The organism is Weissella sp. ESL1139 (genome assembly GCF_058506735.1).
Genome location: NZ_CP196375.1, coordinates 1,326,444 through 1,384,114 on the forward strand (window position 1 = coordinate 1,326,444; position 57,671 = coordinate 1,384,114).

General features: G+C 37.8%; 51 protein-coding genes, 1 tRNA gene and 1 other annotated feature (2 of these 53 cut by a window edge). Of the genes, 8 read left to right on the plus strand and 44 right to left on the minus strand.

Annotated features, from left to right (window positions below; all coding sequences use genetic code 11):
• Together ACSYSF_RS06525 and ACSYSF_RS06530 are read right to left on the minus strand one after the other, a co-directional pair.
• Positions 1 to 736 carry the 5' portion of a phenylalanine--tRNA ligase subunit alpha gene (locus ACSYSF_RS06525; protein ID WP_489867225.1) on the minus strand. Its footprint begins 305 nt before the window's first position, so the window shows 736 of its 1,041 coding nt (coding positions 1–736); its start codon is at positions 734 to 736; its stop codon lies off the left edge, out of view.
• 64 nt (positions 737 to 800) lie between these two features.
• Positions 801 to 1,004, minus strand: a binding site (T-box leader).
• Between the two features lie 40 nt (positions 1,005 to 1,044).
• Positions 1,045 to 1,395 carry a winged helix-turn-helix transcriptional regulator gene (locus tag ACSYSF_RS06530; RefSeq protein ID WP_489867226.1) on the minus strand — a complete coding sequence of 117 codons (351 nt, stop codon included), beginning with the start codon at positions 1,393 to 1,395 and terminating at the stop codon, positions 1,045 to 1,047.
• A 240-nt stretch (positions 1,396 to 1,635) separates the two neighbouring features.
• On the opposite strand from ACSYSF_RS06530, the gene ACSYSF_RS06535 reads away from it, so the two are divergent.
• Positions 1,636 to 2,754 carry an MFS transporter gene (locus ACSYSF_RS06535; protein ID WP_489867507.1) on the plus strand — a complete coding sequence of 373 codons (1,119 nt, stop codon included), beginning with the start codon at positions 1,636 to 1,638 and terminating at the stop codon, positions 2,752 to 2,754.
• 81 nt (positions 2,755 to 2,835) lie between these two features.
• Here the strand turns inward: ACSYSF_RS06535 and ACSYSF_RS06540 are convergent, their stop codons facing one another.
• The 3 genes from ACSYSF_RS06540 to ACSYSF_RS06550 all read right to left on the minus strand — a co-directional run bounded on the left by ACSYSF_RS06540 (position 2,836) and on the right by ACSYSF_RS06550 (position 5,319).
• The gene (locus tag ACSYSF_RS06540) at positions 2,836 to 3,789 is read right to left on the minus strand and encodes a GRP family sugar transporter (RefSeq protein WP_489867227.1); all 954 of its coding nucleotides are present in this window, start codon (positions 3,787 to 3,789) and stop codon (positions 2,836 to 2,838) included.
• A gap of 234 nt (positions 3,790 to 4,023) precedes the next feature.
• A complete protein-coding gene (locus tag ACSYSF_RS06545; protein ID WP_042491682.1) occupies positions 4,024 to 4,506 on the minus strand; it encodes an HD domain-containing protein in 483 nt (160 codons plus the stop codon).
• Positions 4,507 to 4,548: 42 nt separating this feature from the next.
• A complete protein-coding gene (locus tag ACSYSF_RS06550; protein WP_489867228.1) occupies positions 4,549 to 5,319 on the minus strand; it encodes a TrmH family RNA methyltransferase in 771 nt (256 codons plus the stop codon).
• Between the two features lie 96 nt (positions 5,320 to 5,415).
• On the opposite strand from ACSYSF_RS06550, the gene femX reads away from it, so the two are divergent.
• A complete protein-coding gene (gene femX / locus ACSYSF_RS06555) occupies positions 5,416 to 6,435 on the plus strand; it encodes a UDP-N-acetylmuramoylpentapeptide-lysine N(6)-alanyltransferase (protein ID WP_489867229.1) in 1,020 nt (339 codons plus the stop codon).
• 100 nt (positions 6,436 to 6,535) lie between these two features.
• Here the strand turns inward: femX and prfB are convergent, their stop codons facing one another.
• The 16 genes from prfB to ACSYSF_RS06635 all read right to left on the minus strand — a co-directional run bounded on the left by prfB (position 6,536) and on the right by ACSYSF_RS06635 (position 25,047).
• Complete coding sequence (prfB, locus tag ACSYSF_RS06560) at positions 6,536 to 7,651, minus strand: peptide chain release factor 2 (protein WP_489867230.1); 1,116 nt, start codon at positions 7,649 to 7,651, stop codon at positions 6,536 to 6,538.
• Positions 7,652 to 7,728: 77 nt separating this feature from the next.
• On the minus strand, positions 7,729 to 10,098 hold the full coding sequence (gene secA / locus ACSYSF_RS06565; RefSeq protein WP_489867231.1) for a preprotein translocase subunit SecA: 2,370 nt from the start codon (positions 10,096 to 10,098) through the stop codon (positions 7,729 to 7,731).
• A gap of 162 nt (positions 10,099 to 10,260) precedes the next feature.
• Positions 10,261 to 11,757 (minus strand): glutamate--tRNA ligase, encoded by a 1,497-nt coding sequence (gene gltX / locus ACSYSF_RS06570; RefSeq protein ID WP_489867232.1) that lies wholly within the window; start codon positions 11,755 to 11,757, stop codon positions 10,261 to 10,263.
• Between the two features lie 122 nt (positions 11,758 to 11,879).
• Positions 11,880 to 12,992 (minus strand): PIN/TRAM domain-containing protein, encoded by a 1,113-nt coding sequence (locus ACSYSF_RS06575; protein WP_489867233.1) that lies wholly within the window; start codon positions 12,990 to 12,992, stop codon positions 11,880 to 11,882.
• 18 nt (positions 12,993 to 13,010) lie between these two features.
• Positions 13,011 to 14,384 (minus strand): DNA repair protein RadA, encoded by a 1,374-nt coding sequence (gene radA, locus ACSYSF_RS06580; RefSeq protein WP_489867234.1) that lies wholly within the window; start codon positions 14,382 to 14,384, stop codon positions 13,011 to 13,013.
• Positions 14,385 to 14,398: 14 nt separating this feature from the next.
• Positions 14,399 to 14,941, minus strand: coding sequence for a dCTP deaminase/dUTPase family protein (locus tag ACSYSF_RS06585; RefSeq protein WP_489867508.1), 543 nt, complete (start codon positions 14,939 to 14,941; stop codon positions 14,399 to 14,401).
• Positions 14,942 to 15,044: 103 nt separating this feature from the next.
• Positions 15,045 to 15,323: a GNAT family N-acetyltransferase gene (locus tag ACSYSF_RS06590; protein ID WP_489867235.1), complete on the minus strand. Its 279-nt coding sequence runs from the start codon at positions 15,321 to 15,323 to the stop codon at positions 15,045 to 15,047.
• Between the two features lie 56 nt (positions 15,324 to 15,379).
• Positions 15,380 to 15,922, minus strand: a complete 543-nt coding sequence (locus ACSYSF_RS06595) for an NlpC/P60 family protein (protein WP_489867236.1) — start codon at positions 15,920 to 15,922, stop codon at positions 15,380 to 15,382.
• A 68-nt stretch (positions 15,923 to 15,990) separates the two neighbouring features.
• Positions 15,991 to 17,469 carry a LysM peptidoglycan-binding domain-containing protein gene (locus ACSYSF_RS06600; protein WP_489867237.1) on the minus strand — a complete coding sequence of 493 codons (1,479 nt, stop codon included), beginning with the start codon at positions 17,467 to 17,469 and terminating at the stop codon, positions 15,991 to 15,993.
• A 271-nt stretch (positions 17,470 to 17,740) separates the two neighbouring features.
• Positions 17,741 to 19,807, minus strand: coding sequence for an ATP-dependent Clp protease ATP-binding subunit (locus tag ACSYSF_RS06605; protein WP_489867238.1), 2,067 nt, complete (start codon positions 19,805 to 19,807; stop codon positions 17,741 to 17,743).
• 208 nt (positions 19,808 to 20,015) lie between these two features.
• Complete coding sequence (locus ACSYSF_RS06610; protein ID WP_489867239.1) at positions 20,016 to 21,023, minus strand: zinc-binding alcohol dehydrogenase family protein; 1,008 nt, start codon at positions 21,021 to 21,023, stop codon at positions 20,016 to 20,018.
• Between the two features lie 123 nt (positions 21,024 to 21,146).
• On the minus strand, positions 21,147 to 21,863 hold the full coding sequence (gene budA / locus ACSYSF_RS06615) for an acetolactate decarboxylase (protein WP_489867240.1): 717 nt from the start codon (positions 21,861 to 21,863) through the stop codon (positions 21,147 to 21,149).
• Between the two features lie 56 nt (positions 21,864 to 21,919).
• Entirely contained in the window at positions 21,920 to 23,605 is a 1,686-nt protein-coding gene (gene alsS / locus ACSYSF_RS06620; RefSeq protein ID WP_489867241.1) for an acetolactate synthase AlsS, read from the minus strand.
• 268 nt (positions 23,606 to 23,873) lie between these two features.
• Positions 23,874 to 23,945: transfer RNA gene (locus ACSYSF_RS06625), tRNA-Gln, on the minus strand.
• Between the two features lie 113 nt (positions 23,946 to 24,058).
• Positions 24,059 to 24,487, minus strand: a complete 429-nt coding sequence (locus ACSYSF_RS06630) for a MarR family transcriptional regulator (protein WP_489867242.1) — start codon at positions 24,485 to 24,487, stop codon at positions 24,059 to 24,061.
• 122 nt (positions 24,488 to 24,609) lie between these two features.
• Complete coding sequence (locus ACSYSF_RS06635; protein WP_489867243.1) at positions 24,610 to 25,047, minus strand: universal stress protein; 438 nt, start codon at positions 25,045 to 25,047, stop codon at positions 24,610 to 24,612.
• Positions 25,048 to 25,425: 378 nt separating this feature from the next.
• Here ACSYSF_RS06635 and rpmF point away from each other — a divergent pair, with 378 nt between their 5' ends.
• Entirely contained in the window at positions 25,426 to 25,599 is a 174-nt protein-coding gene (rpmF, locus tag ACSYSF_RS06640; RefSeq protein ID WP_002827844.1) for a 50S ribosomal protein L32, read from the plus strand.
• A gap of 156 nt (positions 25,600 to 25,755) precedes the next feature.
• Here the strand turns inward: rpmF and ACSYSF_RS06645 are convergent, their stop codons facing one another.
• The 8 genes from ACSYSF_RS06645 to uvrA form a co-directional block, all read right to left on the minus strand.
• Complete coding sequence (locus ACSYSF_RS06645) at positions 25,756 to 26,904, minus strand: PTS sugar transporter subunit IIC (RefSeq protein WP_489867244.1); 1,149 nt, start codon at positions 26,902 to 26,904, stop codon at positions 25,756 to 25,758.
• A 90-nt stretch (positions 26,905 to 26,994) separates the two neighbouring features.
• A complete protein-coding gene (locus ACSYSF_RS06650; RefSeq protein WP_489867245.1) occupies positions 26,995 to 27,990 on the minus strand; it encodes a D-2-hydroxyacid dehydrogenase in 996 nt (331 codons plus the stop codon).
• A 369-nt stretch (positions 27,991 to 28,359) separates the two neighbouring features.
• Complete coding sequence (locus tag ACSYSF_RS06655; RefSeq protein WP_489867246.1) at positions 28,360 to 28,953, minus strand: ATP-dependent Clp protease proteolytic subunit; 594 nt, start codon at positions 28,951 to 28,953, stop codon at positions 28,360 to 28,362.
• A gap of 89 nt (positions 28,954 to 29,042) precedes the next feature.
• Positions 29,043 to 30,005, minus strand: coding sequence for a DNA-binding protein WhiA (gene whiA / locus ACSYSF_RS06660; RefSeq protein WP_489867247.1), 963 nt, complete (start codon positions 30,003 to 30,005; stop codon positions 29,043 to 29,045).
• Between the two features lie 15 nt (positions 30,006 to 30,020).
• Positions 30,021 to 31,034, minus strand: a complete 1,014-nt coding sequence (locus ACSYSF_RS06665) for a gluconeogenesis factor YvcK family protein (protein ID WP_489867248.1) — start codon at positions 31,032 to 31,034, stop codon at positions 30,021 to 30,023.
• A complete protein-coding gene (gene rapZ / locus ACSYSF_RS06670; RefSeq protein WP_489867249.1) occupies positions 31,031 to 31,924 on the minus strand; it encodes an RNase adapter RapZ in 894 nt (297 codons plus the stop codon). Before rapZ ends, ACSYSF_RS06665 begins: the two co-directional genes overlap by 4 nt.
• A gap of 118 nt (positions 31,925 to 32,042) precedes the next feature.
• A complete protein-coding gene (locus ACSYSF_RS06675; protein ID WP_489867250.1) occupies positions 32,043 to 32,162 on the minus strand; it encodes a putative metal homeostasis protein in 120 nt (39 codons plus the stop codon).
• A gap of 68 nt (positions 32,163 to 32,230) precedes the next feature.
• Complete coding sequence (gene uvrA, locus ACSYSF_RS06680; protein ID WP_489867251.1) at positions 32,231 to 35,074, minus strand: excinuclease ABC subunit UvrA; 2,844 nt, start codon at positions 35,072 to 35,074, stop codon at positions 32,231 to 32,233.
• Between the two features lie 204 nt (positions 35,075 to 35,278).
• On the opposite strand from uvrA, the gene ACSYSF_RS06685 reads away from it, so the two are divergent.
• Positions 35,279 to 35,569 (plus strand): hypothetical protein, encoded by a 291-nt coding sequence (locus ACSYSF_RS06685; protein ID WP_489867252.1) that lies wholly within the window; start codon positions 35,279 to 35,281, stop codon positions 35,567 to 35,569.
• A 51-nt stretch (positions 35,570 to 35,620) separates the two neighbouring features.
• On the opposite strand, the gene ACSYSF_RS06690 is transcribed toward ACSYSF_RS06685, so the two are convergent.
• Together ACSYSF_RS06690 and ACSYSF_RS06695 are read right to left on the minus strand one after the other, a co-directional pair.
• Complete coding sequence (locus ACSYSF_RS06690) at positions 35,621 to 36,796, minus strand: ATP-binding protein (RefSeq protein ID WP_489867253.1); 1,176 nt, start codon at positions 36,794 to 36,796, stop codon at positions 35,621 to 35,623.
• Between the two features lie 16 nt (positions 36,797 to 36,812).
• Positions 36,813 to 37,055: a hypothetical protein gene (locus tag ACSYSF_RS06695; RefSeq protein ID WP_489867254.1), complete on the minus strand. Its 243-nt coding sequence runs from the start codon at positions 37,053 to 37,055 to the stop codon at positions 36,813 to 36,815.
• Positions 37,056 to 37,186: 131 nt separating this feature from the next.
• Between ACSYSF_RS06695 and ACSYSF_RS06700 the strand changes: the two genes are divergently transcribed.
• Positions 37,187 to 38,026 (plus strand): aldo/keto reductase, encoded by an 840-nt coding sequence (locus ACSYSF_RS06700; protein ID WP_489867255.1) that lies wholly within the window; start codon positions 37,187 to 37,189, stop codon positions 38,024 to 38,026.
• Between the two features lie 97 nt (positions 38,027 to 38,123).
• Here the strand turns inward: ACSYSF_RS06700 and ACSYSF_RS06705 are convergent, their stop codons facing one another.
• Together ACSYSF_RS06705 and ACSYSF_RS06710 are read right to left on the minus strand one after the other, a co-directional pair.
• Positions 38,124 to 38,705: a uracil-DNA glycosylase family protein gene (locus tag ACSYSF_RS06705; RefSeq protein ID WP_489867256.1), complete on the minus strand. Its 582-nt coding sequence runs from the start codon at positions 38,703 to 38,705 to the stop codon at positions 38,124 to 38,126.
• 2 nt (positions 38,706 to 38,707) lie between these two features.
• A complete protein-coding gene (locus tag ACSYSF_RS06710) occupies positions 38,708 to 40,399 on the minus strand; it encodes an alpha-glucosidase (RefSeq protein WP_489867257.1) in 1,692 nt (563 codons plus the stop codon).
• Positions 40,400 to 40,561: 162 nt separating this feature from the next.
• Here ACSYSF_RS06710 and ACSYSF_RS06715 point away from each other — a divergent pair, with 162 nt between their 5' ends.
• The gene (locus ACSYSF_RS06715) at positions 40,562 to 41,059 is read left to right on the plus strand and encodes a cupin domain-containing protein (RefSeq protein ID WP_489867258.1); all 498 of its coding nucleotides are present in this window, start codon (positions 40,562 to 40,564) and stop codon (positions 41,057 to 41,059) included.
• A gap of 51 nt (positions 41,060 to 41,110) precedes the next feature.
• On the opposite strand, the gene xylB is transcribed toward ACSYSF_RS06715, so the two are convergent.
• The 4 genes from xylB to ACSYSF_RS06735 form a co-directional block, all read right to left on the minus strand.
• The gene (gene xylB, locus ACSYSF_RS06720; RefSeq protein WP_489867259.1) at positions 41,111 to 42,607 is read right to left on the minus strand and encodes a xylulokinase; all 1,497 of its coding nucleotides are present in this window, start codon (positions 42,605 to 42,607) and stop codon (positions 41,111 to 41,113) included.
• 71 nt (positions 42,608 to 42,678) lie between these two features.
• Positions 42,679 to 44,061 (minus strand): xylose isomerase, encoded by a 1,383-nt coding sequence (gene xylA / locus ACSYSF_RS06725; protein WP_489867260.1) that lies wholly within the window; start codon positions 44,059 to 44,061, stop codon positions 42,679 to 42,681.
• Positions 44,062 to 44,203: 142 nt separating this feature from the next.
• Positions 44,204 to 45,457 (minus strand): MFS transporter, encoded by a 1,254-nt coding sequence (locus ACSYSF_RS06730; protein WP_489867261.1) that lies wholly within the window; start codon positions 45,455 to 45,457, stop codon positions 44,204 to 44,206.
• Positions 45,458 to 45,471: 14 nt separating this feature from the next.
• The gene (locus tag ACSYSF_RS06735; RefSeq protein WP_489867262.1) at positions 45,472 to 47,130 is read right to left on the minus strand and encodes a glycoside hydrolase family 43 protein; all 1,659 of its coding nucleotides are present in this window, start codon (positions 47,128 to 47,130) and stop codon (positions 45,472 to 45,474) included.
• A 145-nt stretch (positions 47,131 to 47,275) separates the two neighbouring features.
• On the opposite strand from ACSYSF_RS06735, the gene ACSYSF_RS06740 reads away from it, so the two are divergent.
• Positions 47,276 to 48,115 (plus strand): cupin domain-containing protein, encoded by an 840-nt coding sequence (locus tag ACSYSF_RS06740; protein ID WP_489867263.1) that lies wholly within the window; start codon positions 47,276 to 47,278, stop codon positions 48,113 to 48,115.
• A gap of 191 nt (positions 48,116 to 48,306) precedes the next feature.
• Here the strand turns inward: ACSYSF_RS06740 and ACSYSF_RS06745 are convergent, their stop codons facing one another.
• From ACSYSF_RS06745 to ACSYSF_RS06760, 4 genes are all read right to left on the minus strand, one after another.
• Positions 48,307 to 49,482, minus strand: a complete 1,176-nt coding sequence (locus ACSYSF_RS06745; protein ID WP_489867264.1) for an ROK family protein — start codon at positions 49,480 to 49,482, stop codon at positions 48,307 to 48,309.
• A gap of 145 nt (positions 49,483 to 49,627) precedes the next feature.
• Positions 49,628 to 50,971 carry a sugar porter family MFS transporter gene (locus ACSYSF_RS06750; protein ID WP_489867265.1) on the minus strand — a complete coding sequence of 448 codons (1,344 nt, stop codon included), beginning with the start codon at positions 50,969 to 50,971 and terminating at the stop codon, positions 49,628 to 49,630.
• 189 nt (positions 50,972 to 51,160) lie between these two features.
• Positions 51,161 to 52,402, minus strand: a complete 1,242-nt coding sequence (locus tag ACSYSF_RS06755) for an MFS transporter (RefSeq protein WP_489867266.1) — start codon at positions 52,400 to 52,402, stop codon at positions 51,161 to 51,163.
• A 47-nt stretch (positions 52,403 to 52,449) separates the two neighbouring features.
• Positions 52,450 to 54,486, minus strand: coding sequence for a right-handed parallel beta-helix repeat-containing protein (locus ACSYSF_RS06760; RefSeq protein ID WP_489867267.1), 2,037 nt, complete (start codon positions 54,484 to 54,486; stop codon positions 52,450 to 52,452).
• 160 nt (positions 54,487 to 54,646) lie between these two features.
• Here ACSYSF_RS06760 and ACSYSF_RS06765 point away from each other — a divergent pair, with 160 nt between their 5' ends.
• Positions 54,647 to 55,825, plus strand: a complete 1,179-nt coding sequence (locus tag ACSYSF_RS06765; RefSeq protein ID WP_489867268.1) for a helix-turn-helix domain-containing protein — start codon at positions 54,647 to 54,649, stop codon at positions 55,823 to 55,825.
• A 107-nt stretch (positions 55,826 to 55,932) separates the two neighbouring features.
• On the opposite strand, the gene ACSYSF_RS06770 is transcribed toward ACSYSF_RS06765, so the two are convergent.
• The 3 genes from ACSYSF_RS06770 to ACSYSF_RS06780 form a co-directional block, all read right to left on the minus strand.
• The gene (locus tag ACSYSF_RS06770) at positions 55,933 to 56,790 is read right to left on the minus strand and encodes an ROK family protein (RefSeq protein WP_489867269.1); all 858 of its coding nucleotides are present in this window, start codon (positions 56,788 to 56,790) and stop codon (positions 55,933 to 55,935) included.
• 170 nt (positions 56,791 to 56,960) lie between these two features.
• Positions 56,961 to 57,248 carry a PTS sugar transporter subunit IIB gene (locus tag ACSYSF_RS06775; protein WP_489867270.1) on the minus strand — a complete coding sequence of 96 codons (288 nt, stop codon included), beginning with the start codon at positions 57,246 to 57,248 and terminating at the stop codon, positions 56,961 to 56,963.
• Positions 57,249 to 57,287: 39 nt separating this feature from the next.
• Positions 57,288 to 57,671: the 3' end of a PTS galactitol transporter subunit IIC gene (locus tag ACSYSF_RS06780; RefSeq protein WP_489867271.1), read on the minus strand. It continues 963 nt past the right edge of the window; 384 of the gene's 1,347 nt are visible here — the last part of the coding sequence; the start codon falls outside the window, past its right edge; its stop codon occupies positions 57,288 to 57,290.

Consider the following 57,671-nt stretch of genomic DNA (forward strand, 5'->3'; position numbering starts at 1 on the left):
GCGCTTCACCAAACAAATTATGCGCCACAGCCAACAAAGTTCCCTTTAAATCAGCCATCGTAATATGCTTATCAATAACCAAGCCCTCCATTTGGTGGAATTGGTGTGAATGAGTTGAATCATCGGTATCACGACGATATACACGACCTGGTGAAACCATCTTTAATGGTCCTTTTGTAAAGTCATGATTTTCCATCGTACGAGCTTGTACAGGTGATGTTTGCGTACGCATCAAAATTTCAGGTGTGATGTAGAACGTATCTTGCATGTCACGCGCTGGATGATCCTTAGGCAAGTTCATGCGTTCAAAGTTATATTGATCCTCTTCAACTTCTGGACCTTCGATAACTTGATAGCCCATGCCCACAAATTGATCTTCTAGATTTTCAATAATTTGTTGCAACACATGTGGTTGACCTTGCTTAACGGCACGGCCAGGTAATGTCACATCAATTGTTTCAGCTTCTAATTGTGCGTCCAATGCCATCGTTTCTAGATGGCTTTGACGTTCTGAAATTGCTGTATTTAAAGTATCACGAACATCATTAGCTAAAGCACCAACAACTGGTCGTTCTTCAGGGGTCAAGTTCTTCATACCACGTAACACTTCTGTTAGTGGTCCCTTTTTACCCAACCAATGTACACGAACCTGGTTAAGTGCCTTAACATCCGCTGAATCATTAATTTGTGTTAATGCTTCATCACGCAATGTTGTGAGCTCATCTTGTAAACTCATGTTTCTTCTCCTTATACTCATATAACTATTACAAATAAAAAAGTCCCTTCGATAAATAATTTATCGAAGGGACGCTAATTAACGTGGTACCACCCAAATTTAGTAGTCATCATTGACTACCCTCGGATATCTATTAACGGTGATAAACCGCATCAATGTTTAATTGATGAACTCCTGACTGAAATTCTATGTTTCTAAAGGCAGCCTTTCACCAACCACTGCTCGCTATGCTTTACAAAACACATACTAGGTCATTCATTGTTTCTTGTACCATTGTACAAAGTTTATTTTTAATTTTCAAGCGACGATTAACAATTCGTTTGCCACTTATCTGACCACTCATGAATAGCTGTCATCATGTCACGCATTGATTCACCACGTGGGGTCAATGCGTACTCAATCAATGCAGAATCATCGTATGTACGTCGCTCCACAATATCAGCTTCTTCTAATTCTTTCAATCGTTCAACTAACACACGATCTGAACACTTTGAAACTGATTGCGCTAGGTCTTTAAAACGGCGTGGGCCATTAACTAACAAAGTTTCAATAATCATGCCATTCCACTTACGTCCCAAAATATCAAAAGTTGCGACAAACTTGTCACACAATTTATTTTCAGACATATCACCAGCGATATTTTCAGTTACTGCTGTCATATGTTATTCTCCTTCACATAATTTCTTGTCATGCATTATTTTATGCTTTACTAACAAAAAATGCACACAACATGTTTTAAACGTTTAAGTCCATTATACTGTTATCCACCCCACAACGAAAGTAAAATTTGACACAAGGTGTATACTGATTTAGGAAAATTTAAGAAAGTTAGGTACAACATTACGTCAAAACAAGACTCCGGTAGCATTTTTAATGCAACTTTTATTCAATTATTCATTATTCAAATTCTTAGTATGATGACTTTTTATAGTCTCTTTGTCATCATCGGTCCATACGCGGTCAAAACTTATCATGTCAGCACAACCATGGCTGGTCTAATTACTGGTATGACCATCATTGGTACAATGGTTGCCCGTTTTAGTGCTGGTATCATGACCGCTAAATTTAGTGCTAAAAAACTAACCATTATTAGTATGGTGATTTTGGTTCCTATCTTACTTGCTTATCAATACCAAGGCGGCATTGTGTTTTTACTACTCATTCGCTTTATTCAAGGGCTCGCGGTTGGTCTCACTGGTACGGTAACAAACACAGCCGTTGTCAATGTTATCCCAACTGCCCGACGCGCTGAAGGTATTGCTTACTTCTCCCTAGCCACGATTTTAGGAACTGCTTTTGGTCCTTTCTTTGCGCTATTAATTGAGCAACATGCTTCCTACAGTGTGCTATTCTGGATTGAGTTTATTATCGGTATCATTGCCTTAATCGCAGCTTTGCTAATTGATGCTGATAAAGTTGTGATTAAAGCAACGCCTACAACTAAAAAGTTCAGTTTGCAAACCTTGATTGAACCAAAGGTGCTTGGTATTTCACTAACACTTGGTTTTGTTACTTTCGGTTATGCAGCTATTCAATCTGAGCTTGATTTTTATGCCAGTGATTTAAACTTAACCACTTTCGCATCATATTTCTTTTTGGTTTACGCCTTTGCAATCTTAATTTCACGACCAGTTGTTGGTCGCTTAATGGATAGCAAAAACGAAAACTACGTTGTTTATCCAGCATTAATCATTCTGACCATTGGTTTGATCATTTTAGCTAAAATGTCAAACGGTTGGATGATGCTCTTAGCCGCTATCTTCATTGGCTTTGGTTTTGGAAACTTCCAGTCAGCTATCCAATCAACAACCACCCAAATGGTACCGGCTGATCGTTTAACCCAAACAACAGCGACTTATTTTATTTGCTATGAATTTTCATTAGGTTTCGGTCCTTCAATTATTGGTTATGTCCAACCAATGCTCGGCTATCAAAACTTATTTATTGTCATGGCACTTATTGCCTTAATCGGTATCGTACTTTACTACTTTATTCATGGTCGTAAAGTTAAGGCCTAAACGTCCCCTTTAATTAATACGAAAATAAATACCAGGATTTATTGTGTGTATACAATAAGTCCTGGTATTTTAATTTATTATTTAAAGTTCAGCTAACTTAGAAATCAAGATAGCTCCAATGACAACCATGATCGATCCAACCAAGATATATGCCATTTGACGCTTTGTTTTCTTTTCTTTCAAAATGAAGATAGCCCCAAAGGTTCCAACGATAATTCCTGTTTGTGATAAGGTCGTTGCCGTTGCTTGTCCAACATCAGGATTACCAGTTGAGATAAACATGAAGACATTTCCAAGAGCCCAAACCAAACCAGTAATAACTTGACGCCAAGTACCAGCCTTGAACATGTCACCAGTTTCCTTAAAGAAGAAGATGACAATTAGAATTGCTCCTAAAATTTGACCCAATGATTGAGGAGCCACGATAGCTGTCATGTAATCCAAACCATTATTTTGGTTGTGAATTGCATCGGAAATATACCCCCACTTATTAAGCAAGTTTGGAATTACGAAGTAAGCCATGAAACCAAGCGTTGAAACAAGGACAGCCGTAATACCACCCTTGAAATCACGTTCTGGATTCAAGTCAGCGGGTGCATTTTTATCACGTACGGTTGTAAATAAGGCACCAACTGTAACCAACGCGATTGACAAAATTCCAAAGAACCACATCCGACCAGTATGCCATTCACCAAGAACAGCTGCGGCCATCAATGCATTACCAACGATTTGACCAGAAGTTGAAAGTGGGTTACCTATTGATACTCCCAATTTCTTAAAACCAATCAATTGACCAACTTGACCAACGGCCCAAACTAGTCCTGAAATAAATCCAACTAACCAAATTCTAGGGTTAAACGCATAATCTGCACCAGCACTTGGAATAACAAATGCAAATAAGGTACCAAATCCTAAAATAAGGGCACCAATAGTCATTCCCATAATACCTTGAGCAGCTGTACCACCAGCTTTGGTCGTTACAATACCAACTGACCCCCAGGCTAGAGCAGGAACTAAGGCGATTAAAATCGACATTTTTCTTTCCTCCACATCAAAAAATATAAAATAACATCATAGAAGAGAATACATCATTGTAATCGATTACACAAGCATTATTACGACGTATACATTTTTGAACTTTAAAGCATTTATTAATCACTCACGTTACACGTTTTTTCATACTCAATTATTACAATCGAATGAGAGCATTAAAAATTCAGCACCAACAAAAAAGCCAGGACAAATCATCCTGGCTTTTGTTTCATTCATTTAGTTTGTATGAAATAATCGTTTCATACGAGCTGAAGCTGGTGAGAAAAATTCAGCAACTGCCAAATAGTCGTCAACCAAATCAACTAATAGACTTTCACGATAATGTGGTAATTCACTTGTTGCTCCCCACATATGCTTTAAAATAATGTCCTTCTCCATTGGTGATAAATGGGTAATTTTTTCAGCATTTCTTAAAGCAACACGTGGATGAATAAAGGCATGTGAACCAAGTTCAAACTTGGTTTCACGCCAATCATAGAAAAACAAATCGTGCAAAACACCCGCACGGGCCACAGCTGTCGCATTAAGGCCAAAACGTAGTGCTAGCTTATAACTAACATATGACACTGTAATACAATGCGTCAACCGGTCCGAATGATGGTGTTGTGTGTAGTTAGCCATCTCTTGAACTTGTGGATGTGATAACAAATCTTTTACAATATCTTTGTAAACTTTATCTTTTTCCCAATCTAATACCATAGCGTCTCCCCCTTGCACAAGTATAGATTACCTAATCAAACTTTAACGAGCCTTTAATGCAAACATTGCTACCCCTGCGGCAACAGCTACATTCAAAGATTCTGCTTGACCCGTAATCGGAATATATAAGTTTTTTGTTGTCATTTCAGCCAAAGCTGGTTGCATGCCCTGTCCTTCGTTACCCATAATTAAAGCAAACTGGGTTTGAGCTGGAATCGTAAAGACATCCGCTGCTTCTGGATCTAACTGCGTACCATAAACATTCATACCATTTTGTGTAAATGATGCTGTCCAATCCATTAAATCACCAGTTGTGGTAATCAAATGAAACTGTGAGCCTTGCATAGCACGTAGCGCCTTTGGTGAGTATGGATCAACTGACCCTTGACCAAAGACGACACCGGTAAAGCCGGCCGCATCGGCTGTTCGAACCATTGTTCCAACATTACCTGGGTCCTGAATACCATCCAAGAACAGCCAAGCACCATCATGAATAAACTGTGGTTCACGAGTTGCTGTTGGCAATGATACTTCGGCAAAAATACCTTGTGGTGTGACCAAATCTGATAATTTCTTGGCAATTTCATTGGTAATTTCAAACACAGGTACTCCCAGTGGCAAATCCTCCTGATGTTCTGCCAATTGTTCATCCGTACCCATCAATGCATGTAATTTACCTTCGTGATGAATTGCTTCTTGTACTAAATGCCAACCATCAAGCAAATATGTTTGACTTGCTAGACGACCTTTTTTTGTTTGCAACTTTTGCCATGCTTTGACACGACCATTTTTTACTGATTTAATAGTTTCCATAAATCTATTATACGCTAAAACGAACTCAATTGCCTATGATATAATTTAATATGGGATTTTAAAATCACATTTTGTCACTAAAGAAAGAAGGATAACATGCCCGTTTTAGATTTAAATGACACGGCTGCTGTCAAAAAATATGAAGAATTCGTCAAAAGCTCACCCTATGGTCAAGTCAATCAAGACCTTGGTTGGGCAAAGGTTAAAAACAATTGGGAACCACGTTATGCATATGTTACTGACGAAGATGGTAACATTATCGCAGCGATTTCAATGTTATTAACGCAAACAAAGCTAGGTAAAAAATTTGCTTACGCCTCAAAGGGTCCTGTTATGGATATTACCAATTTTGATTTACTTGACCAATTAATGGTTGAAGCTAAAAAAGCCCTTGCAGATGATGATGCCTACCTCTTGCGGATGGATCCTGAAGTTGCCTATTCAGATGAATTGAATGATGCACTAAAGGCACATGGCTTTGAAATGCGTAATCGTAATGTTGCCGACCAAGGTATGCATGCAACGATTCAACCACGCTTAAACATGGTTTTGGATTTGACTGCTAAGCCTGAAGCTAAGGAAACGTTTGACTTATATCCATCAAAGACAAAGTCAAAGTTGAAGCGTCCTATTCGTGACGGCGTTACTGTTCGTTACGGTACTGATGCTGACGCGATGGCCGCTTTCTATGAAACTTATGTTACAATGGCTAACCGTCATGGGATTACATATCGACCAAAAGAATACTTTGATCGTATGTTAGCTGCCTTTGGTGGTGACAATGGTATTATGCGTGTTTACATTGCCGAACGTGAAGGTAAGCTATTATCAACTGGTCTTGGCTTCAAATACGGTCGTAAGATTTGGTACATGTACGCTGGTTCTAATGATGGTCCAACCTACTACGCACCTTACGCAGTGCAAACAGCAATGATTCAATGGGCCTTAGATGAAGGCGTTGATTTGTACGACATGGGTGGTATTGGTGAAGCATCAACAGATGATGGCTTGTATGTCTTCAAACATACCTTTATCAAAGCTGATCCACGTGAATATATCGGTGAAATTGATTTAGTATTAGATGAAGATGCTTATACAACATTAGTTCGTAAATAAAACAGATTTCTGGAACACGTTTACACTCACAATATAAACCGATTATTGATTAGTCAAAAAAGGAAGGCTGAGACAAAAATGTCTCGGCCTTCCTTTTTGTTTATTCAGGATTTTGTTCTTCTAAGCGCCAACGCAAGTATGCATTAATAAACGGATCCAAATCACCATCTAAGACACCTTGTGGGTTACCAGATTCAAAGTTATCACGATGATCCTTCACCATTCGATATGGTTGGAAAACATATGAACGAATTTGTGATCCCCAACCATTTTCTAGATGATCACCCGCAATGGCTGCTCGTTCTTGTTCCTTCTTATCCATTTCAAGTTGATACAACTTCGCCCGCAACATGGCATAGGCTGTATCTTTATTTTGAAACTGTGAACGTTGTTGTTGTGACGCAACCACAATTCCTGTTGGAATATGAGTTAAACGTACCGCTGAAGAAGTCTTATTAATGTGCTGTCCACCAGCTCCAGACGCACGATAAACATCCATCTTCACATCAGCTGGATTAATATCTACTTCAACTGAATCATCTAATTCTGGCATGACATCAATTGACACGAATGATGTATGGCGACGACCAGCCGAATCGAATGGTGAAATACGAACAAAGCGATGAACACCACGTTCAGAACGCAAATAGCCATACGCATTGTAACCAGTAATCTTTAGTGTTACTGAATCTACCCCAGCAACATCCCCCGGATGGTAATCCATGATGTCCACCTGAAAACCGTGTTGTTCTGCCCAACGTGTGTACATACGTTGCAAATTGGCACCCCAATCAGCTGATTCCGTACCACCAGAACCTGGATGAATTTCTAAAATAGCGTTGTTTTTATCATATGGTTCATTTAGTAATTGTGCTAAACGATATGCCGATAAATCTTCAGCTAACTGATCCAAATCAGCGGTCATTTCATTGGCCATGTCTTCATCATAAGATTCGCCCAATAAGTCAACGGCTGTTTCAATATTTTCAACACTATCAGCTAATTTTAGATAATCATCACGACGACCCTTTAGCACATTATTTTCATCAATAACTTTTTGTGCGGCAACATTATCATTCCAAAAATCCGGTGCAATCATTTCAGCTTCCTTAGCCGCAATTTCATCATTTAAAGCATCTAAATCTAATGATTCACCAAATTTTTGAATTTCTGCAGCCATATCAGCTAATTTACGCCGAGCCTCAGCTAATTCCATGCTTTCCTCCCTAATATTGAAAAATGAGGCTGAGATATTTATCCCAACCTCATTCACTCATTAATTAACTTTTGTGATTACCGAACATTTTGACGGATTTCTGACTTCATAAATAGACGCGTAACGTCAAATTCTACAGCAGAAATCATTTCATTAAACATACGGAATCCCTCGTTTTGGTACTCAATCAATGGATTTAATTGCCCATATCCACGTAATTGAATAGCATCACGCAATTGATTCATTGCTTCCATATGATCAGTCCATTGTGAATCAACCACACGTAGAATGACGACACGTGTAAATTGTAATAGACGTTCTTCATCGTCACCTAAGTCATGCAACTTTTGTTCGTATACCTTTTTAGCACGACGATAAATTTCATCTGAAATAGCTTCAGGTGTTTTCTTGTCAGCCAAATCATCAACTGTAATTGAATCAACGGGCACAATGGTTGATTGCGCAAAGTCAACCAAGCCATCCAAATCCCAGTCCTTAGGCTTACCCTTGGTTAAATTTTGCACAACACGATCAATAGTCCGTTCTACCATTGGTAGTAAAACATTGCGTAATGAATGTTCTTCATCAATAACGGCATTACGATCCTTATAGAACGCATTACGTTGTTGTGACATGACATCATCATATTGCAAAACATGCTTACGTGAATCGTAGTTATTTCCTTCAACACGCTTTTGAGCAGATTCAACAGAACGCGTAATTAATCCATTACGGATAACGGCATCCTCATCACCCATATCCATGCTTTCCATCAAATTTTTGATACGTTCACCACCGAAACGAATCATCAAATCATCTTCTAGTGACAAGAAAAATTGTGAGTAACCAGGGTCTCCTTGACGACCAGAACGTCCACGCAATTGATTGTCAATACGACGTGACTCGTGTCGCTCAGTTCCAATAACTGCCAAACCACCAAGTTCAACCACACCGGGACCTAACTTAATATCGGTTCCACGACCAGCCATGTTGGTGGCAATCGTTACGGCACCACGTTGACCAGCATTCGCAATGATTTCAGCTTCGCGAGCGTGGTTCTTGGCATTCAACACGTTGTGAGGAATACCTGCTTTATCTAGCAACTGTGACAGTAACTCAGATGTTTCAACGGCAACTGTACCAATCAAAATGGGTTGGCCCTTCTCATGTAACTTCGTAACGAGTTGCAAAACGGCATTAAACTTTGATTTTAGATTAGGATATAGTAAATCAGGATCATCAACACGTTGAATTGGTTTGTTAGTTGGAATGGTCGTGATTTCCATATTATAAATTTCACGGAATTCATCCGCCTCAGTCTTAGCAGTACCAGTCATTCCTGATAGCTTATTGTACTGACGGAACAAGTTTTGATACGTAATTGATGCCATTGCACGATTATCTTCTTGAATTTGCACTTGTTCTTTAGCTTCAAGAGCTTGATGCAATCCATCAGAGAAACGACGTCCTTCTTGAATACGTCCAGAAAAGGCATCAACCAAAACAACTTCACCATCACGGACAACATAATCTTTGTTATTAAACATTGTGTAGTTCGCACGCAAAGCTTGATCAACGTGGTGAGTCAAAGCAGAATTACCCGGACCATATAAATTGTCTAAGTTGAAGTACTTCTCTCCCTTAGCAATTCCTTCATCATTTAATAGGACTGACTTTGATTCATGATCAACCTTAAAATCAACATCTTCAGTTAATGATTTAGCAAAACGATCAGCACGAATATACAATTGCGTACTGGTTTGAGCTGGTGCACCTGAAATAATCAAAGGTGTACGGGCCTCATCAATCAAAATTGAGTCAGTCTCATCGACTAGCGCAAAGTTCAAACCACGTTGCACACGATCTTCTTTACGTGCCACCATGTTATCACGTAGATAATCGAATCCAATTTCTGAATTAGTTGTATAAGTAATATCATCCAAATAAGCTTCACGCTTCTCATCAGGTGACATATCAGTCAAGTTAATACCAACTGTTAGACCTAACCACTTGTACAACTGACCCATTTCTTCACCGTCACGTTGCGTTAGGTATTCGTTAACCGTCACAACATGAACACCTTTTTGTGGCAAAGCGTTCAAGTAAACGGCCATTGTTGCGGTCAAGGTTTTTCCTTCACCAGTCTTCATTTCAGCAATATTACCACCATGCAATACTTCTGATCCCATAATTTGAACACGGAATGGGTAAAGACCCAGTACACGCTTAGCACCTTCACGAACAACGGCGAAGGCTTCTGGCAAGATATCATCTAAGGTTTGACCTTGCTTTAGTAACTCACGGAAATATGGTGTTTTTGCTTGTAATTCTTCATCAGATAAGGCTGCCATTTCGTCGGCATATGCTTCTACTTTATCGGCCACACGGCCCAAGCGACGTAAGGTACCTTTATCACTTTCAATAATTTTACGTAATGGATTAGCCATCTATAATCTTCCCTCTCATCGGTCATTATTAGCTATTTGTCGCTAATTATACTAAATATCATTCTAACATACTGCTGGCGATATGGTAACCAACCTTTTAATATAAAAGAAAAGAGATGATATCTTAACGACTAACGTCATGACATCATCCCTAATATTTAATTACAAAAATTCACGAATGTTTGTTAATGTTTGCTCACGGCCAAGAAGTTCAAGCAATTCTCCTAAGTTAGGACCTTGCTCTTGACGTGTTGTGGCAATACGCAAAGGATTCCACAATGCGCGTCCCTTAACATCCATTTCAGCTTGAATTTCACGAACAGCATGTAAGACTGCTGTTGCTGTGAAGATAGGCATCTTTTCAATCTTATCAATAAACAAGTTTAGCATATCGGTAACATTGTCAGCTTGCATCCATTCCTTTGATGATTCTGGAATTTCATCAGCTGCTGGCATCTCAAAAAATACTGGCTTAATCAAAGGTACAATTTGAGCAGTGTATGAAACACCATCCATATAAACATTCATTACTGAACGCAACCATTGCATCTTTTCAGCCGTTAGTTCTTCAGGCTTAACCACATCAGAATATACCAATTGCTCAATCAACTTATCAAAGACCATATCTTGATCAGCTGTCTTAATCCATTGGTTGTTGACCCATTCTAACTTCTTATTATCAAATTTAGCGGGTGACTTAGATAAACGCTTTTCATCAAACAATTTAACTAATTGCTTCTTATTGAAAATTTCCTTTTCGCCCTTTGGTGACCAACCTAGCAAAACAATGAAGTTCAACAATGCTTCTGGTAAGTAACCTAATGCACGATATTGCTCGATAAATTGCAAAATCGTTTCATCACGCTTTGATAACTTCTTACCTGTATCAGCATTGATAATCAAAGTCATATGACCAAAGACTGGTGCTTCCCAACCAAAGGCATCATAAATCATTAATTGCTTAGGAGTGTTTGAAACATGATCATCCCCACGCAAAACATGAGAAATTTCCATCATGTGATCATCAACAACAACCGCAAAGTTGTATGTTGGCATACCGTCAGCCTTTTGGATAACCCAATCGCCACCAACAGTTGATGAATTGATTGAAATATGCCCTTTGACCATATCGTCCCATTCATAATCATGGTCTTCAGGTACACGGAAACGCACAACGTATGGCATCCCCTTAGCTTCAGCATCAGCTTGGAAGGCTGCTACTTCTTCATCAGACATACCTTCATACTCATAAACATAGTGAGGTGCTTGCTTAGCAGCAACTTGTGCCTCACGCTCAGCAGCTAATTCTTCTGAAGTTTTGAATGAACGATAAGCTAAACCACGATCCAACAAATCTTGAATCAATGGCTTGTAAATTGACAAACGCTCTGATTGACGATATGGACCGTATTTGCCGGGGTTAGCAGGTGATTCATCCCAATCCAATCCTAACCACGTTAAATTGTCCAACTGTGATTTTTCACCATCAGCAATATTACGAGTCTGGTCAGTATCCTCAATACGGATAATGAATTCACCCTTATAATGACGGGCAAACAACCAGTTAAATAATGCAGTACGGGCATTTCCAATATGTAAATGTCCAGTTGGTGACGGTGCGTAACGCACACGAATTTTCTTTTCGGTAGTCTCAGCCATGCTAATCGACACTCCTCTTTATCTTGTATTTATTAAATAATATACCGTTTACTAATATACCGCGCTTTGTGCTGCGTTTCAATGTATTCAAAAAAATAAATTCTTATTTTTTTGAATAATTATCATTTATTGATAACATTTCCAAAAATCATACGACCAGCATCAGTTTGTAAGGCAGACGTCACTTCAATTGTGACGGTTTCTTGTAGATGTTGACGACCTTCTTCAGCCACTACCATTGTACCATCGTCTAAGTAACCAACTGCTTGCTGACGTTCAGTACCATTCTTAACTAATAAGACTGACAAATGATCACCAACTGCTACACGCGGCCGTAATGCTCCTGCTAATTCGTTAATATTTAACACCTTAACATTCTGAAACTTAGTGACCTTGTTCAAATTATAATCATTCGTAACTAGTGTGCCATTCGTTTCTTCAGCCAAGCGAATGAGCTTTTCGTCAACTTCTTTGATGTCTTCGAAATCGCCTTCCCACATTTCAATAGGGACATAATTCTTTTCACGTAGTTCATTTAAAACATCTAAACCACGGCGACCACGAACACGTTTTAATGACTCACCCGCATCAGCAATATACTGTAGTTCATATAAGACGAAGTTTGGCACTAATAACGTTCCTTCAACAAATCCCGTTTTAACCAAATCCACAATGCGACCATCAATTAAAATATTTGTATCTAATATCTTATAATGATGATAATTTTTTTCAGCATCAGTGAGTACATCACCATGCTCAACATCCTTTTGTGGTTGAACTTTTTTAGTTCTTGCTGTTAATACTGAAGGTATTAATTTACGCCACTCATCAATACGTGTCGTTCCAAGTTTGTAACCAAAATAACCTAACACGACCATTACGATAACAGGTACTACCGCACTCATAAAGAAATTATCCATATGTTGTAGCGGTACTGTAATCACAACTGCGATAACCAGCCCAATTAATGTGGTCAATGAGCCAATCAACAACAGTAAAGGTGATTGCTTATTTAAATAGTTTTCAATGCGATGGATAGTTTGATCAACTGGCCGCCATAATACAAAACTTAATAAATAAAAAATAATAGCACCTAAAATAAAATTAACAATGACGTTATTAATCCATACTAAATCTGTTATACCTAAAATATTCCAAATAACTGGCAATAAATTGATTGCAATTGCACCACCAGCTAAGATGAAAATACTTTGAATTATTCGCTTTCTTAACATATTATTCTCCTTTCTATATTAATCTAATGCTACCTTTAAAGCATCTAATAATGTTTTAGCCCCGATAATTTGAATACCTTGAACTTCGGTTAATTGATCCACCACATGTTTAGGGACAAAAACGCGCTTGAAACCTAATTTTTTAGCTTCATTAACGCGTTCGACGACATTAGGTACTCGTCGAACTTCACCAGTTAAACCAATTTCGCCAATGAATGCATCAGTTGCTTGAGTTGGAATATCCTTATAACTCGATGCAATGGCAACAGCAACAGCTAAATCAATCGCAGGTTCATCTAATTTCACACCTCCGGCAGCGCGCACGTAGGCATCTTGGTTTTGTAATAGTAGATTTGAACGTTTCTCTAACACGGCCATTAATAATGACACACGGTTACGATCAATTCCAGAAGCAGTCCGCTGTGCATTACCAAATACCGTTGGCGTAACTAAAGCTTGCACTTCTACTAAAATAGGCCGTGTACCTTCCATAGCGACCACAACAGCTGAACCACTTGCATTATCTAAACGTTCCTCTAGAAACAAATCTGACGGGTTAGCAACCTCCATCAACCCACTATGTTGCATGTCGAAAACACCCAACTCATTAGTTGATCCAAAACGATTTTTAACCGCACGTAGCAACCGGAAGCTACGTTGATTATCACCTTCAAAGTACAAAACTGTATCAACCATATGCTCTAGTATTTTGGGACCAGCAATTGCCCCTTCCTTAGTAACATGGCCAACAATAAACATGGTAATGTTATTCGTTTTCGCAATCTGCAACAATTCAGCCGTTGTTTCTCTAATTTGTGAAACTGAACCAACTGATGAGTTAACATCTGGCTCCTGCATTGTCTGGATGGAATCAATCACGACGTAATCAGGTTTAGCCTCGTCAATCGCTTGTCTAATTTGTTTCATATCCGTCTCTGGGAATAACAAGAAATCAGAATCACCACGTACGCCTAATCGTTCAGCGCGTAATTTAATTTGTGAGGCACTCTCTTCACCGGCAACGTATAAGATTTTGCCACCCATATTGGCTAATTGACCAGATATTTGTAATAACAACGTTGACTTACCAATTCCTGGATCACCACCAATTAAAACCATTGAACCTGGTACAATACCGCCACCTAAAACGCGATTAAATTCAGCATTTTCTGTTTTAATGCGCGGTGTTTCTTCAATATTTACTTCAGACAATCGTTCGACTTTCGCAACTTGGCCAGCCAGATTAACACGTGATTTACGATCTACTTTTTCTGGCTGCATGACTTCTTCAACGAAAGTTCCCCAAGCACCACAATTAGCGCAACGTCCCATATATCGTTGTGAAACAAAACCACAATTAGAACAAACAAATTGGGTTTTCGCTTTCGCCATATAATTTCTCCTTTCTAATTTGTACCTGAACTACCAAAACCACCTTGACGTGATTGCTTTTTTTGTTGGCGATCATTATCAGTTACTAGAAATGGCATGAAAATTCCTTGACCAATTCGTTCACCTTTTTTGATTGTCATATCTTTAAGACCCCAGTTGATCATTTGAATAAAAATTTCACCTTCATTTTTAGGATTATCAACATAGTCAGCATCAATAATACCGACACCATTTGGCAAAATCATGCCCCGCTTTAATGGATTTGATGAACGGTTTGCAATCATCAAATATTCATTATCACCCATGTATGCTTTAATACCAGTTGGTATCAATAAAGGTTTCAAAACTTGTTTTGCTTCCTCATATGCTACATTAGTGATACTTTCATTATGCCTTATTTGCCATAAAATTTTCACAAAAGGTAACTTCCAAATTGAGGGTAAGGTAAAATCTTCAGCAGCTTGAAAATCATAGCCTGCTGCTCGTTCAGTTGCCCGACTAGGCAAATTCAAATTATCATGTTCATATTTCTTTACGACCGCAAATCCACGTTGCATCATTATCTTATTCCTCTCAAATAAATTCTCAAACTTAAGTATATCGTAAATTTACAGAAATTAAAAAGCACTCGTCAAAATAACGTGTGCTTTCAAATAAAATTTAAACTTTATAAGCTAATTTCTGATATTCTTCATTTCTGAAAAAAGCTTGGCGTGCATATGTGCAAACCGGCTTTAACTGGACACCAGCTTGCTTGGCACGTTCAACGACTTCAGCCAACATTTGGCCAGCAATTCCTTGACCTCGCAAACTTGGATCAACATAAGTATGATCAATCGACCAAACTTTACCACCTAAAATCGCTGGAAACAATATCTCTGCATCGACAATACCGTCTGTTTCATGAAAGAGACGGCCAGGTTCATACGTAAACTTCATATTAAAACCTCCTCTCTTTATTATACATGAGATAACAATTAAATAGCTTCTAGTAACTACCGAATTGCACCAACAAAGTCAGGTAACCATTTTCTAGAAATATATTTGATAACAACTTTTTCTGACAATTTATCAACCGTGATATATTTACCACCACCGATGTAAATACCAGCAGTTGTTGGCAAAGCTGCCGTTCCCCAAACCAATAAATCACCAGGAATTGTTTCATTAGTTGGTAATTTGGCAACAGCTTTCATTTGTTCACTAATTTTATTAGGGAAACCAACACCTTCAACATGATTAAAAACATATTGGATCAATCCCGCTGTATCAAAACCAGTTTCCAAATTATTCCCTTCTTTTTGATAAGGAACATCTAGCACATCATCAATGACATCATCTAACCGATCACAAATTTCGTCCATAATCATTTGTAACATAGTTCGTTGCACACGCGCACCAGTGACTTTACGAGCAAACGTTGATGCAGTAACTTGAACCGGTTTATCTGCAAGCGGTGGTTCATATAATATTTCAGCGTCGATTTGTTCATAATCATTAATATGAATAACTCGTCCAGGTTCAATCTTAAAAGGCATAATTCACTACTCCTTCAATTAAAGATACAAAAAAAGACTCGAAACCGAGTCTCCTTAATAATAGCTTTTTATTGGTGAATGTAACCTGAAGCTGTTGATGCAGAAATTGTACGAGTGTTCGTCAACTTACCTGCATAGTTACCTTCAGAAATTGTAACAGTACCGTCACCGTTAACTGAATCAACAACAGCGACGTGACCATAACCACTAGCGCCACCAACACCTGGTGCAAAGTATGCAACAGCACCAACTGAAGCAGTACCATTTACGCTATGTCCAGCTGCAGCAGCTGATGCTGGCCATGCTGAAGCATTACCCCAGTGATTACCAACCCAACTCAAGTCACCCTTAACGAACCAAGTGCATTGTCCGTATGGATATGTGTTCCCAGCTACGTCAGCTGAAGCAACTGAAGTTTGTGTAGGCTTTGAAACTGATGATGGTTGTGCAGCAACTTGTTGTGGTTGTGATGCAGCTTGTGATTGTGCGGCTGCAGATGAGGCAGCGGCTTGTGATTGTGCTGCGGCTGATGATGCGGCTGCTTGTGATTGTGCAGCAGCTGATGATGCAGCAGCTTGCGATTGTGCGGCTGCAGATGAAGCGGCGGCTTGTGATTGAGCTGCAGCTGATGAGGCAGCGGCTTGTGATTGTGCAGCAACTGATGATGCAGCAACCTTTGCGTTAGCTTCTGATGTTGCAGCTGATTGTGCGGCGGCCTTCTTGTTTGCTTCTGATGTTGCAGCAGCTGACTCTGCAGCAGCCTTAGCGTTTGCTTCTGATGTTGCAGCTGATTGGGCAGCAGCCTTTTCATTAGCTGATGAAGTTGCAGCAGCTGATTGGGCAGCAACCTTGGCATTTGCAGCTGAAGTTGCAGCTGATTGTGCGGCGGCCTTTGCGTTAGCGGCTGAAGTTGCGGCAGCTGACTCTGCAGCAGCCTTAGCGTTTGCTTCTGATGTTGCGGCTGATTGTTGTGCAGCAGCACTGTCAGCGGTTGCTTGTGAAGCTACTGACTGTTGTGCAGGTGCTGACTTAACTTCTGCCTTAGGCGCAACAGACTTTGGTGCTACAGCCTTTGGTGCTGCAGCCTTAGCTGAAGCAGCTGGTGCCTTTACAGCTGTAGCTGAAAGGTTGATTGTATCACCAACGTAGATTACTGATGATGCTTGTAGACCATCATTAGCATCTAACAATTCAGCCAAAGTCATACCATTAGCGTTAGCAATTGCCCATAATGAATCTCCTGCCTTAACAGTGTATGAACCATTATTTGAAGCTGGCTTTGCAGCTTCTTTTGCTGGAGCAGCTGACTTAGCTGATGATGAACCAGGCAAGTTAACTTTTTGACCTACTGTGATGAAGTTAGCATCAGCAATTTTGTTTGCTGAAACTAGATCATCAACAGAAACGTTGTTGGCTTGTGCCAATGCGTATAGAGTGTCGCCAGATTTAACAGTGATAGAATCAGCTGAAGCTACGACTGAGCTTCCTGCCAATGCTGCCGCCGCTCCAGCAGTTGCTAATAGCGTGTTTTTTACAGATGCGTGCATATTTAGTACTCCTTAGACCTAAAATTAGTTGTTTATATACTTAAGAAACCAATTATTATGATTTCTTAAAGATTTCTTTATTTTTACTACAAGCTATATTGTACTTTAGAGACTTTTCAAAATAGTTCTATTAATGTTTCATTTATGTTACATAAACATAAATTATCATTTTTGTCCTATTTCGTCCCAACAGCTATACAGTATACAAAAAAGACAGTGGTTTATACCACTGTCTTGAAAAATGTTTATATTTTCTTAATCTACTTATTGATTAATCTTTTTTCGTATCATTCTCACTAATGACAATCTTACCATCTGACATCTTAGCTAGTAATTGCTTTACATCTGGATTATCCAAATAGAAATCAGCAATTTGATCTTCTAATTGTTCTTGAATAACACGACGTAGTGGACGTGCTCCCATTTCAGGGTTGTAACCTAAGTTTACAAGCTCTTGCTTAACATCATCTGTCATATCAAGATGCAAGTCTTTTTCTGCGATTGCATCGTTCATTTCGCCAATCATCAAGTCCACAATGTGCAACAAGTTTTCCTTTGACAAAGCATTAAACTCAACAATTCCATCAAAACGGTTCAAGAACTCTGGCTTGAAGTATGGTGCCAAACGTTCTAGCAAACCTGTTGTTTTTGAATCATCATCTGGATCAAAGCCAACCTTAGTATCTTTGACACCAGTACCAGCATTTGATGTCATGATAATAATCGTATCCTTAAATGAAACCACATGACCTTGGGCATCAGTCAAACGCCCATCATCCAAAATCTGTAAGAACATATTCATAACATCAGGATGAGCCTTCTCAACCTCATCAAGTAGGATTAATGAATATGGATGACGACGAACAGCCTCAGTCAATTGACCAGCCTCTTCGTATCCGACATATCCAGCAGGGGCACCGATTAACTTTGAAACAGAATGCTTCTCCATGTACTCAGACATATCGAAACGAATCATATTTTCAGTTGTACCAAACAATTCTTTAGCAAGTTGCTTAGCAGTTTCAGTCTTTCCAACTCCAGTCGGACCAACAAATAGGAAGCTTCCAATTGGACGACCAGTTTTGTTAAAGCCGACACGGTTACGACGAATTGCTCGTGCAATCTTTTCAGTGGCTTCATCTTGACCAATAACATGGTCAGCTAGGTGATCACCCAGGTGACGTAATTGATCTTGCTCAGAAGCTGCTAATTCACCTACAGGGATACCCGTCTTCTCTTCAACAATCTTTTGAATATCTGCAACAGTAACAGTTTGAGCTGCCTCATTTTGAGGTGCTTGTTGCTTAACAGCTTCAAGCTGTAATTCTAAGTTATTAACTTGGTCACGTAACTGACTAGCCTTTTCATAATCTTCACGTTCAATAGCTGATTGCTTTTGTGCTTCAGTTGAATGAATTTTATTCTCTAATTCCTTAGGATCAGCAATTTTAACTGACAAATTCTTCTTTGAACCAGCCTCATCAATTAAATCGATTGCCTTATCTGGTAGGAAACGATCAGCAATGTAACGATTTGATAAGTTAACAGCTGCTTCCAAAGCTTCATCAGAATACTTTACCTTATGATAATCTTCATAACGTGAACGAATACCCTTAATAATTTGCAAAGCTTCCTCAGTTGATGGCTCATCTACTTGTACAGTTTGGAAACGACGAGCAATTGCGGCATCCTTTTCAATCTTACGATACTCATTCAATGTTGTTGCACCAACTAGTTGGAACTCACCACGAGCAAGCGCTGGCTTCAAAATATTACCAGCATCCATTGAACCTTCACCAGCAGTTCCGGCTCCCATAATCTCGTGAATCTCATCAATGAACAAAATCACATCGTCACGTTTTGCAACTTCGTCCATTAACTTTTGCATACGTTCCTCAAATTGACCACGTACACCAGTTCCTTGAACTAATGAGACAACATCTAAACGAATGACTTCTTTGCCTTGTAACTTACCAGGAACTTTAGCATTAACAATCGCTTGTGCTAATCCTTCAACAACGGCAGTCTTTCCAACTCCGGCTTCACCAATTAATACCGGATTATTCTTAGTACGACGATTCAAAACCTCAATGACACGAGCGATTTCATCGTCACGACCAATCACCGGATCAAACTTACCTTTACGGGCTAGCTCAGTTAAATTAATACCATATTGCTCAAGCAAGCCACCGCCTTGACCATTATTACCGCCACCTGGGCCCATTTGCGTCCGTTGTCCTTGTTGTGAACGTTGTGCCTGTTGTGAACGTGCTGCTTCATTATTCATCATACGAAAAATATCATCAAAATTTGAAAAACCAAATGGATCTTGTACCATAATACGGCCTCCTTATTATCTTTTTATATATTGATTACTCCCCAATAAAAGTCAATTAGGTTCTTTGACCTTCCTTGACCTTATCTACATTATCTATATTAGCACTCTAACACCGAGAGTGCAAATTATTTTTAAACTTTTTTGCAATAAAAAAGATTGATTTTTAAAAATTATAAAAATCAATCTTTATAAATTAATATAGTATATACTAGTACTTGATAACCAATTTACCTAACATATTCCCTTGTGAAACACGATTTTGAGCCGCCAAAATTGTTTCAGCAGATAATTCAGTTAATGTCTCAGTCAACGTTGATTTAACAATTTTCTTATCAACTAATGACGACAACAATGCTAAAGCATCCCCTTGACTAGCAACGTTTTTATTGGCATTTGTCTTGGCGAACATAAACTCCCAATCAAGTGAAGCTGCTTTATTTTTAATTAAATCAACTGGAACTGGTTCCATCGACTGAACAATTGCACCGATGTGTCCAAATGTACCAACCAATGCTGCGGCTGATTCAAAATGTTGATCTAACGAATGAAGGACAGCAATATATGGCACTTCTGCATAACCTAAATCTTTAACGACTTGTACATAGTCTTCACGATGATTAACAACCTCATCAGCGCCTAATTCCTTGACCCATTCAATGCTTTCTTCACGTGATGCCGTTGCAATAACGGTCATGCCTAACCATTTAGCTAATTGAATCATCATCGATCCAACACCACCGGCACCATTTATAATCAACAAAGTTTCACCTTTGGCGCCATCTTGCTTCATTTCAATACCAAACTTATCAGATAGCATCTCATAAGCCGTTAAAAATGTTAATGGCAACGCAGCAGCTTCAATGTCAGAAAGTGATTCAGGTGCTAAAGCAATCAAATCTTCACGAACACTTTCATAAGCTGCATTGGCTCCTGTGCGTCCTAATTCACCAGCAAAAAAGATCCGGTCGCCAACGTGATAATCTTTAACAGCATCCCCCACTGTAACAATTTCGCCAACTGCATCAAAACCAAGCACACGTTCTTGCTTCGTTGCAACAGCCCCCTCAAGTTGTTTACCATCAACTGGATTCATTGAAGTAGCCGCTACTTTAACCAATACATCATGATCGCCCACAACTGGTAAAGGAATTTCCTTATCAATTAATGGTGCTTCAGTTTCTGAAGTTGTTACAACTGCTTTCATTAATTCAGTCATCGTTTACTCCTCCTATATAGGTTGACTAATGTCATATTTATTACATCTATCATACTATATAGGTAGAAAAATAGCGATTATGAACAGTTAGGCTGCTCATAATCGCTAATCATCTTAATCTAATTAATCTTGTGAACCTTCTGCTGCTGCAACGCCTTCTTTAAGACCGTTCATTTCAACATGGTGCTCACGGAACTCTTTATCATGAATTGGCAAATGTAAATCATAATTATCAAAAATGGTTAAATCGCCATTTAATTCATTGGCATCAAAACCAAGTACGTGACCACCAAAGGTACGATCATCACTCAAAAAGTGAACGTGCCAACCAGCGGCAACTGTTCCTTGATACAACTCAGGTGAGAAATAACCAATCAAAACACCTGCAACATTGTCCTTCTCAAACTCACGTTGTGTATGAGTGATTTCTGACAATGATGGAAATGGACGTTCAGACTTTGGCGCTGAACGAACTTTCATGTGATTAAAGGTACCACGTAGAACAACACCTGAGAAGGTGTTTTCTAATTGACGTTCATGAATCAATGATTCCATTTCCTTCATGTTACCAGCACTAAATGAAACTTTTTCAGTTGCATCACTAGTATGATGGACAGTTGCAAATGGTACTGTCTTCTCCATATCAGTCACATGATGAATTTGGCCTTCACCGTCCATATAGTAAACATCACCATCAACCATGATCATTTCACCATCAAGACCATCAAAAGTACCAATACCAGCATCACCGTGTTCTTTTAGTTCTGCTAAAGTAGCTGAACCACCTAAAACTTTTCCCATCAAAGCAGCTAATGTACTGTGTTGATATACTGTTGCCATTTTATTTCCTCCTATCTTTTAATAAAAAGCGCCCAGAAATCTGGACGCCTTATTTTTTATTCTGTTTCAATTAATTGTGACATTAATTCGTAGTTATGTGAGTAATCTACTGGAATCTCAACAACTACAGGACCTTCAGTTGCAAATGCTTCATCCATAACCGCATCCAATTGGTCTGGTGTATCCACACGCAAGCCCTTAGCACCAGCTGCCTCAGCAAACTTTACGATATCGATATCAGAGAACTTAACACCTGCTGATTCACCATTGTACTTTACTTCTTCTTGGAACTTAACCATATCATAGTGATAATTATCTTGCCAAACAAGGTGAACCGTATTCAAGTGTAGTTGAACAGCTGTTGCTAATTCAACACCTGAGAAGAAGAAACCACCGTCACCAGAAACTGATACTGACTTTGCATTAGGACGAACCAATGCAGCAGCCATTGCCCATGGCAAACCAACACCTAGTGTTTGCATACCATTTGACATCAAGAAGTGACGAGGAACATATGACTTAAAGTGACGACCTAGCCACAAATAATGTGAACCAATATCTGATGATAGGGTCATGTCATCTGTCATATGTGCTTGCAACGACTTAATGATGCTCAATGGGTGGTTTAAGTCAGCTTGAGCTGGTGTATATGTTGGTTCTTCAGCAGCTCTTAGGGCAGCCTTAAAGTCGACCAACTTGTCATGTGATGCTGCAGGCAATTCATAACCATTGATTTGTTGTTGCAATGCTTGTAACGTATCAGCAATTGTACCAACTAATTGACGCTCAGGCGTAAAATTATTATCAATTTGAACTGCTTGTGTATCAATTGCAACGATACGCAAATCAGCATCCTTGTTCCAGTTACGAGGCTCATATTCAATTGCATCATAACCAACCGTGATAACTAAATCAGATTGTGCTAGTAATTGGTCACCCACTTGATTACGGAAGAAACCAATTCGTCCGAAGAAGGTATCTTCTTCTAACTCACGTGAGATAACACCAGCACCTTGATATGTTTCAACAACTGGCAAAGTGGTTTGTGTCAACAAAGCATGCAAAGCTGCCGTTGTGGCATCATCTGAACCACGTGCACCTACCAAAATTACTGGTAACTTTGCAGACTTAATTTGTTCTGCCAACCAAGCAATATCATCAGTAGCTGCAGCGCCATAGCGAGCAGGCTTAACTGCTGGCAAGGCCGTTGCATTAACTTCAGCTTCATCAACATCTTGTGGTAATGAAACGAATGATGCACCTGGCTTAGGACCATTAGCAGCTGCAATAGCATTAGAAATCAATTCTGAAATATTATTTGGATCTTGAATTTCAACTGAATAGTTAGTAATCGGTGCAAACAACGTTGCAGATGGTGTACTTTGATGTGTTAAACGGTACAAATCTTTACGTTGTACTTGACCACCAATAGCCAAAATTGGGTCATTTTCAGCAGTTGCTGTCATCAACCCTGAAGCCAAATTCCCCACACCTGGTCCAGACGTTACAACAACAACACCAGTTTTTCCAGTGATACGTGAAAATGCTTGTGCCATAAACACGGCATTTTGTTCGTGACGCGTTACGATTAACTTAGGAGCCTTCTCACCGGCCTTAGGGTGATCCAACTTTTCAAACAAACGGTCAATTTTAGCGCCGGGAATACCAAAGGCTAAATCAACACCATGATTGTTTAAACTGTCGACAACTAAGTCAGCACCTGTTTTCTTTTCTTCAGACATGTACTTCTACCTCTTTAAAATAGTATACTCCAACAAACTTCAATATTTTCATTGTAGCGCTTTATAGCTTTCTTTTGTAGGTATAACTGTTACTTATTCAACAATCATATAAACATTGATATCGGTCGATAACTAGCTACATAAACATTTATAACGCTTACAAAAATACAATAATTTTATTTGATATTTACTATATTAAACTACATTAAGCTTATAGCAAAACAAAAAGCGCTAGTCAAATGACTAACGCTTCCCGCATCTGTAAAAACTGGGCATACTGGATTCGAACCAGTGCATGATGGCACCAGAAACCATTGCCTTACCGCTTGGCTAATGCCCAAAAACAACTATTACATCATACAACACTTAGCCGAGCAATTCAAGGTCAATCTCATAAAAAAGTATGGTTTAAACATAATTTCAAATTTATCAATCATTCACTAGTCACGGCCATTAACTATCCATCTGAATCTTATCATCAAAACGTGTCATAAAGTTTAAAATATCCAGCGATCTTTCTTCACCTAACGCTATTAACCAGCCATCGAAGCGATTTTCAATACGTTGGGTTAGCAACACTTCAATTTCTTGGCCACGGTCAGTTAAATGCAGCAACAACCGACGACGATCCATTTCATCCGGCTCCTGCCAAATGTATTTTTTACGTAATAACATTTTTATTTGTCGCGAAACAGCTGCACGGGTTACCTGACGTTTTGCAACAATATCAGTCAGCGTCAAACCATCATGCTGAGCCACATTGTGCATTATCAAATACTGTTCAAAAGATAAATCATATTTTGCAGCTGGTTCTGCTACCGTATCATTCAAATACCGTAATGTTGAAAGATAGGCATTAATATACTTCGTTACGAGCGTCATTGTTTCTCTCCACAATTTTTATCATAAGATTATTCTATCTAAATTGTTTCATTTGCACTGACCACTTTTTTATAAAAAAAGAAACTAGCCAGTTAGACTAGTTTCCAATTTCTACCTATACATTATCTAATAATCATAACCGTTACTGGTGCATTATTTGCAACGTAACTTGATTGTGAACCGAAGTATTTCTCAGTTCCCTTTTGTGAATTTGAACCAATGACAACCATATCTGGCTTAACAACTGGAATAACATCCTTAACGATAACTTCACCTGGCTCACCTTCAGCAATACGAATATCAACATCAGTTAGACCATTGTCCAAAGCTGTCTGACGGTAACGATCTAGTGCGTTACGCACATCTTCCTCTGCAGCCATATTCTTTTCCTTTGAAAAGAAATCAAACACACTTAAGTTTCCATTTTCAAAAATTGAAACAATGGTTAACTTAGCACCATCTTCATGAGCTTGATGAATTGCATTATCTAATGCTAATTGTCCTAATTCTGAATCATCTACTGCTACTAGTATATGCTTAAATTGTTTTCCTGCTGCCATAATTCTTTACTCTCCTCTTATAATCCAGCATACTTACTGCGATTACTTTTAATTTCAAATTCCCCGTATAATTAATGCTCACCCAACATTTAGCAAATAAACCGCAAAACTTGGACCATCACTGATTAGTAACGGATCCTTTACTGATAAAGATAACCTCAGTAAATATGCCTCCTTATTTTTTGGTACACCTAATTATCTTACTAGTTGCGGCAAAAGTAAAGTTGTTAACTTTTCTTCTTTGCATCACATCTCCCTATGCACTAGTGTATTACTTGACAAACCGCATAAAATAATGTAATTTAGAACAGTTGAAAAAAATAGATTATTAACACTGCCTTCTTTCTAACACGGCGGTGTGTAAGGGAGGATATAACTATGGCAGTTCCTGCACGTAAAGTTTCAAAGCATGCAAAGCGCACTCGTCGCGGTGGCCAAGGCGGATTGAAGACGCCAGCTATCCATATGAACGAAAACGGTGTTTACGTACGTAACCACCACGTTGCCGCAGATGGCACTTACAATGGTAAGCAAGTTGTTTCACCTAAGTAAGATCATTTATTAAACTATATTGTACGTATAGTGTTAAATAAACGAATTCAAAAACAGGGAATGGTTAAGCCATTCCCTGTTTTTATTTTGCCTAAGAAGTATGGCTTTATAAGATATAAAAAAGAGGTTCATGCTGAGCATAGACCTCTTTTTGAATTACATTTCTTGAATGAAATCTTCTGGCTTGTATAGTTTAAATACCTTACTAAATAGCCAGTCAACAACGAATCCAGCAATAATTGGAATAACAGCCCAAATAAGAATTGCGGCCATAACACCAATTGTGTTTGTCTGGAATGCCTTATCAGCTGCATCACGTACAACTGATTGAATTGGTGAAACAAAACCGATCCAACCGAATCCGGCAGACGTTGGTGTTCCTTGAACATTCATAAAGCTAATTGGAATAGCAGAAATTGCTCCTGCAACCATGAATGATACTAACGTAATTGGCTTCTTGAATACAGCGGGCATCATACCCTTCATAGCACCAAGGAAGATAGCAACACTAGTACCGGCCTTATTAACCTTGATTGAGTTAATCAATAGCACAACTGTTGTTGCAACAATTCCAACACCAGCAGCGGCAGAACCCATACCTGCTAAACTAATTGCCAAAGCAATTCCAACAGTTGAAACAGGCGTTACGATAATCACCGCAAATGCCATCGCAATGATAATAGTCATTGGTAATGGTTGCAAGTCAGTTGCTAATTCAACCATCTTACCAATCCAAGTTGTTACTTCACCAACATAAGGAGCGATTGACTTACCGATCAAACCAACACCACCACCGACAATGATAGGGCTTAGAATAATTGCTAATGCACCAAAGCCCCAAAGGTATTTAGCAATTAACCAAATAACTAGAACACCTATCGCCGAAACAATCATCGCGTTGATGACATCCCCGGCACCTGAAGCCATATAAATTGTGCTTGGTGCCGTTGTCTTAACATTTGTAATCGGATTTTCAAATCCAGCACCAACGGTTGTCCACTTAATAGATCCGCAGGCAACACCAACCGCAATAGCCATAACCCCAACATCTAATGACTTCATATTAAATTGCATGGCAATTGCCAAACCAATCAATAATGGAATAAATGATGAGAACAAGTTCAAAATTGCACTTAAATCAACTGCCCATCCCATACCACTTTGTACAAATGGACGAATAACATACTTTAGAACTGCTGAAGGCAAAACACCAATCAAAATACCTTGAGCCGATCCAGTTAACACCTTAAAGAAAAAATCCTTAAACTTTAGTTCATAAGAACCATCAAAAACTGCGCTAGCCATAATCTTAGATTACCTTTCTAATGTGGTTTTCCCACATAATCACTGTAATGAAATCCCACAATCATTACATCATAACTAACAAATATTAAATTAATACTTTACTTCGTTGGGTGTTTCTTCACCCTTAATAAATGCCAATGAAGCATTCATTGACTGTGTGACCATTTCATAAACAGCCTTAGTTGTGTAGAACGCCGTGTGTGGTGTAACCAACACGTTTTCACGACTAATTAGGTCAGCAATTTTATCATCTGGGAAGGTTGTATTTGACCAATCTTTGTTGAACAAACCAACTTCGTTCTCGTAAACATCCATTGCTAGACCGAAAATCTTACCTGAGTCCAAACCATCGATAATTGCATCGATATCCATCAAATCACCACGTGACACGTTAATCAAGACAACATCATCCTTCATCTTGCTAATTGCATCAGCATTAATCATGTGGTAATTTTCTGGCAAACTTGGCACATGTAGTGAAATAACATCAGCTTGAGCATACAACTCGTCTAATGTATCAACGTACATACCTTCTGCTTCCAATTCAGCATTACGGTATACATCATAAGCAATAACCTTAGCACCAAAGCCCTTAAGGATATCAATCAAAACACGACCAATATGACCTGTACCAATGATACCAAAAGTTTGCATACGAACTTCACGACCAATTGTTGGTGCCCAACGCAAATCATGATTTTCAATCTTACGATCCAATGGCTTCGTTTGACGTAGCACACGAGCACCTTGAATTGCTGCATGTTCAGCAATTGCATTAGGTGAGTACACAGCTACGTTTGAGATTGAAAAATCAAAACGACGAGCGGTGTCAAAATCAATATTGTCTGTTCCAACATTACGTAGTGACATCTTGTTAATGCCTAATTCGTGTAAGGCAGTCAATGTTTCAGGTGTATAAGCTAATTGTTGATAAACATCAACAGCATCTGCTCCTGCTGCTAACTCTGCCGTTGTTGGATCCAACAACTTGTCTGTGTAGTCAACCTCGACTTCAGGATGGTTTGACATCCATTCACGTAGTGCAGATTGTTCATCTTCTCGAATACCATAAGCAAAAATTTTCATTGTTTTACTTCCTCCAAAGCATTTCTTAACACTTATAATTATAGATACATTTGTGAATTATTCAACATATATACCACTTCAAAACGTTTCATTTTGGGACAAACTACATATGTATCAAGCGACTTAATTCTTAAATCAAAAAATGAAAGCCTTTACATTTAAGTGCAACTATTCACAACGTAGTCACAAATGCGTCAAAAAATGGTCATTGCTATGTCTAATATTATCCATATAATTACCGTCATATCAACTAAAAGAGTGACTTATTTTTTAATGTAAAAAAAATCACCTATTTTGCCGTTTTTCAACGGTTAAACAGGTGATTTTGTCAACATCAAATTTTAATCTAATGTGTCAAAAAATGATAGATTATTCTTTTTCTTTTGCACTAGTCATGATCTTATCAACTAGACCATATGCCAATGACTCCTCAGCATCTAGCCAGTGATCACGCTCAGTATCCTTTTGAACTTCTTCAAATGGACGACCAGTATTATCAGCCAAAATTTGGTTCAACTTCTTACGAGTCTTCAAAATTTCTTCTGCAGCAATCGCAATTTCAGTTTGTTGACCTTGAGCACCACCAGATGGTTGGTGAATCATAAATTGTGAATTAGGCAAAATGAAGCGCTTGCCCTTAGCACCTGAAGATGCAAGAACAGAAGCCATTGATGCTGCTAATCCAATAGTAATCGTTTGAACATCAGCATTAATGAAGTTCATCGTATCATAAATTGCCATTCCAGCATTAACTTCACCACCGGGTGAGTTAATATACATGTAAATATCCTTGTCAGGATCTTGGGCATCCAAGAATAACAATTGGGCAATAATTGCCGTTGCCATTTGTGACTCAATTTCACCATTAACCATAATAATACGGTCAATTAACAAACGTGAAAAAATATCATATGAGCGCTCACCATGTGATGATTGCTCAATAACATATGGAATTGGTGTCATTTTTATAAATTCCTCCTCATATTCAAAGTCAAAACATAATACTATTTTATCATTTCGTCAAGAATGGTCAAACTTTTTATCAAAAAGAATTACTCTCTTTGTAATTCCTTTGGTAATTGACCTGTTTCTCTAATTTCATCAGCCATTTTCGTTAATTTTCGTAAGCGATGATTCACACCGGATTTGGAAATAGCACCGGACGAGACATACTGTCCTAACGCCGATAAGGGTTCTTCCCGATGTTTCAAACGAATTTCAGCAATTTCTTGCAATCTATCGGGTAACCGTCCCAAGCCAACTTCTTCATCTAAAAATAAAATGTCATCAATTTGTTTTTGACTAGCATTAACAGTTTTATCTAAATTAGCATTTTCAGCGTTAACTAAGCGATTAACAGAATTACGCATGTCCCGAATAATCCGGACATCTTCCATTTTAAACATGGCATTCGTTGCCCCAATCACTTTCATCATATCGCCAATCTTTTCAGCTTCTTTTAGATACACAATAAAGCCGGAACGTCGCTCAACGACTTTAGCATTTAAATCAAAACGATTCATTAAATTGGCTAGCTGGTTCGCTTGCTCTTCATACAATGAATAAATTTCTAAATGATAACGACTGGTTTCAGGATTATTAACCGAGCCAGCCGCTAGAAAAGCACCTCTAAGATATGAACGAGCTTTGCCTTCTGGTGCTAACCATTCATCCGGTACAGTTGGTAATAATTCAAAGCCTTCAAAAATATGCAAATCATCCAACAAACCGCTAACACCTTGCGTAATGCGGACTACATACAAATTATTTTTTTTCAGTTTCATCTGACGCCGAACTGAAATTTCAGAAGGCAATCGATAGAATTGTTGTAATAATCCTAAAATTCTACGCGCCGTCGCAGCATTCTCGGTTTGCACATTTAACGTAAAATGTTGGTTGGTTAATCCAAGTGACCCATTCATCCGCATTAATGCAGATAATTCAGCCTTGGCATTTTCTGGATTGCTAATCTCTAAGGTGGTTAATTCCTTCTTAACATCACTTGCAAATGACATTAGTGCCACCTCCTATTAATTTATATCATTTTGTTGATATTCAACGATCTGCATAATTAATTGGGCAACCGCATCGCCATCATGAAATGCCCCATCATCTCGTAGAGCTAACAAATCACCAGTAACTGGTTCAGCCCCTTGCGACCGTACTGCTTCCGGATCAGAATCAACTTGCAAAGAAATCTCATTCCAACGTTGCCAATCAATATAATCTTCTGGCACCTTACCAGTATTCATAATAACCGCATCAACGACTTTTTCACCAACATGTTCGTTAATAGCCTGAACATGATCAGCATCCGTAAAATTATCTGTCTCACCTTTTTGGGTCATGATGTTAGCAATATAGACAATTTTTGCCCGTGTCGCTCTTAAAGCATCCGCAACATTCGTCACCATCAGATTAGGCAAAATACTTGTAAATAAACTACCTGGTCCCAATACAACAACATCAGCTTCCAAAATTGCATTAACGACCTTTTTTGAAGCTTGTACTTCATGCGTTAATGGATCAACCTGCGGTGTTACCCAGATATGATCAATCACTTTATGTGCTGCCGTAATTTCTGCTTCACCCGCTAATTGGGTGCCATCGGTAAATTCAGCATGCAAAACCAATGGCTCATTCGCAACAGGATAAACATGACCTCTAACCTGCATTATCTTAGCCAATAATTGAATACCATCAAAAATATCATGCTCTTTTTCCGCCATTGCTGCGATAATCAAATTACCTAATGAATGATGCGCAAACATCTCGTCCTCAGGTTTAAAACGATATTGGAAAATATCAATCAAACTATCAGGTAGCTCAGACAAAGTCGCCATGACATTTCGAATATCACCAGGTGGGACCATCTTTAAATAATCTCGCAAGGTTCCAGAAGAACCACCATCATCAGCAACCGTGATAATTGCCGTTAAATCGTTATCATAATTTTTTAGCCCGTTTAAAACAACCGGTTGACCAGAACCACCACCAATAACAACAATTTTAGGAGTTCGCTTCACACTATATTTTTCGGTCATGATCGGTTACTACTCTCCTTTCGTCGTTCAATGTCACGATGGTGTTCCTTAACAATCCAATCAGCATTCAAATCTTCACTTAACCGGTGCGCAAAAGCAACTGATCGATGCTGTCCACCAGTACAACCAAAGGCAATCGTCAAATTACTTTTACCTTCAGCTTTGTACTTTGGTAGCAACCACTTAATTTGTTCGCTAATTCGTTGATAAAACTCCTCAGCATCATCAGTCTGCCAAACATAATCAGAAACTGGCTCACTTAGTCCAGTCTTATTACGTAATTCTTCGACATAATATGGATTAGCTAAGAAACGCACATCCAACAACATGTCGGCATCTAAAGGCACCCCGTATTTAAAGCCAAAACTCATGACCTGCACTGTAAATGTATTAGCTCGATCTGACTTTGACCCAAAATGTTGTTGAATATAATTACGCAATTGACGTGGTGCATAATCATCAGTATGAATGACTTCACTTGCCAATGCGTGGATACCAGCTAATTTTTTTCGTTCCAATTGGATACCGTATAAAGTGCCACCCTCATCAGCTAATGGATGTGAACGACGCGTTTCTTTATAACGTGCAACTAATTCACCGTCAGCTGCATCGATATAAATAATTTTCATATCAAATTTATCATGAGAATTTTCTTTTAGTTCATGAACTTCATTGTCTAAATCATCAAAGAAGCTTTGTGAACGCAAATCAATCATCACAGCAGCACGCTGAATATTTTCTTCATCAGAAATCATTTGCCAAAACTTGGGCAACATTGCTGGAGGCAAATTTTGCACTGTAAAATAGCCCAGGTCTTCAAATGCTTGAATAGCAACTGTTTTACCTGCACCACTCATACCAGTGACAATAATTAATTCCTTTTTGTCCATCTGGATAACCTCCTATTTTATATTCTTGACCATTATAGCATTTTTAAGACACACCCGGATACGTTAGCAATAAGAAAAAAAGATTGGGACGAAACCGTCTCAATCCCTTGCTTAATGCTTATTTTTTCGTTGTCTGACGTGTTGCCTCATGTAAAGCTTTTAGCGCACGCTTACGAGTTTTAATATTTGGACTCTTCATTTTACGACGAGCTGATGCAACATCCATTTTTTCTGCCATGACCGTTACCTCTCAATCTAATTTACTTACTAAATATAAGTATAATTAATTTACGATTGAAATGCAAGTTATCTACTAGCCCGCTCACGATCACGTGCCATAATTGGTCCTAAATACTGTCCTGTATACGATTCAGGCGTATCAGCAATGGCTTCTGGCGTACCAGCAGCAATCACGTAGCCACCACCTTCACCACCTTCAGGACCCATATCAATCAACCAATCAGCGGTTTTAATGACATCCAAATTATGTTCAATAACTAAGACCGTATTGCCATTGTCAACTAACCGTTGGAGCACTGCCAATAAACGTGAAATATCCGCAACGTGCAAACCAGTTGTTGGTTCATCAAGAATATAAACAGTCTTACCAGTTGATCGACGTTGTAATTCAGATGCTAACTTCATTCGTTGAGCTTCACCACCAGATAAGGTTGTAGCTGCCTGGCCTAATTTAACATAACCCAAACCAACATCAACCATCGTTTGTAATTTACGACGAATCTTAGGAATTGCTGCAAAGAAATCAACTGCTTGTTCCGCTGTCAAATCCAAGACATCAGCGATTGTGTGACCACGGTAAGTGACTTCAAGCGTTTCTGAATTATAACGCGTACCACCACAGACCTCACAAGTGACATAGACATCAGGTAAGAAGTTCATCTCAATCTTGATGACACCGTCACCCTTACATGCCTCACAACGACCACCTTTGGTATTAAATGAGAAACGACCCTTTTTATAACCACGTAATTTGGCTTCATTAGTTTGGGCAAACAAATCACGTATATCATCAAACACACCCGTATAAGTTGCTGGATTAGAACGTGGTGTCCGACCAATTGGGCTCTGATTGATATCAACAATTTTATCAATATTTTCGTAGCCCGTTAGTTTACGATATTTTCCAGGTTTTTCTGAATTACGATTAATTTTCATTTTTAGTGCGCGTTTCAAAATACTGTTAACTAATGTTGATTTACCTGATCCAGATACACCAGTAACCACGATGAATTTGCCTAATGGAAAATCAACTTTAATATCTTTTAGATTATTTTCAGCCGCACCCGTGACCGTTAATTTTTTGCCGTTTCCTTTACGACGTGAAGTTGGCACTGGAATGAATTTCTTTCCGGCCAAATATTGACCTGTTAAAGAATTTTCATTAGCTGCAATTTCATCAGGCGTTCCAACAGCCATGATTTCGCCACCGTGTTCACCAGCACCTGGACCCACATCAACAATATAGTCCGCTGCCCGCATAGTGTCCTCATCATGTTCAACAACGACTAAGGTATTACCTAAATCACGCATTTCATCTAATGACTTAATCAAACGGGCATTATCACGTTGGTGCAATCCGATTGATGGTTCATCTAACACGTACATCACACCTGACAAATTCGAACCAATCTGGGTTGCCAAACGAATTCGTTGTGCCTCACCACCAGACAAAGTTCGTGCTGAACGAGACAATGTTAAATACTCCAAACCAACATTCTTCAAGAAACGAAGCCGATCTTTAATTTCTTTCACAATTGGTGCAGCCACTTCTTGATCTTGTTGACCAAAACTTAGTTGCTCAAAATAAGCTAGTTCTTTGGCAACAGATTGTTCTGAAATCTGACCAATATTTAAATCACCAACTTTAACTGAAAGCGCACCTTCATTTAAACGATAACCATGACAAGCGGTACACGTTAACTCATTCATGTAACTACGCATTTGTTCACGCGTAAAGTCAGAATTTGATTCACGATAACGACGGTCAATGTTATTCATAACACCTTCGAAATTAACATCAACGTCACGCACACCACCAAAATCATTTTCATAATGGAAATGGAAAGTCTTTTCATCATCACCATATAAAACCAAGTTCTTCTGGTCCTCAGTCAAATCTTCAAATGGGACATCCATCGGTACATCAAAGGCTTCAGCGAATTGACGTAGCATCTCCGGATAATAAGATGATGAAATCGGATTCCAAGCATCAATTGCCCCTTCAGCCAATGTTTTACTTTGATCAGGAACTACCAAATCAAGATCGACTTCCAACGTGATACCAAGACCACCACACACTGGACAAGCACCCAAGGGCGCATTAAAAGAAAATAGTTGTGGTTCTAATTTACCGACCGCAAACTTCTTCAAAGGACCGGTATAATGATCTGAATAAGTAAACTGATCACCACGAATAACATCGACAGTTACTAAACCATCAGCAAGTTGCATTGCTGATTCAAATGATTCAAATAACCGTGTACGCGCATTATCACGCAAAATAATACGATCAACCACGATATCAATATCGTGATACTTATTTTTATTTAATTCAACATCATCAGTAACTTCATACATTTCACCATCAACAATAAAGCGCACGAAACCTTCTTTTTTAATTCGTTCAAAAGCTGTTGCATGTGAGCCACGCTTGTGCCGAATAATAGGCGCCAAAATTTGCATCCGGCTACCTTCTGGCAAACGTTCACTTAAATCATTCAACATCTGGTCAATTGACTTTTTAACAATCGTCCCGTCTGCTGCAGCATCGGGTTTACCAACACGAGCAAACAATAGTCGATAATAATCATTAATTTCAGTCACTGTTCCCACTGTTGAACGGGGATTCTTTGACGTTGTCTTTTGGTCAATCGAAATCGCTGGGCTCAACCCATCGATTGCATCGACGTCAGGTTTATCCATTTGTCCTAAAAATTGGCGGGCATATGATGATAAACTTTCAACGTAGCGTCTTTGTCCTTCAGCATATAAAGTATCAAATGCTAATGAACTTTTCCCTGATCCTGACAAACCTGTCATCACAACAAATTTATCACGTGGAATGGCAACATCTACGTTTTTTAAATTATGTGCACGAGCACCATGAATTTTTATCCAATCACTGACCATAACGTCTCCTTTGCTCTACTAAACTACCTATATTATACCGCTTTTAGCAAGTTCTTTATTAATTAAAACTTAATATAATAACGCACTGTTAATTTTAACAAAATTTAAATTACTTTTTTACTCTAATTTTAAATAATTATCCACCAACTATTATATTTTCACGTATAATAGACATTAATATTACTAATTGGAGGTCGTCAACTCATGAATCACAAGGCTGCCAAAGCATGGTCTTTGCGCTGGATTGCACAACATATTGCATCATTTATTCTACTAATTGGTGCCGTGTTAGCTGCAGCCGCTGCTTTAACGGCATTAGTTATCGGAGTTGAAGAAGTGATTGCGCTTATCTTTGCTCAGCGCCCAATCAATACTTACACAAATAGTTACGGTAATGCTTGGACCACAGTTGCTTGGCATTTCGTTATTGTCTTTTCACTAGTTACCTTTTGGTCAGCTATTGATACCTTCATCCCTGAAAATGACGAAGAATAAATACTAAAGGACGTTTACGAGTTAATTGTAAACGTCCTTTTTCTTGACAGATTAGAAAAATTTCGGTGTGTCCGTCTTATGATTCATTTCTGGCACCATTTGTATCGATAACATGGCTGGTGTCGCAAAATTATTACCAGCCAACAAAGCCTGACCGGTTTGCGCATGAACGACTTGTTGTTCATATCCTGCTAACACTGGCAATTGCGCCAACTCACTTGCCGTATTTAATTGATGCACTAAATAATGACCAAATTGACCCAACAAACTTGGTGCAATATCCAACGGACTTTGCGTTGTCAACATTAAGAACAAACCAAGTTTTCGTCCTTCACGAGCAATTCTAAAAATACCATTATGATCGTCAGTTAACAAATAACGATGTGCTTCATCAATTAGTAATGTCACTGGGACACTGTGCTTTAACTGTTGTTTCTCATGCAACAATGCGGTCGTCAATAACGAGACTAAGACTTTTCCCAAATCCAAATTATCAGCAAACAATGAACAATCAATCACCAAAATTTTATGATCAGTGCGATGACTTGCAAACAATCGTAATAAATACATCACATCAGTTTGCATGTCAGTTGTCTGCGGCTTCTTTTCCGCTGATATTGGCATATGGAATAATTGCTGAAAACGTTGTTGATTCATCAATCGTTTAATGCGACGAATTAATGGCAAACATGCTTTAAAACTTTCATCATCAATTGTTTGGCCTATTAAATCAAAATCATCAACTGGCACTGCATATTCCTGCCGCAATTGTTCTGGTAACAAAGCTAGATCAACTGGTTGCGGAAAGTGATACAGTTGTTGCATATCATGCTCAAAATCTTGCCAAGAGCGATTTACTTTTTGATAAACTCCTGGCTCACCAACAATATTTTTTTGCAATTTCAGACTGGTTAAAGCATCTGATAATTTTTCCTGAATATCTGGATTAGTAACACCAAATATTAGATTTAAATCATCCCCAGTCAATTGTTCATAATCAATGTAGGCATTATAACCCAGCTTAGCCACAACCGCGTGAGGTAAATGCGCATATTCGCCAGTAGGATCAATAATCATCGTCGTCTGATTAGCAGCCATTAAGCCATGTAAGATTGTCATTGCACTCGTTGATTTACCGCTACCTGTTGCGCCTAAAATCAACAAATGCTGTTGCAATAAATCATCAGCTGAAACGGTCAACGATTTCGATAATGGTATTGATATCATATTTTCCCTACCTTTTCTACATTAAACGAATAAAATCCCAAAGTACATTGATTAACCATACACCTGCTGTCGCAATAAACCACCACTTTATTTTGGTTCTTTTACCAAATAAAGTCAGTGCAAATAACACGGTGATTACCAAATGGTACCAAATAACATGTGGTGTAAATACATCAAATAGTGAATAAATGCCTAACAAAATCATCATCACACTAAATGCAATTAATACGGCGTTACTAAAAATCTGTGTCTTCTTCACGTTATTAACTCCTATAATAAAATTACTATTTCTATGTTACCTTTTGTAAACTAATAATGCGATAGAAATCGCTTGCAAATTTATAATTTAAATGCGAAAGTAGTCTTAGATTAATAAGGAGGATGTATTTTATGTCAATTCCAGAAATCACATTAAATGATGGTCACAAATTACCAGCTTTAGGTTTAGGAACTTATCAATTAAAAGGTGGTTCAGGATTACAACAAGTCCTAGCCGCTATCAAGAGTGGTTATCGTCTTATCGATTCTGCAACGAACTATGATAATGAGGGAATTGTTGGTAAAGCAATCCGCAAGTCAGGAGTCCCACGTTCAGAATTTTTCATTACTTCAAAATTACCAGGTAAGTATCATGATTACGAAAGTGCTCGTGATGCTATCCAAGAATCATTAGCTCGTATGGGCTTAGAATACTTTGATCTATTCATCATTCACTGGCCTTTGCCAAAGCGTGGTCTATATGTCGAAGCTTGGCAAGCCCTTGTTGATGCACAAAAGCAAGGCCTTATTCGTTCAATCGGTGTCTCAAACTTCGAACCTGAGCACCTTGATCGCATTATCGAAAAAACTGGTGTTACACCTGCTGTTAACCAAATCGAAATTCACCCATACTGGGTACAAGAAGAAAACATTCTAGAAAATCTACGTCGTGGTGTTAAAGTAGAAGCATGGAGTCCACTAGGTCGTGGTAGTTCTGCATTAAAGGAACCCGTCGTTGAGGAAATCGCTAATAAGTACGGCAAGTCAACGAGTCAAATTATTACCCGTTGGCACATTGACCGCGGTATCATTCCTGTTTTACGTTCATCAAATCCAGCTCACCAACGTGAAAATCTTGATGTCTTTGATTTTGAATTAACAAACAGCGAAATCGCCGCCATCAATGATCTAAACCGCCCCGACGGTCGTATCGATAGCCAAGACCCAAACGAATATGAGGAGTTTGAGTAAAGAAGAGCTGATAATCAACCGTTTTGACGTCATAAACAGAACACAGATAAACCCCATAGGTGCAACAAACGCATCTGTGGGGTTTTCTCTGTCTATATTATTTTGCCATTAATTCACGCACCCGAGCTTGTAGAACTGGCACAATATCTGCTTCAAACCACGGATTCTTACGTAACCAAATATTATTTCGTGGTGATGGATGCACAATTGGTAAATATTTCGGTCCAAAGTCTTGATAACGTTTAATAACTGATGTCATCGTTTCAGACTTTTTAATCGGTAAATAGAATTTTTGTGCATACGAACCAACTAAAATAATTAAAGATACTTTCGGCATCAACGCCAATAAACGAGGATGCCATTTTTCAGCAAAGCCTTTACGTGGTGGTAGATCACCACTCTTCCCTTTACCGGGAAAATAAAAGTCTAATGGTAAGTTACCAATCTTGCCACTATGATAAAATTCATCTGCCGTAACGCCCATCCATTCACGTAAACGGTCACCACTTTTATCATTAAAAGGAATTCCAGTTTGTTCTACCTTAGCACCAGGTGCTTGACCAACAATGAGGATACGAACATCTGGACCAATTTGGTAAACAGGTTCAATATTTTGTGCCGTGTATTGACTATTTTGTTCGTCAGCCATAATAGCTTGTTTGATGTCCGAATCATCCATGATTATCCTTCTTCTGGCATAATACCTAGTACAATTGCACTGTAGCCACCCATTTTAATACGGTGACCATTAACTTTCACATCACCGACTTTTTGCAGCGTTTCGCCAGTTTGTACCAAACTAAAGCGCTCTGCCTTTGGACTAATGTTAGCCAAAACTGTCAAAACTTGCTGACCTAAGCGACGTTGATAACCAACAATATTGTTCGGTAATGAACGCATTGGTTGGAAATCACCATCAACAATAACTGGCTCCCAATCTTCATTATGATGAAGAGCACCCAAAGTTTGGTAATACTTCAAAACTGAAGCATCATCCTTTTCTTCAGCTGCAACATTAATACCTTCACGATTATTTCCCATCTCTAACCATGGTTCTGCATCAGAGAAGCCGCCATATTGCGTGTTATCCCATTGCATTGGTGTACGAGCATTATCACGTGACTTGTGGTTAACGGCTTCTAGTGCTTCTTCAGGTGTGTATCCATCTTGCAAGGCTGTATTATAGTTGTTAATTGATGAAACATCATTAAACTCATCAATGCTCTGACGCTCGAAGTTCTTCATACCAATTTCTTGACCTTGATAAACGAAAGGTACGCCAGGTAAGAAGTAATACATTGTTCCCAATGCCTTGGCTGCTTGTGGAGTCTGGTATTGTGTATCAGGCACTAACTTTGATAATACACGTGGTTGATCGTGGTTTTCCAATACATTAGCAAGGGCCCCATCAGCTTGTGATGTTGTCTCTTGTGCATCAAATAATGCATTACGCAAATCTAATGGCGTCCAGTCAGCACGACCTCGGTACCACTCATCCCCATTGATAACATCAATATTCATGTAAGAGAAATCAAAGACCATTGAGAAGTAACCATCTGGTCCAACGAATGCTGGCAACTCACTGTCAGCTAGGCCGTATGCTTCACCAACTGTAATCGCATCATACTTATCAAAAGTTTCTTCTTTTAGTTCAGTCAAGAATTCATTAATTCCAGGACGATTACGACCCTTCTTAACAACTGATGCTAAACCATCAACATCATCTGCTGGAATGCTTGCCCAATCCAAATCCTTCTTAATATGCGTAATGGCATCAACACGGAAACCGGCAACGCCCATTTCAAGCCACCAATTAATCATGTCATAAATAGCGCGACGTAATTTAGGATTCTCCCAATTCAAATCAGGTTGTTGCTTAGCAAACGTGTGGAAGTAGTATGTGCCTTCTTCACCAGGTACTTCTTCCCAAGTTGAACCACCAAAGATACTACGCCAATTATTCGGCTTCTCACCGTTATTTGTTTTCTTGAAAATATAATAATCACGGTATGGACTATCAGGATTAGCTAATGCATCTTTAAACCAAGCATGTTGGTCAGATGTATGGTTAACAACCAAATCCATAATAATTTTAATATCACGCTTATTGGCTTCTGCAAGTAATTGCTTAAAGTCATCTAACGTACCAAATTGTGGATCAATTGCTTGATAATCAGAAATATCATAACCCATATCAACCATTGGTGATTGATAAATTGGTGAAATCCAAATCATGGTAACCCCAAGGCTTTTAATATAATCTAAACGACTAATGATTCCTTGGATGTCTCCAATACCATCGTTATTGCTATCTTGAAATGATCTTGGATAAACTTGATAAACGACTTCATTTTTCCACCATTTTGTTGTCATATTATAATTCCCCCATTATAAAATCCTACGATGTGCTTCTTGCCATCTACTGCCATCTTACCAGTTTGTGTAAACGTTTACAATAAATTGGCATAGTCTTTCAATGACTAACTATGAGCATTTGGTTTGTTATAATATTCATACAAACAGGAGGTAAGAATCATGACGGCAAGTATTGATTACTGGATTAAAAATTTGAATTTAGTACCGCATCCTGAAGGTGGCTATTTTATTGAAACGACTAAAAGTGAACAAACTCTTACTTTACCCCAAGGAACCCGTGCGCTTTATACCTCAATTATTTTCTTATTGACCGCTGATAATCCCTCACACTTACATCGGCTAAAATCTGATGAAACTTGGCTATATCATGCCGGTGATCCACTTACAGTGCATTGCATTTTCCCTGATGGTCATTATGAAGGCATCAAAATCGGTCCTAATATTGAACAAGGCGAAACATTATCTTATACCGTACCGCATGGCACAATTTTTGGTTCTAGTGTCGATACTAGTTTTAGTATTGTCAGTTGTGTTGTTGCGCCCGGCTTTGACTACCATGATTTTGAACTTTTTACCCAGCAAGATTTATTAGCCAGCTACCCACAACACAGTGAAATCATCGAACAACTCGCGTATATAGAACTACCCAATAATTAATAAAAATGCTCTTTGGCAAACAACAAAGAGCATTTTTCAATCATATCAATTTTACTTTCTTCTTAAAGCTAATAAATCATGTGATAAATCAACCGTTTGTGCGTAAACACGTTTATATAGTTGATAATATTCATTATACTTAGCAACATTTTCTGGGATTGGCTCATAAGTTTTATCAAAACTCGTAAAGGTATTCGCAGCTTCTTGCACCGTATCGAACCATCCTAAACCAACAGCAGCTAAGATAGCAGCTCCCATACCAGGACCTTGTTCGTTCTTCAACGCAACAACCTTCGTATTAAAGATGTCAGCTTGAATTTGTAACCACAAAGATGACTTTGCACCACCACCGATAGCAACAACTGTGTCGAAATCTGAGCCAGCTTGTTCATAGATTGTAAACAAGTCTTTAAATGAATAAATTATCCCTTCTAACACGGCTCTAACAAAATCACCACGCGTTTGCGTACCATCAACACCAATAAATGAACCACGAATGTCACCATCCCCACGCTCACCAACAATGTATGGTGTGAACAACAAGCCATTTGCCCCAATCGTTGAGTCTTTGGCTAATGCGACCATCTCATCAAATGAAATATCACTCGCAAAGGTTTTCTTAAACCAAGACAAAGAATAACCGGCAGCTAACGTCACACCCATTGAATAATACTTTTCAGGAATCGCATGGTTAAAGAACGTCACCTTACCATGATAATCAACATCGGCATTATCTTCATATTTAAGTACAACACCAGACGTACCGATTGATGACATCACCATATTTGGTTGTAAGATTGCTGAACCAACGGCACCAGCAGCATTATCAGCAGCACCACCGATTACTTGCGTATCAGTTGATAGACCTGAGAATTCAGCGTATGCTTCCGAAATTGAACCAACATTATCAATTGATTGAATAATTTCTGGGAACATTTTTGCTGGTAGATCAAATGCTTCTTGGACAAATGATGACCATGTACCAGATGCGACATCTAACGCCACTGTTCCAGCAGCATCAGAAATTTCCATTTGCAACTTGCCCGTCATACGGTAACGCAAATAATCTTTTGGTGTCACAATCTTATTGATTCGGTCAAAGTTTTCTGGCTCATTTTCTTTCATCCATAGAATAGATGGTAAGGTAAATCCTTCTTGCGCTCGATTACGTGTTGTGGCAATAAAATCATCGCCAAGCGTTTCATTAATTTCTTTAACCTGCTTACTTGCACGCGTGTCATTCCATAAAATAGCTGGTCGAATAATTTTATAATCTTTATCCAACGCAACCAAGCCGTGCATCTGACCTGAAAAAGAAATACCCTTGATTTCTGCTGGTGTAATATGGTCATTCAAAATTAAACGTACAATCGCAACCGTTGTGCCACTCACCCATTCTTGTGGATTTTGTTCACTATAACCTGGTTTAGTCTGTAACAATGGATAATCATATGCCTCTTGGGCCACAATATTTCCTTGTCGATCAACAGCTGATACCTTAACGGCCGACGTTCCTAAGTCGACTCCCAGTACAACATTTTTTGTCATGATATTCCCCTTTTATAAGTAAAGCGCTTCAATCTATTACAAGATTGAGGCGCTTATCCGTTAACTCAATATTAGTTAAATGTTGGTCCTAATACTGAATAAATATAATTATTTAATGTTGCTTTAATTGCCTCAAGATGTTGTGACTCAACTTTATCAAAGATTTCATCATTTGTCTTATTTAGAATATAGTCTTCAAATGTCTTCAATGAGCCATGACCAGCTTCAAAATCGGCAAAGATTCCTTCATCAAATGAAGCATAACGATCACGCTTAATATTTTCTAGGTAGCCATCTTCATACATCTTCATTGCAACACGGAAACCAGCTGCGTAAGTATCCATACCGGCCATGTGTGCATAGAACAAATCTTCTGGCTTGAATGAACCACGACGTACCTTAGCATCAAAGTTTAAACCACCTTGTGGTAATCCACCATTCAAAATAAATTCGTACATAACAAGCGTTGCTTCGTAGATATCATTAGGGAATTCATCAATATCCCAACCGGTTTGCTTGTCACCCATGTTGGCATCAAGTGAACCTAGCAAACCAGCTTCACGGGCAAAGCGTGCTTCGTGTTCATATTTGTGACCAGCCAAGTAAGCGTGGTTACCTTCAATATTAAGCTTGAAATCATTTTCCAAGCCATAAGTTTGCAAGAATGAAATTGTTGTTTGAACATCGGTATCGTATTGATGATCCGTTGGCTCCTTAGGCTTTGGCTCTAACAATAATTGTCCAGTGTAACCAATTTCCTTAGCGTAATCACGGGCCATCTTGAAGAAAGCAGCAATATGATCAAGCTCACGCTTAGTATCTGTGTTCAACAATGATTCGTATCCTTCACGACCACCCCAGAACACATATGATTGTGATCCTAAGCGCTTAGCAATATCAAGTGAGTGCTTGATTTGTGCAGCTGCATATGCGAACACATCAGCAAATGGGGTTGTTGCACCACCAGCTAAGAAACGCTTGTCAGTGAACAATGATGACGTATTCCATAGTAACTTCTTACCAGTTTCCTTCATCTTTTGTTCAATCTTATCAACAACCTTATCTAAGTTAGCATTTGTTTCAGCTAATGTATTTCCTTGTGGTGCCAAATCACGATCATGGAATGCAAAGTATTCAAGTCCTAACTTGTCCATAAATTCAAACAAATAGTCAACTTTAGCTAAGGCATGATCCATGTCTTCCATATCATCAACACCATTAACATCCCAAGCACGAACAGCAGTTCCTTCACCAAATGGATCTACTAAACGTTGATCAAATGTGTGCCAATAAGCAACTGAAAATTTCAACCAATCTTTCATTGGCTTTGTTTCACCATTAATTGTAAATTCTTCATCCGGATTGTAGAAATTGTATCCTTTGCTTGAAAGGAAATCTAATCCTTTCTTACCCCCGATATAATTTACTTTCGGAAAATCGAATAATTCTGACATTTTTATTTCCCCCAAAAAATATAAAAATTTAACCTTTAATAGGTTAGTCTGTTTTTTGTACCAACCAACTTACAAACTATATTCTAGCCGTTATAAATTTATTTAGCAACCTTTTTGTTTTAAAAATTTCTAACAACAGCGATTACTTTTTAACTGTCTTAATTGAGAAGATTAAGATACCACCGATAATTGCGAAAACAAACGACAAAATGAATATTGCTGAATATCCAAATGTTGATATAACCATTGCTGCAATGACTGGTGCCAAAGCTTGTGTAACGGTATTTCCTAGATTATAAACACCTAGGAAAAAGGCAACACGATTTGGATCCGGAATAACTTCAAGATTTAACAAGTTATCAAGTGCATTCCAAACTCCCATACCGATACCAGCCATAAAACCATAAATAACAATTCCGACATCATTATGCAAAAGGAACATTGATAAGGCTCCGATTGCTAAAAAGATTGTCGATAACCCAATCGGCCATTTTAGTAATTTAAATTTATCAGCAAACGGACCAGCTAAGAATCCCATCAAAATACCAAAAATTAACATAATGGTATTAATTAATTGAATTGAAGTTTGAGTACCGCTTGAATTTTTACCGATGAAATCAGTCATGATATACAACAAGTAACCAGTTATAGCAAAATTACTAACACCTTGGAATAACTTCGCCATTAACGCAAGATAATAATCTCTACCAATTTTCCAACCAGGGAAAATGGCCAATATTTCATGCAATGATTTTTTAGCTTTAGTTTTATCTTCTGGTTCAGCTTCAGTCGTGTCTTCTACACCAACATTGGAAGGTTCCCGCACGATAAATACTGCAATCAACGTTCCAATAAAGGTCACGATTCCAAAAATTACGAAACCAAGCCGAAATTGTCCTAATAACATTGCACCGAAAATATTAAAGCCATTATTTCCTAGTGCCATTCCTAAGCCACCATAGGCCGACGAAGCTGTTCCTTTACCGTCCTCAGGTGCCATATCTAACCAGGCTACCATAGGTGCAACAATAAAATTCAAAGCAATTTGACCAAACATCCAGGTTCCTAACAATACCCAAATATTGGGCGCCATTGCTGATGCAATCATAGCCAACATGAATCCAACTGAACCACCAATAATCCATGGTGTTCGCTTACCATACTTGGAAACTGTTTTATCAGATAACATTCCTGCTACCATGTTTGACAATGCAGCGACTATCATAGCTGCCGTAGAAAACATCGCCATTAACTGGACTTTATGTGGCCCATCTAGTTCTTGCACCATCGCTGGTAACAACAAACTTGAAGCAACAACGTGTGGTCCCAACCAAGATGCTGGTCCAATAATTAGACCTGGTATTAACCTTTTTAAAGGTATTTCATTAATTTTCATTTTATCCCCCAATATTAATGATTTTTAACATAGTAAGTACTAAAGTCAGCAAATGCATCATGTTGATGAGCATCGACAACGCCAATGAAATTGAATAGACCAGTAAAACCACCAATTTCACCTGGTTCACCATTAACACCTTCATCTGAGAGGTAACTGACATCTACATTTGAAATAAGTTCATGCCATTCATCAGTTACATTTAACTGATAATATACAGTTGCTTCCCCAAAATTATAGATAATTTTCATTTTGACACTAGCTTGGTCTACCGGCACTTTATGATTAATAAATTCAATTCGTTCACCTAACTTTGCTTGCAAAATACTTAGTGTAGTTTGTTGCAATGATTCAGAATAATATAACCGGACAAAGAACCAATTATTTGAATCATAATACAAACCTAAACCAGCATTTTCAGAATAATGATCAGGGTTAAAAGATAATTCAGTTGTTACTTCATAATCCATTGAAGTTGCCCTAGTTGCCATAATATTAGGATGCATTTGTGAAAATAGTGAATTACCACCGTAAATACGCAAATTTCCTGGGTTGTCCGTTTGATTAGCCCAAGTCTTATCTGGTAAATGATATGGTGTCATAAAATGATCATCGACTGTTTCGCCTGCAAAATCAGCAATAAAATCCATGTTTTGTTGCTGACCAGTCTGAATACCATCCAAACCAGCAACTGTCATCTTTGCTAAATTGCTACCATCAGCCATTTCTAACCAGCCATCAGCATTCCAAACCATTTTCTGTAAACTTGTTTCGCGTCCCAAAGGATTTAATTTAGTCCCTGGTAATGGTCGTGACATCAAATGAGCAACATACCATTCGCCGGTTGGTGTTTCTACCAATGAGCCATGGCCTGCTTTCTGCATGACTGAATTAGGATTATACATCTGGAACTGGCCAGCATCCGGATCACCCAAAGAGAAGAGATGCTGTGGCGCAGATGTAATAATTGGTTCACCTGTTGGATTAGGTTCATATGGACCAAATATGTTTTTTGAGCGACCTATTTCAACATCATGTGCATAACCTGTACCACCTGCTGCAATGAGCAAGTAATAATAATTATTATGTTTATATAATTGTGGTCCTTCAGCCGCTCCACGTGTGGTGAAGCCATGTGTTATCCGATGCCAATCACCAATAATGCCACCATTTTCAAGATCAAGTTCAGCTATCACAATATGACCAGGTGCTTGATAACCATAACGAGACTCCCATTCTAGGATTGCTAAATAGTGCTTACCATCTTCATCATGAAAAATTGATGGATCAAAACCAATTGAGGTCATATAAATTGGCTGTGACCATGGTCCTTTAATATCTTTGGCCCACATGGCATATGAATCCGCGTTAAATTCACGGCCAGCCATATTTAACATATGGGAAAATGCTAACCAAAAACGTCCTGTATTTTTGTCATAAGACAAATTAGGTGCCCAAATACCGGCAGGCGTATTAGTACCCTGTAGGTTAATTTCATCATTTTTCAATACTTGACCAATCAATTCCCAATTTGCCAAATCTTTTGAATGGAATAATTGAATCGCTGGCATCCAATGAAATGTAGACGTTGCGATGTAATAATCATCTCCTACTCGAATAATCGATGGATCTGGTGCCATCCCTGGTATAATTGGATTTTGTATCATTGTCATTTTTTATCTCCCTCGTAACATTATTTGCTTTATCAACAATGAGAATATACAATGTAAGCGAATACATTAGCAACGAAATTCACACCACTTGAAATTATTGTCACTTTTTAGGTGAAAATCGTACCTTTTTTAATGAGGTGAAATTATGAGTATCAATGTACAGCACGAGAATGTTCAACCCAATCCAGATATTGACGTTAGATTTTATTATTCAAAGATGCTTGAGCCAGATTTTGTGCCTTTGCACTGGCATCGTAGTATTGAAATAATTTATGTTATCCACGGCGAATTAACTTTTTACGTTAATGGTGCTGAAACCAAAGTCACTGATGGCCAATTTTTCGCAATTCCATCTGGCGTAATTCATGCTGTGCGTAATCGTCCCAATGAAGCATATGTCCTACAAATTCCCATTAATTTTGTCGAAAAGTATTGGGCCAATGCCGAACAAACGATATTTAACTTAACGAAAGATTCTGCAGAATACCAAATTATCAAAGATAGTTTCCTCAAACTTGGGCAAATATATGCTGACAAAAATTCGGGCTATCAATTTCTTTTTCAAGCCAATATTTTGGTCTTGTTGTATTCTCTATTTGTTAAGTATGGTGAAGTCCAAATTAAAGAAAACAACCAAACCGATAGTCTTAAAGAAATTCTCCGTTATTTAAACCAACACTTTTCGGAAAAAGTTAACATTGCAGAAGTGGCGCAAATATTTTCATATAATCCAAATTACATTAGCAGATTGTTCAAACAACAAATTGGTGTCACTCCTGTCGAATACCTTTATCAAATTAGAACAAAGGCTTTTTATAATGATGTCACCCAAACTAATCAACCAATTCATGAATTATTAAGCAAAAATGGTCTCACGAATAAACGCTTAGCACTCAGATACTTTAAAGATTCATATGGCACAACACCCCTACAAGCCAGAAAAAAAGCGCAAAATAAAAGCGAGCGAGACAAAAGTCGTTTTTAAGCCGGTGTGTAACGTGATTTACACGATTTTTGACCGTAACAAAGCGAAGGCCATGAATAGTGTAAATTGCGTTACATTGAGGCTTCAGACTTTTGGAACGCGTTTATACTATAAAAATTATAGGCTTATAATTCAAATAATTTTAGCAAAAAGAGGTTGGAACATTTGCTTTTGTCCCAACCTCTTAAAATTTAATTCGAGTTCGTAGAAAATATTAAATTATAATCATCCAATCCTAGTATATGATGCGTGATAATTGAACAAGCACCTAACAAAGTAGCTAGATGGGAATGTGCCGTCATATATAATTTTGGCCCCATCTCTAACTCTGTGGTTGTTACCTGGATAGCTTTAAAAATATTTGGGATATCTTCCATCAACTGAGAATTGATGAATATTTTTTCTGGTGAAAACGATACTGCTGCATTAAAAATAACACGCGAAATTGCATCAATAAATGTATCGACTATTTTTTGTGTCTCCGCATCTTCATCCTGTAATAATTTTTCTAAGCCATCTCGATCTAGTCCATCAATATTTTTCTGCTTTTGTACCTTTTCAATAATCGCATCTTCGGAACAAAAATTTTCAACCTTATCAAAACGATATGGCGTACCTTCATTGTTATTTGTAAACATTAATGAACGACCAATTTCCCCCGCAGATCCTTTAAATCCATGGTATAAATCACGATTTAAAATAATACCAGCTCCAATTCCTTTATGAATACTGATACTTAAAATATTTTTTTCATTTTGAGCTGCATTAAAGTCTCGTTCATATACTGCAGACAAATTCGCTTCATTTTCTAAAATTACAGGTACCTGGTATTTATCTTTAAATCTTTCAGCTAAATCGACATCTTCAAAATCTAAAAATGGTGACTTTAAAATTTCATTATCATACACGATGCCATGCACAGAAAAAGCAATACCAAGTAACCCATTATTGGTTTCAATTTCCTTATTAATCAATTCAAACTGAGCATCAACAATATCCATAATGCTATAAATATTTCTGTCATTAATTTCAACTCGTTGATAATAAACGCTCTGACCATTTAGCAAATTAGCCATAATATGTAAGTGACGATAACCCATATCAATACTAACAGTGTACCCATACTCATCGTTCAATACGACTAAGGTCGGCTTACGACCACCTAACTTAGAAGCTTCACCACTACCAATCTCTTTAAGCAGTCCCTTCTCGTCTACTTCATTATAAAGTGAAGTAATAGATGACTTATTCATCCCCAAATTTCTCGCAATTTCAATTCTTGAAACTGGCCCATTATTTATGACTTGCTGTAACACAAGTTTCAAATTTCCCGTATGGAAAGATTCTTTTATTGTATTTTCATTCATTATTTTTCTCACTTCTAAATAATCTAAATCATTCCATCATTATATTACTCATATACCTATATTCAAACATAATCAGTACGAAAAAAACAGGAATAACCTTATATTAAAAAAGTTATTCCTGTATTAATTTTTATACTGATCATACTTAATTAGCACGAGCACGCATTGTCTCTTCAATTTCCTCTAGACTACGATTTCTTGTTTCAAAGACATACTTGTGTACGAACCAAAGCGCGATGAAGCAAAGAACACCATAAATCAAGAACAAACTTCCAGTACCAAAGAAGTCCAACAAAGTTGGGAATGTTAATGATACTAATGTGTTTGCTGTCCAATTAATAACACTGGCAAATGAATTTCCAAGACCACGAATATTAAGTGGGAATACTTCACCAATCATAACCCACATAACTGGTCCCCATGTACCAGAGAAGAAGGCAATATATATAGTTAACGCAATAACACAAATTACAGCGGCTGTTTGTGATTCACCTGAGAATTTCATCGCAATACTCATTACAAACAAAGAAATTCCCATGCCAATTGATCCAATATTTAGCATCTTCTTACGATCAATTTTATCCATAATTGCGACTGCCACTGCCGTTACGATAACATTAAAAATACCAATTCCAATATGAGCAATTAAAGCAGCTGAAACTCCAAATCCGACATCGGTAAAAATAGTTGGTGCATAATACAAAACAGTATTACATCCCATAATTTGTTGGAAAATAGCTAGTCCCACACCAATAACCAAAGCGGGACGGGTCATCTTACTAAACAATTCTGACCAACCACCACTTTTAATATTTGCAGTTTCATGAATATTCATAAGTTCTTGATCAACAGCTTTTTGATCTCCTTTATTCATATTCAACAAAACTTGTTCTGCTTCCTCTGCCTTATTAATTTTAACTAAGAATCGTGGACTTTCAGGCAAGAACAAACCACCGAAAAATAGAATTACTGCTGGAATTGCAGCAAATCCAAGCATCCAACGCCATCCGGTGTACATTCCTGAAAATGCATAATTTGTAACATAAGCCACAAAAATTCCAGTCATAACCATTAGCTGAAATAGACTAGACACAGTTCCTCTTTTTTCAGCGGGCGCTAATTCTGCAAGATAAGTTGGAATTAATGCAGAAGCTGCTCCAACGGCCATTCCTAATATAATTCTGGAAATAACCAAAGACCAAAATTCTGGTGAAAAGGCTGAACCAATAGCACCAATAAAGAATATTACGGCTGATAGTATCAATAACTTCTTTCGACCATACTTATCAGAAGAAGGTCCAATAACAGCTGCTCCAAGAATTGCTCCAACTAAAACAGCACTAACAATCCATCCTTGTTGCCAAGAATTTAAGCTCATTTGCTTTTGAATAAATAGAATTGCTCCCGAGATAACTCCGGTATCATATCCAAATAACAAGCCTCCCAAAGCACCAAAAAAGTAAATAAAACCTGTAGAAATACGTCGCATTTTTTTACTCCCCTTTATTAATGACGACTAATATATTATCTAATAAATTTTAAGTAAGTTGGTTTAATACACCAACTATTATAACATTTAAAATTAACTTTGCGCAAAATTATGTAAGCGTTTTAATACAAATAAAAAATCGGAGTTGATTTAAAAAATATCACTCCGATTTTATATAATTTTTTGATGTTACTTTACCTTTTTAATCATCATAATTAGGAAAGCACCAACAAAGCACATAATTCCTGCTGCCGGGAAGATAAGTCTGTAACCAGCATAGCCAACGATTGTTGAAGCAACAATCGGTCCCATTACTTGTCCAAGAGTGTTTGCTAAATTAACAATTCCCAAGTCTTTAGCTGAATTATCAGGATTTGGCAAAACACTGACGTTTAATGCCTGATCAACAGAATTATACATTCCTAGTGCAGCTCCACTAAGTGTAGCATAAGCAAACATTGTCCATACTGATGCTGTAATTCCTGGCATGATTAATCCAATACCCATTGCGATAGTAGCCATAGCAACAAGTAGTTTCAAACTATGGAATTTATCAGCCAATGGTCCACCTATTATTCCAAATACAACTCCGGTAATTAATAGGATAACCGACATAATTGATAAATTATGCGCTGCTCCTTCCGAAGATAATTTAATGTAGTCTGTGAAAATATATAGTTGGTATCCTGTAACTACAGATCCTGCACTTGAAAACAATAACTTTCCAAATATTGCAAGATAAAAGTCGCGAACATCTCCGTGAATTGGAAATGAGAATGCTTCAAGTAGTTCTGATCCGTGTAACTTCTTTGGCTTATCACCTTTATTACTCGTATCACCTATCAAAAATAGACTTAATAGGATGAAAACTACCTCGAATACGATAAAGACATAAATTCCTGCATTAATTTTAGTAATAAAGTTCGAGGCAATCAAAGTTCCCAACGGTTGTCCCATATTATTACCAACACCATAAAATGCCGAAATTGACCCACGATATTTTTCTGGCGCCTTATCAGCGATAAATGCGACTAGTGGTGCAACCATCATATTCAATGCAATTTGGTAAATTGCCCAGTTGGCGATTAAACCAGCTATTGTTGTTACTTTAGTCAAAAAGAAAAAACAAATGATAGTTGCAATCATTCCCATGAAAATCCATGGATTTCTTTTTCCCCATCGGCTAACTGTTCTATCCGATAAAGCTCCTTCAATAATGTTTGCTATTGTTGCAACAATCATTGCAATTGTTGCTAGCAAAGCAACTATTTGTACCTTATTGTCTGGAGATATTTGCTGTATTTTAGCAGGTAGTAACGTTGTATTGACTCCAAGGTAAGGAACCAACCAACCGATTACTCCAAATAGCAATCCAAATCCTAATTTAAATGGAAATTTGCTATTCTGCTCATTTTCTACACTATTTGTCATATCATTTCCTCATAGACCTTAATACATCTATACTTAATAATTACTAATTAACTTTCCCAAAGAACACTACTTGCAGCCTCTTTTGATGCAAATGGTCCTGGAATAGTTGAAACACCACGATGATTACCAAAGTAATCTTCATTAAATGTAATGCTTGATCCATCAGGCATTTCATATGCTTGTTCTGGTTCAAATGCTTTACCTAATGTTTCGGTTGTAATTACTTTAGTGAAGTAGTTCTCCATGAAATCATAAAGATTTGTCTTTAATGAAACATCCTTACCATCTTTTTCAGACAATTCAATATCAATAGAATCTTCAGTGTTAACTAAGTTATCGGTTTCCTTCTTCCATGGCAAAGCACCATTAAAGTAAACATTGCCTGAAGCCCAAATTGGCAAATGACCGAAATGAGCAGGTACTAGATCATCCATATCTGTTTCACTAGCAAAAGTACCGTCCATCTTAGCAAACTGAGCAGCCCACTCTTCGTAAGTTGGATACTCATCAAATCCATTTGTTCCAACTTGTTCAGTATCGCTAGCTTCACGATCTACCAATGACTCCTTACCTTCTGGCTCAACAGGCCAGTTTTGGACAAAGATATTATTATAGAAACGATCATCTCCGTGAAGAATAGTCATAAAGCCGGCAACTTCAGTACGATGATGAATATGATAAGGTGTGAAACGTGGTTGGTTAACACCATTAACAAAGAAGCTGGTATTATCCCCAATTGATGTAATTGAACCTAGCATCAAATTGTGAACACAAGCCACTCCTTGAGTAGCCAATCTTAATGATGCTTTCGATAACATCAAATTGTTATCAATCAAAGTAGGTCCATGACCAACCTCAACGAAAATATCTTGACTTTGCATTGCACCAGTAATTCGCTCAGCTGTACCTTCAGGAGCATAATTGTGATCCAATAAGTTTTGGGTCATTCTGGTTCCTTGAGCTTCCCAGTCTGTCCAAATTCCCATTGTGCAATCATAGATATGATTTCTACGCATAACAACATCAATAGCAGCATGTAGCTTAATTCCTGCAATTTCAGCACCTGCTAGCTCTTGCATATTATTAATATCATGAATGACATTATCTTCAATTAAGCTAAAGACACAGCCTTGACGTCCAACAATACCATCTTGCTCACAATGGTGAATATTGCAACGGCGCACAATATGGTGACCAATATTTTCTTTTAGCCAACCATGATATTGACCACGACTTACAGCATCACGTTCCATTTGAGTTGGACTCTTAACATGTCGGTACGTAAAGTATTGATCATTTTCAGGATCCTTGTACTTTCCTAGTGAAATTCCGGCACAACGACTATGACTAATCTCACAATCTTCAATAATCCAGCCCTTTGACCAGTGAGGACCAATCATACCGTCTTGATATGAAGCAGGTGGTGCCCATGTTGTTGCGGCTTTATTGATTTTGAAACCAGAAACCGTTGTATAGTTAACACCTGTTTCTTGAGGCATAAAGACTTCACGTCGAACATTAATTTCTACATCTTCATGATTAGGATTCTTTCCTTGGAAATTAGCATAAATAACTGTTTGATCAGTTTCAGTATTTTGTTCTGTGTACCACTTATATACTGACTTATCACGTTCCCAAGAACGTCCATATACATCTGCTTTAATACACTCATCTAACGTCACAGTTTCATAGAACTGCAAGTCATTCATATATACTGCCCCAGTATGTTTGTTAACTGGGCCAAAATACCAATCACCCATCACATATGTTGTGTATGGATTGTAACTACCAAACACACTATTATCGATGGTCGCTACCCAAACATCACCTTCATAAGGTTGCCAATAATCTACTTTTTCAGCACCAGTAATTGTTGCACCTAGTGGTTCTACACTACGGTACATAATTGGTGACTCCTCTGTTCCAGCATTAATTGGGTTAACATATTCACGATAAGTACCTGGATAAACTAAAACCTCATCTCCGGCTTTAGCAATCTTGGCGGCATCATTAATAAATTTAAACGGTGCATTCTTGCTACCATTTCCTTCAAACTTTTTATTTGCATCTACATAAATTTTCATATAAATACGCTCCCCTTAGTATATTCAATACATACTACTTTTTTGAGTTATAACACAAACTTCATTTTGTAACCGCTTACAAATTATATTATAATAAGTGTGAATTCTAATAACTTGAACAAAAATACTATTATTTGAATAAAAGGTTAGGGCACTATACATGGAACTTGAGCAAATATATATAAATTCATTGAACACATTAGCTATAAAAGTTGAATTAATACAAGGCAATTATGAAGTATGCTATAAAAAGGGTGATGTGCTCACAAACACTTATTTTTCAATGATTCAAAATTTACCTAAAGAAGAACATTTTAAGATTTTAAAACATGATTTTAATTTATATTCTTTTTATTTTCATGTTGATCGCTTTATTTATATTCTTGGTCCCGAGATTATTGAAACAGCCAGTACAAATGAACTACATCAAAAAAACGCTTATTTATCTGAAAATTTAAATACAGTCATTTTGAATAAAGCTAATTGTATTTATCAATTAATGTTGTTTAGTGATTTAATTGGTCTACCACTTAATAACGAACAAATTAACAGTGCATTTGAAAATGCACTCTACATGCCACACTTTCAGAGTGCTGTGTCTTATATCGATTTAAATGAAGAAGGCGCCCACATTAATCATTCTTATGAAATTGCTTTAAAATCAGCTGTTTTATTAGGTAATGACGTCCAAATTCATGATATATTTACAAAGCTAATGAACTCTGGAAGAATTGGTATTCTCTCCCGAGAAGGATCTGTTCGTAGTATTAAAAATTGGGGTATTATTATCATTTCTGTCATTCTACGATCAGTTATTGATGCGGGGATGGATTATGATATGGCGTATACACTTAATGATGAATATGTACGCAATTTAGAAATTCTGCCTTCATTTGATAAAGTCATTTCAGAAATAGAAATCAGTTTAAAAGATATGTCAAAACGTGTTCTTAATCTAAAGAATGAAAATCTTAGTAAAAATGTTCGACTAGTATATCAACACATAATAAATTCACCTGAAACTATGATTTCAGTGAGTGAACTGAGTTATCGTTTGGATATTTCTCCCCATTATTTATCAACAATATTCAAAAAAGAAATTGGACTTTCAATCCCGCAATTTAAAATATTAATTAAAGTTAACCGGGCCATTCAATTGATAATGACCACCAATCTTTCTCTTGCAACAATCGCAAATACTTTAAATTTTTCGGATCAATCCCATTTAACTAGAGAGTTTAAAAATAAGGTTGGTGTTGCTCCCAGTAAATTAAAAGAAAATCCGTATTTACTACGAAATTGGAATATTTATAATTTCATAAACATTAATGTTGGCTAGTTTTCTATTAAAAATTAAATCCAACACAAAAATAGACTGATGCCAAGATTTTTATCCTAGAATCAGTCTATTTAATTTATGTCTTAAATTTATTATTAATTAAAAAACTACTCACGCAAGTTCAAAAAATTAACGACCGCACCATACAAATTCGCATCATTTTTATACTGACAACGTATGATTTGCGGTGCAATGTCATAAGCAAGATTTTTATGTAATAATTTGTTTACGCGTGTTTTAATTTGATCAGGTAATTCTTCACGGGCTGACACACCACCACCTAAAATAAAGGCATCAAAATCAAAAGCAACTTGTAAATTGTACATCATATTTGACACTTGATCATAAATTTTATTAATAATACTTTCAGCTAGTGGGTCATGGTTTTCAGCAGCCGCAAATAGCTGTTGCCCATTCTTTACATCAGCATTGGGGTTTTCTCGCTGATATGCTTCAACACCCTTTACAAAAGTATAAGAATCGTTCAAAGTTGCATCATTATCAGCAGTTGAAAATCCAAACTCGCCACCAAATAGATGCCCACCTTTATACAACTTGCCATCAATAAAAACAGAGCCACCAATACCAGTACCTAAGACAATAAAGCCAGCATTTTTAAATGGTTTACCTGCGCCTAGAGCCATTTCACAAATACCAGCACAATTTGCATCATTTTCAATTGTAACTGGTAAATGAAAGGCTGCTTCCAATTCATCAAAAATAGGACGATGATGAATATATGGTACGGCACTATAATTTTTTATGGTGCGTTCATCTGAATCTACAACCCCAGGGGCACTAATGGCAACTCCTTCAATATCTTCAGTAATATAACCCTTCATTGAAGAAACCATTTCTTCAAATGTTTGCGGTGTTTCAAATGATGACTTGTCTACTAATTTATCTTCAATAAAGTGCCCAACTTTAATCGACGTTCCCCCAATATCAAATGCCACTAATTTCATGTTTTAATGCCCCCTTTTGCATTAATCAACGTGCTATATGTACTCAATCCTCATACTTCATCGGTTACCTCTTATCATACCATGTAAGCCCTTACTTCTCATTATAATTTAATCTTTATTCCAGAAAAAAAGCTAACCAACTGTTCCTAGTTGATTAGCTTAATATCTAATTACAATTGTGCTTCAATTTCATCAAAGACCTTTTGGGTACCAACACCGGTCAACAATGCAACCCCATTGATTACCTTATCTTTAATAGCGCTTGGTACCATTGTTGTTGAAACAACGATATCATAATCACCATTTTCAATAGCACTGACTTCATCAGCAATCTTTGATTGTAAGAATTTTACTTGATCAGTCTTACCAACTGATGCTAAGTAATCCTTAATCTTTCCTGTTGCAACAGTTGAAGTTGCGATTCCAGTTCCACATACGACCATTAATGACTTTGCCATGATATTATCTCCCTCTTTTATATAACAATTAATAACAAATTATTCTGCGGCTGACTCTTCTGACTTATCTGACTTCTTAAACTTGTTCAACCAAATCATCAAACCAAGCACGATGACAAATACAATTGCCATACCGCCCCATGACATCAACTTTCCCATACCAACAATTAGTAGGGTCGTCCAAGCACCACCATCTGATAGAACAGAAATTGATGTGGCACCATTCATAGCGAAATGTGCTGACTTAGCGGCTGATGTTAGCAATGGTGCAATCCATGATGCAATATACAAAGATACTGCCAAATCAATAACACCACCAACAACGATACGGAAGACGTTACCACCGAAGACCGCTGCCATAACAGCTAACATAAATGGAATAGTTGCCAAATCACCGAATGGTAGCACACGGTTCCCTGGCAA

Bases quoted from the DNA above. Each gene is read 5' to 3' on its own strand.
- ACSYSF_RS06530 (WP_489867226.1), bottom strand. From the start codon at position 1,395: ATGACAGCAGTAACTGAAAATATCGCTGGTGATATGTCTGAAAATAAA.
- ACSYSF_RS06540 (WP_489867227.1), bottom strand. From the start codon at position 3,789: ATGTCGATTTTAATCGCCTTAGTTCCTGCTCTAGCCTGGGGGTCAGTT.
- ACSYSF_RS06545 (WP_042491682.1), bottom strand. From the start codon at position 4,506: ATGGTATTAGATTGGGAAAAAGATAAAGTTTACAAAGATATTGTAAAA.
- ACSYSF_RS06550 (WP_489867228.1), bottom strand. From the start codon at position 5,319: ATGGAAACTATTAAATCAGTAAAAAATGGTCGTGTCAAAGCATGGCAA.
- femX (WP_489867229.1), top strand. From the start codon at position 5,416: ATGCCCGTTTTAGATTTAAATGACACGGCTGCTGTCAAAAAATATGAA.
- prfB (WP_489867230.1), bottom strand. From the start codon at position 7,651: ATGGAATTAGCTGAGGCTCGGCGTAAATTAGCTGATATGGCTGCAGAA.
- secA (WP_489867231.1), bottom strand. From the start codon at position 10,098: ATGGCTAATCCATTACGTAAAATTATTGAAAGTGATAAAGGTACCTTA.
- gltX (WP_489867232.1), bottom strand. From the start codon at position 11,757: ATGGCTGAGACTACCGAAAAGAAAATTCGTGTGCGTTACGCACCGTCA.
- ACSYSF_RS06575 (WP_489867233.1), bottom strand. From the start codon at position 12,992: ATGTTAAGAAAGCGAATAATTCAAAGTATTTTCATCTTAGCTGGTGGT.
- radA (WP_489867234.1), bottom strand. From the start codon at position 14,384: ATGGCGAAAGCGAAAACCCAATTTGTTTGTTCTAATTGTGGTTTTGTT.
- ACSYSF_RS06585 (WP_489867508.1), bottom strand. From the start codon at position 14,941: ATGCAACGTGGATTTGCGGTCGTAAAGAAATATGAACATGATAATTTG.
- ACSYSF_RS06590 (WP_489867235.1), bottom strand. From the start codon at position 15,323: ATGAAGTTTACGTATGAACCTGGCCGTCTCTTTCATGAAACAGACGGT.
- ACSYSF_RS06595 (WP_489867236.1), bottom strand. From the start codon at position 15,922: ATGCCTTTTAAGATTGAACCTGGACGAGTTATTCATATTAATGATTAT.
- ACSYSF_RS06600 (WP_489867237.1), bottom strand. From the start codon at position 17,469: ATGCACGCATCTGTAAAAAACACGCTATTAGCAACTGCTGGAGCGGCG.
- ACSYSF_RS06605 (WP_489867238.1), bottom strand. From the start codon at position 19,807: ATGGTACAAGATCCATTTGGTTTTTCAAATTTTGATGATATTTTTCGT.
- ACSYSF_RS06610 (WP_489867239.1), bottom strand. From the start codon at position 21,023: ATGACTGAATTAATGAAAGCAGTTGTAACAACTTCAGAAACTGAAGCA.
- budA (WP_489867240.1), bottom strand. From the start codon at position 21,863: ATGGCAACAGTATATCAACACAGTACATTAGCTGCTTTGATGGGAAAA.
- alsS (WP_489867241.1), bottom strand. From the start codon at position 23,605: ATGTCTGAAGAAAAGAAAACAGGTGCTGACTTAGTTGTCGACAGTTTA.
- ACSYSF_RS06630 (WP_489867242.1), bottom strand. From the start codon at position 24,487: ATGACGCTCGTAACGAAGTATATTAATGCCTATCTTTCAACATTACGG.
- ACSYSF_RS06635 (WP_489867243.1), bottom strand. From the start codon at position 25,047: ATGGCAGCAGGAAAACAATTTAAGCATATACTAGTAGCAGTAGATGAT.
- rpmF (WP_002827844.1), top strand. From the start codon at position 25,426: ATGGCAGTTCCTGCACGTAAAGTTTCAAAGCATGCAAAGCGCACTCGT.
- ACSYSF_RS06645 (WP_489867244.1), bottom strand. From the start codon at position 26,904: ATGGCTAGCGCAGTTTTTGATGGTTCTTATGAACTAAAGTTTAAGGAT.
- ACSYSF_RS06650 (WP_489867245.1), bottom strand. From the start codon at position 27,990: ATGAAAATTTTTGCTTATGGTATTCGAGAAGATGAACAATCTGCACTA.
- ACSYSF_RS06655 (WP_489867246.1), bottom strand. From the start codon at position 28,953: ATGACACCAATTCCATATGTTATTGAGCAATCATCACATGGTGAGCGC.
- whiA (WP_489867247.1), bottom strand. From the start codon at position 30,005: ATGTCATTTGCAAGTGATGTTAAGAAGGAATTAACCACCTTAGAGATT.
- ACSYSF_RS06665 (WP_489867248.1), bottom strand. From the start codon at position 31,034: ATGACCGAAAAATATAGTGTGAAGCGAACTCCTAAAATTGTTGTTATT.
- rapZ (WP_489867249.1), bottom strand. From the start codon at position 31,924: ATGGACAAAAAGGAATTAATTATTGTCACTGGTATGAGTGGTGCAGGT.
- ACSYSF_RS06675 (WP_489867250.1), bottom strand. From the start codon at position 32,162: ATGGCAGAAAAAATGGATGTTGCATCAGCTCGTCGTAAAATGAAGAGT.
- uvrA (WP_489867251.1), bottom strand. From the start codon at position 35,074: ATGGTCAGTGATTGGATAAAAATTCATGGTGCTCGTGCACATAATTTA.
- ACSYSF_RS06685 (WP_489867252.1), top strand. From the start codon at position 35,279: ATGAATCACAAGGCTGCCAAAGCATGGTCTTTGCGCTGGATTGCACAA.
- ACSYSF_RS06690 (WP_489867253.1), bottom strand. From the start codon at position 36,796: ATGATATCAATACCATTATCGAAATCGTTGACCGTTTCAGCTGATGAT.
- ACSYSF_RS06700 (WP_489867255.1), top strand. From the start codon at position 37,187: ATGTCAATTCCAGAAATCACATTAAATGATGGTCACAAATTACCAGCT.
- ACSYSF_RS06705 (WP_489867256.1), bottom strand. From the start codon at position 38,705: ATGGATGATTCGGACATCAAACAAGCTATTATGGCTGACGAACAAAAT.
- ACSYSF_RS06710 (WP_489867257.1), bottom strand. From the start codon at position 40,399: ATGACAACAAAATGGTGGAAAAATGAAGTCGTTTATCAAGTTTATCCA.
- ACSYSF_RS06715 (WP_489867258.1), top strand. From the start codon at position 40,562: ATGACGGCAAGTATTGATTACTGGATTAAAAATTTGAATTTAGTACCG.
- xylB (WP_489867259.1), bottom strand. From the start codon at position 42,607: ATGACAAAAAATGTTGTACTGGGAGTCGACTTAGGAACGTCGGCCGTT.
- xylA (WP_489867260.1), bottom strand. From the start codon at position 44,061: ATGTCAGAATTATTCGATTTTCCGAAAGTAAATTATATCGGGGGTAAG.
- ACSYSF_RS06730 (WP_489867261.1), bottom strand. From the start codon at position 45,457: ATGAAAATTAATGAAATACCTTTAAAAAGGTTAATACCAGGTCTAATT.
- ACSYSF_RS06735 (WP_489867262.1), bottom strand. From the start codon at position 47,130: ATGACAATGATACAAAATCCAATTATACCAGGGATGGCACCAGATCCA.
- ACSYSF_RS06740 (WP_489867263.1), top strand. From the start codon at position 47,276: ATGAGTATCAATGTACAGCACGAGAATGTTCAACCCAATCCAGATATT.
- ACSYSF_RS06745 (WP_489867264.1), bottom strand. From the start codon at position 49,482: ATGAATGAAAATACAATAAAAGAATCTTTCCATACGGGAAATTTGAAA.
- ACSYSF_RS06750 (WP_489867265.1), bottom strand. From the start codon at position 50,971: ATGCGACGTATTTCTACAGGTTTTATTTACTTTTTTGGTGCTTTGGGA.
- ACSYSF_RS06755 (WP_489867266.1), bottom strand. From the start codon at position 52,402: ATGACAAATAGTGTAGAAAATGAGCAGAATAGCAAATTTCCATTTAAA.
- ACSYSF_RS06760 (WP_489867267.1), bottom strand. From the start codon at position 54,486: ATGAAAATTTATGTAGATGCAAATAAAAAGTTTGAAGGAAATGGTAGC.
- ACSYSF_RS06765 (WP_489867268.1), top strand. From the start codon at position 54,647: ATGGAACTTGAGCAAATATATATAAATTCATTGAACACATTAGCTATA.
- ACSYSF_RS06770 (WP_489867269.1), bottom strand. From the start codon at position 56,790: ATGAAATTAGTGGCATTTGATATTGGGGGAACGTCGATTAAAGTTGGG.
- ACSYSF_RS06775 (WP_489867270.1), bottom strand. From the start codon at position 57,248: ATGGCAAAGTCATTAATGGTCGTATGTGGAACTGGAATCGCAACTTCA.